The 56,093-nt window shown below is 72.5% G+C and carries 56 protein-coding genes (2 of these 56 running past the window's edge); 30 read left to right on the top strand and 26 right to left on the bottom strand.

Going from position 1 to position 56,093, the window contains the following annotated elements; genetic code table 11:
- Positions 1-212: the 5' portion of a gamma-glutamylcyclotransferase gene (locus O7598_RS25675; protein ID WP_269693817.1), read on the bottom strand. It extends 244 nt beyond the left edge of the window; only the first 212 of its 456 coding nucleotides appear in the window; its start codon is at positions 210-212; its stop codon lies beyond the left edge, outside the window.
- 106 nt (positions 213-318) lie between these two features.
- Here O7598_RS25675 and O7598_RS25670 point away from each other — a divergent pair, with 106 nt between their 5' ends.
- The gene (locus tag O7598_RS25670; RefSeq protein WP_269693816.1) at positions 319-1,722 is read left to right on the top strand and encodes an NAD(P)H-quinone dehydrogenase; all 1,404 of its coding nucleotides are present in this window, start codon (positions 319-321) and stop codon (positions 1,720-1,722) included.
- An 11-nt stretch (positions 1,723-1,733) separates the two neighbouring features.
- Here O7598_RS25670 and O7598_RS25665 read toward each other — a convergent pair whose 3' ends face one another.
- From O7598_RS25665 to O7598_RS25655, 3 genes are all read right to left on the bottom strand, one after another.
- Positions 1,734-2,639, bottom strand: a complete 906-nt coding sequence (locus O7598_RS25665; protein ID WP_269693815.1) for a PhzF family phenazine biosynthesis protein — start codon at positions 2,637-2,639, stop codon at positions 1,734-1,736.
- 25 nt (positions 2,640-2,664) lie between these two features.
- A complete protein-coding gene (locus tag O7598_RS25660) occupies positions 2,665-3,303 on the bottom strand; it encodes a DUF998 domain-containing protein (RefSeq protein ID WP_269693814.1) in 639 nt (212 codons plus the stop codon).
- 143 nt (positions 3,304-3,446) lie between these two features.
- Entirely contained in the window at positions 3,447-4,259 is an 813-nt protein-coding gene (locus O7598_RS25655) for a DedA family protein (protein ID WP_269693813.1), read from the bottom strand.
- 373 nt (positions 4,260-4,632) lie between these two features.
- On the opposite strand from O7598_RS25655, the gene thrS reads away from it, so the two are divergent.
- Entirely contained in the window at positions 4,633-5,850 is a 1,218-nt protein-coding gene (gene thrS / locus O7598_RS25650) for a threonine--tRNA ligase (RefSeq protein WP_269693812.1), read from the top strand.
- Positions 5,851-5,923: 73 nt separating this feature from the next.
- On the opposite strand, the gene O7598_RS25645 is transcribed toward thrS, so the two are convergent.
- The 4 genes from O7598_RS25645 to O7598_RS25630 all read right to left on the bottom strand — a co-directional run bounded on the left by O7598_RS25645 (position 5,924) and on the right by O7598_RS25630 (position 10,819).
- Positions 5,924-7,873, bottom strand: a complete 1,950-nt coding sequence (locus tag O7598_RS25645) for an ABC transporter ATP-binding protein (protein WP_269694978.1) — start codon at positions 7,871-7,873, stop codon at positions 5,924-5,926.
- Positions 7,874-7,980: 107 nt separating this feature from the next.
- Positions 7,981-9,714 carry an ABC transporter ATP-binding protein gene (locus O7598_RS25640; protein ID WP_269693811.1) on the bottom strand — a complete coding sequence of 578 codons (1,734 nt, stop codon included), beginning with the start codon at positions 9,712-9,714 and terminating at the stop codon, positions 7,981-7,983.
- Complete coding sequence (locus O7598_RS25635) at positions 9,708-10,229, bottom strand: MarR family winged helix-turn-helix transcriptional regulator (RefSeq protein ID WP_091060909.1); 522 nt, start codon at positions 10,227-10,229, stop codon at positions 9,708-9,710. The genes O7598_RS25640 and O7598_RS25635 overlap by 7 nt, the downstream gene beginning before the upstream one ends.
- Positions 10,230-10,291: 62 nt before the next feature.
- Positions 10,292-10,819: a MarR family winged helix-turn-helix transcriptional regulator gene (locus tag O7598_RS25630; protein WP_269693810.1), complete on the bottom strand. Its 528-nt coding sequence runs from the start codon at positions 10,817-10,819 to the stop codon at positions 10,292-10,294.
- 56 nt (positions 10,820-10,875) lie between these two features.
- On the opposite strand from O7598_RS25630, the gene O7598_RS25625 reads away from it, so the two are divergent.
- A complete protein-coding gene (locus tag O7598_RS25625; protein ID WP_269693809.1) occupies positions 10,876-12,498 on the top strand; it encodes an MFS transporter in 1,623 nt (540 codons plus the stop codon).
- A 57-nt stretch (positions 12,499-12,555) separates the two neighbouring features.
- On the opposite strand, the gene O7598_RS25620 is transcribed toward O7598_RS25625, so the two are convergent.
- Positions 12,556-12,999 carry a DoxX family protein gene (locus tag O7598_RS25620; RefSeq protein WP_269693808.1) on the bottom strand — a complete coding sequence of 148 codons (444 nt, stop codon included), beginning with the start codon at positions 12,997-12,999 and terminating at the stop codon, positions 12,556-12,558.
- Between the two features lie 85 nt (positions 13,000-13,084).
- On the opposite strand from O7598_RS25620, the gene O7598_RS25615 reads away from it, so the two are divergent.
- Positions 13,085-13,633, top strand: a complete 549-nt coding sequence (locus tag O7598_RS25615) for a TetR/AcrR family transcriptional regulator (RefSeq protein WP_269693807.1) — start codon at positions 13,085-13,087, stop codon at positions 13,631-13,633.
- 4 nt (positions 13,634-13,637) lie between these two features.
- Here O7598_RS25615 and O7598_RS25610 read toward each other — a convergent pair whose 3' ends face one another.
- On the bottom strand, positions 13,638-15,077 hold the full coding sequence (locus O7598_RS25610) for a GuaB1 family IMP dehydrogenase-related protein (protein WP_269693806.1): 1,440 nt from the start codon (positions 15,075-15,077) through the stop codon (positions 13,638-13,640).
- 119 nt (positions 15,078-15,196) lie between these two features.
- Complete coding sequence (locus tag O7598_RS25605; RefSeq protein ID WP_269693805.1) at positions 15,197-16,951, bottom strand: acetyl/propionyl/methylcrotonyl-CoA carboxylase subunit alpha; 1,755 nt, start codon at positions 16,949-16,951, stop codon at positions 15,197-15,199.
- Between the two features lie 132 nt (positions 16,952-17,083).
- Between O7598_RS25605 and O7598_RS25600 the strand changes: the two genes are divergently transcribed.
- The 4 genes from O7598_RS25600 (at position 17,084) to O7598_RS25585 (ending at position 21,184) form a co-directional block, all read left to right on the top strand.
- A complete protein-coding gene (locus O7598_RS25600) occupies positions 17,084-17,677 on the top strand; it encodes a PadR family transcriptional regulator (protein WP_269694977.1) in 594 nt (197 codons plus the stop codon).
- Positions 17,678-17,771: 94 nt separating this feature from the next.
- Positions 17,772-18,731, top strand: coding sequence for an ATP-binding cassette domain-containing protein (locus O7598_RS25595; RefSeq protein WP_269693804.1), 960 nt, complete (start codon positions 17,772-17,774; stop codon positions 18,729-18,731).
- 17 nt (positions 18,732-18,748) lie between these two features.
- Positions 18,749-19,504, top strand: coding sequence for an ABC transporter permease (locus O7598_RS25590; protein WP_091060882.1), 756 nt, complete (start codon positions 18,749-18,751; stop codon positions 19,502-19,504).
- A gap of 117 nt (positions 19,505-19,621) precedes the next feature.
- Positions 19,622-21,184: an MFS transporter gene (locus tag O7598_RS25585; protein WP_269693803.1), complete on the top strand. Its 1,563-nt coding sequence runs from the start codon at positions 19,622-19,624 to the stop codon at positions 21,182-21,184.
- 66 nt (positions 21,185-21,250) lie between these two features.
- Here the strand turns inward: O7598_RS25585 and O7598_RS25580 are convergent, their stop codons facing one another.
- The 5 genes from O7598_RS25580 to O7598_RS25555 all read right to left on the bottom strand — a co-directional run bounded on the left by O7598_RS25580 (position 21,251) and on the right by O7598_RS25555 (position 25,832).
- Positions 21,251-21,904, bottom strand: a complete 654-nt coding sequence (locus O7598_RS25580) for an O-methyltransferase (protein WP_269693802.1) — start codon at positions 21,902-21,904, stop codon at positions 21,251-21,253.
- 9 nt (positions 21,905-21,913) lie between these two features.
- Positions 21,914-22,570 (bottom strand): Maf family protein, encoded by a 657-nt coding sequence (locus O7598_RS25575; protein WP_269693801.1) that lies wholly within the window; start codon positions 22,568-22,570, stop codon positions 21,914-21,916.
- A gap of 10 nt (positions 22,571-22,580) precedes the next feature.
- On the bottom strand, positions 22,581-23,705 hold the full coding sequence (locus O7598_RS25570) for a S8 family serine peptidase (protein WP_442929893.1): 1,125 nt from the start codon (positions 23,703-23,705) through the stop codon (positions 22,581-22,583).
- A gap of 1,360 nt (positions 23,706-25,065) precedes the next feature.
- Positions 25,066-25,518: a hypothetical protein gene (locus tag O7598_RS25560; RefSeq protein ID WP_269693800.1), complete on the bottom strand. Its 453-nt coding sequence runs from the start codon at positions 25,516-25,518 to the stop codon at positions 25,066-25,068.
- Positions 25,519-25,619: 101 nt separating this feature from the next.
- Entirely contained in the window at positions 25,620-25,832 is a 213-nt protein-coding gene (locus tag O7598_RS25555; protein WP_269693799.1) for an acyl-CoA carboxylase subunit epsilon, read from the bottom strand.
- Between the two features lie 91 nt (positions 25,833-25,923).
- Here O7598_RS25555 and O7598_RS25550 point away from each other — a divergent pair, with 91 nt between their 5' ends.
- Both O7598_RS25550 and O7598_RS25545 read left to right on the top strand, forming a co-directional pair.
- Positions 25,924-27,942 (top strand): serine/threonine-protein kinase, encoded by a 2,019-nt coding sequence (locus tag O7598_RS25550; RefSeq protein WP_269693798.1) that lies wholly within the window; start codon positions 25,924-25,926, stop codon positions 27,940-27,942.
- A gap of 87 nt (positions 27,943-28,029) precedes the next feature.
- On the top strand, positions 28,030-28,245 hold the full coding sequence (locus O7598_RS25545) for a hypothetical protein (RefSeq protein WP_269693797.1): 216 nt from the start codon (positions 28,030-28,032) through the stop codon (positions 28,243-28,245).
- 72 nt (positions 28,246-28,317) lie between these two features.
- On the opposite strand, the gene O7598_RS25540 is transcribed toward O7598_RS25545, so the two are convergent.
- The gene (locus O7598_RS25540; protein ID WP_269693796.1) at positions 28,318-29,070 is read right to left on the bottom strand and encodes a GH25 family lysozyme; all 753 of its coding nucleotides are present in this window, start codon (positions 29,068-29,070) and stop codon (positions 28,318-28,320) included.
- Positions 29,071-29,163: 93 nt separating this feature from the next.
- Positions 29,164-29,724, bottom strand: coding sequence for a Uma2 family endonuclease (locus tag O7598_RS25535; RefSeq protein WP_269693795.1), 561 nt, complete (start codon positions 29,722-29,724; stop codon positions 29,164-29,166).
- A gap of 99 nt (positions 29,725-29,823) precedes the next feature.
- Here O7598_RS25535 and O7598_RS25530 point away from each other — a divergent pair, with 99 nt between their 5' ends.
- Together O7598_RS25530 and O7598_RS25525 are read left to right on the top strand one after the other, a co-directional pair.
- Entirely contained in the window at positions 29,824-30,567 is a 744-nt protein-coding gene (locus O7598_RS25530; RefSeq protein WP_269693794.1) for a M50 family metallopeptidase, read from the top strand.
- A gap of 221 nt (positions 30,568-30,788) precedes the next feature.
- Positions 30,789-31,151 (top strand): hypothetical protein, encoded by a 363-nt coding sequence (locus O7598_RS25525; protein ID WP_217628600.1) that lies wholly within the window; start codon positions 30,789-30,791, stop codon positions 31,149-31,151.
- Positions 31,152-31,380: 229 nt separating this feature from the next.
- Here O7598_RS25525 and O7598_RS25520 read toward each other — a convergent pair whose 3' ends face one another.
- Positions 31,381-33,024 (bottom strand): sensor histidine kinase, encoded by a 1,644-nt coding sequence (locus O7598_RS25520; protein ID WP_269693793.1) that lies wholly within the window; start codon positions 33,022-33,024, stop codon positions 31,381-31,383.
- The gene (locus tag O7598_RS25515) at positions 33,021-33,710 is read right to left on the bottom strand and encodes a response regulator transcription factor (protein ID WP_269693792.1); all 690 of its coding nucleotides are present in this window, start codon (positions 33,708-33,710) and stop codon (positions 33,021-33,023) included. The genes O7598_RS25520 and O7598_RS25515 overlap by 4 nt, the downstream gene beginning before the upstream one ends.
- Positions 33,711-33,882: 172 nt before the next feature.
- On the opposite strand from O7598_RS25515, the gene O7598_RS25510 reads away from it, so the two are divergent.
- The 7 genes from O7598_RS25510 to O7598_RS25480 are packed head-to-tail and all read left to right on the top strand — an operon-like array spanning position 33,883 to position 39,930.
- Complete coding sequence (locus tag O7598_RS25510) at positions 33,883-34,449, top strand: hypothetical protein (RefSeq protein ID WP_217628599.1); 567 nt, start codon at positions 33,883-33,885, stop codon at positions 34,447-34,449.
- A 38-nt stretch (positions 34,450-34,487) separates the two neighbouring features.
- Positions 34,488-35,609, top strand: a complete 1,122-nt coding sequence (locus tag O7598_RS25505) for a peptidoglycan-binding protein (protein WP_269693791.1) — start codon at positions 34,488-34,490, stop codon at positions 35,607-35,609.
- Positions 35,606-36,292 carry an ABC transporter ATP-binding protein gene (locus tag O7598_RS25500; RefSeq protein ID WP_091060832.1) on the top strand — a complete coding sequence of 229 codons (687 nt, stop codon included), beginning with the start codon at positions 35,606-35,608 and terminating at the stop codon, positions 36,290-36,292. Before O7598_RS25505 ends, O7598_RS25500 begins: the two co-directional genes overlap by 4 nt.
- On the top strand, positions 36,289-37,482 hold the full coding sequence (locus tag O7598_RS25495; protein WP_269693790.1) for an ABC transporter permease: 1,194 nt from the start codon (positions 36,289-36,291) through the stop codon (positions 37,480-37,482). Before O7598_RS25500 ends, O7598_RS25495 begins: the two co-directional genes overlap by 4 nt.
- 49 nt (positions 37,483-37,531) lie before the next feature.
- The gene (locus tag O7598_RS25490; protein ID WP_269693789.1) at positions 37,532-38,515 is read left to right on the top strand and encodes a ketopantoate reductase family protein; all 984 of its coding nucleotides are present in this window, start codon (positions 37,532-37,534) and stop codon (positions 38,513-38,515) included.
- A gap of 55 nt (positions 38,516-38,570) precedes the next feature.
- Positions 38,571-39,074 (top strand): RNA polymerase sigma factor, encoded by a 504-nt coding sequence (locus tag O7598_RS25485; RefSeq protein WP_091060821.1) that lies wholly within the window; start codon positions 38,571-38,573, stop codon positions 39,072-39,074.
- The gene (locus tag O7598_RS25480; protein ID WP_269693788.1) at positions 39,067-39,930 is read left to right on the top strand and encodes a hypothetical protein; all 864 of its coding nucleotides are present in this window, start codon (positions 39,067-39,069) and stop codon (positions 39,928-39,930) included. Before O7598_RS25485 ends, O7598_RS25480 begins: the two co-directional genes overlap by 8 nt.
- 66 nt (positions 39,931-39,996) lie before the next feature.
- On the opposite strand, the gene O7598_RS25475 is transcribed toward O7598_RS25480, so the two are convergent.
- On the bottom strand, positions 39,997-41,580 hold the full coding sequence (locus O7598_RS25475) for an acyl-CoA carboxylase subunit beta (RefSeq protein ID WP_269693787.1): 1,584 nt from the start codon (positions 41,578-41,580) through the stop codon (positions 39,997-39,999).
- A 72-nt stretch (positions 41,581-41,652) separates the two neighbouring features.
- On the opposite strand from O7598_RS25475, the gene O7598_RS25470 reads away from it, so the two are divergent.
- Entirely contained in the window at positions 41,653-42,528 is an 876-nt protein-coding gene (locus tag O7598_RS25470) for a biotin--[acetyl-CoA-carboxylase] ligase (protein WP_269693786.1), read from the top strand.
- 139 nt (positions 42,529-42,667) lie between these two features.
- Positions 42,668-43,237 (top strand): PH domain-containing protein, encoded by a 570-nt coding sequence (locus O7598_RS25465; protein ID WP_269693785.1) that lies wholly within the window; start codon positions 42,668-42,670, stop codon positions 43,235-43,237.
- 16 nt (positions 43,238-43,253) lie between these two features.
- Here the strand turns inward: O7598_RS25465 and O7598_RS25460 are convergent, their stop codons facing one another.
- Complete coding sequence (locus tag O7598_RS25460) at positions 43,254-43,952, bottom strand: GtrA family protein (protein WP_269693784.1); 699 nt, start codon at positions 43,950-43,952, stop codon at positions 43,254-43,256.
- A 63-nt stretch (positions 43,953-44,015) separates the two neighbouring features.
- Complete coding sequence (locus O7598_RS25455) at positions 44,016-44,552, bottom strand: GtrA family protein (protein ID WP_332367411.1); 537 nt, start codon at positions 44,550-44,552, stop codon at positions 44,016-44,018.
- Between the two features lie 375 nt (positions 44,553-44,927).
- Between O7598_RS25455 and O7598_RS25450 the strand changes: the two genes are divergently transcribed.
- From O7598_RS25450 to O7598_RS25435, 4 genes are all read left to right on the top strand, one after another.
- On the top strand, positions 44,928-46,769 hold the full coding sequence (locus tag O7598_RS25450; protein ID WP_269693782.1) for a phosphoenolpyruvate carboxykinase (GTP): 1,842 nt from the start codon (positions 44,928-44,930) through the stop codon (positions 46,767-46,769).
- A 40-nt stretch (positions 46,770-46,809) separates the two neighbouring features.
- Positions 46,810-47,649, top strand: coding sequence for a hypothetical protein (locus O7598_RS25445; protein ID WP_269693781.1), 840 nt, complete (start codon positions 46,810-46,812; stop codon positions 47,647-47,649).
- Positions 47,650-47,733: 84 nt separating this feature from the next.
- Entirely contained in the window at positions 47,734-48,978 is a 1,245-nt protein-coding gene (locus O7598_RS25440; RefSeq protein ID WP_442929892.1) for a geranylgeranyl reductase family protein, read from the top strand.
- Positions 48,979-49,009: 31 nt separating this feature from the next.
- Entirely contained in the window at positions 49,010-49,780 is a 771-nt protein-coding gene (locus tag O7598_RS25435; protein WP_091060797.1) for an isoprenyl transferase, read from the top strand.
- A 190-nt stretch (positions 49,781-49,970) separates the two neighbouring features.
- Here the strand turns inward: O7598_RS25435 and otsB are convergent, their stop codons facing one another.
- The 3 genes from otsB to O7598_RS25420 form a co-directional block, all read right to left on the bottom strand.
- On the bottom strand, positions 49,971-50,795 hold the full coding sequence (otsB, locus tag O7598_RS25430) for a trehalose-phosphatase (RefSeq protein ID WP_269693780.1): 825 nt from the start codon (positions 50,793-50,795) through the stop codon (positions 49,971-49,973).
- A 69-nt stretch (positions 50,796-50,864) separates the two neighbouring features.
- Positions 50,865-51,218, bottom strand: coding sequence for a hypothetical protein (locus tag O7598_RS25425; RefSeq protein WP_269693779.1), 354 nt, complete (start codon positions 51,216-51,218; stop codon positions 50,865-50,867).
- Positions 51,219-51,381: 163 nt separating this feature from the next.
- Entirely contained in the window at positions 51,382-51,822 is a 441-nt protein-coding gene (locus tag O7598_RS25420) for an XRE family transcriptional regulator (RefSeq protein ID WP_269693778.1), read from the bottom strand.
- A 264-nt stretch (positions 51,823-52,086) separates the two neighbouring features.
- Here O7598_RS25420 and O7598_RS25415 point away from each other — a divergent pair, with 264 nt between their 5' ends.
- The 5 genes from O7598_RS25415 to O7598_RS25395 form a co-directional block, all read left to right on the top strand.
- Positions 52,087-52,428, top strand: coding sequence for a hypothetical protein (locus tag O7598_RS25415; RefSeq protein ID WP_091060782.1), 342 nt, complete (start codon positions 52,087-52,089; stop codon positions 52,426-52,428).
- Positions 52,425-52,850 (top strand): hypothetical protein, encoded by a 426-nt coding sequence (locus O7598_RS25410; protein ID WP_269693777.1) that lies wholly within the window; start codon positions 52,425-52,427, stop codon positions 52,848-52,850. The genes O7598_RS25415 and O7598_RS25410 overlap by 4 nt, the downstream gene beginning before the upstream one ends.
- A 262-nt stretch (positions 52,851-53,112) precedes the next feature.
- Positions 53,113-54,522 (top strand): PhoH family protein, encoded by a 1,410-nt coding sequence (locus O7598_RS25405; protein WP_091060775.1) that lies wholly within the window; start codon positions 53,113-53,115, stop codon positions 54,520-54,522.
- Positions 54,523-54,820: 298 nt separating this feature from the next.
- On the top strand, positions 54,821-55,522 hold the full coding sequence (locus tag O7598_RS25400) for a lytic transglycosylase domain-containing protein (protein ID WP_175441274.1): 702 nt from the start codon (positions 54,821-54,823) through the stop codon (positions 55,520-55,522).
- 102 nt (positions 55,523-55,624) lie between these two features.
- Positions 55,625-56,093: the 5' portion of a rhomboid family intramembrane serine protease gene (locus O7598_RS25395; RefSeq protein WP_269693776.1), read on the top strand. It continues 191 nt past the right edge of the window; only the first 469 of its 660 coding nucleotides appear in the window; its start codon is at positions 55,625-55,627; the stop codon falls past the right edge of the window.

Raw genomic sequence — 56,093 nt, 5'->3', positions numbered from 1 at the left:
TAGGGGTGGATGTCGTAGAGCGCCACGAAGACCCGGTCGCCCGGTTCCTCGACCACGGTGCTGACCGAGCCCTCCCAGCCGATGACGTCCTCGCCGGCGAAGGTGAGTCGCCACCCCTCCAGCCAGCCGGTGCCCACCATCGGCGAATGCGGGCAGTAGGCGCGCATGCGAGCGGGGTCCAGGTTTGAGCCGTAAGCGGCGTAGAGACGCACGGCGACGACGATAGCCCGGTCGACGGGTGGGGGAGAATACGACAGTGCGTGTCGGACGCGACGGGGAGAAGAAAGTCACTGTGAGGAAAGACGAAGGGCTTAAGCTGTGAGCCAGATCGTGATCATCGGCGGCGGGCCGGCCGGATACGAGGCCGCGCTGGTCGCCGCCCAGCTGGACGCCGATGTCACAGTGGTCGAGGCGGACGGCGCCGGCGGCGCGTGCGTGCTCTCCGACTGCGTGCCCTCCAAGACCTTCATCGCCAGCTCGGAGGTGGTCACCGGCTACCGGGACACCGAGGAGTTCGGGATCCACTCGGACGGCCTGGAGGCGGTCACGGTCGACGCCCCGGCGGTGCACGAGCGGGTCAAACGGCTCGCGCTGGCCCAGTCCGCCGACATCCACACCAAGCTGGTCAAGGCCGGGGTGGAGTTCGTCGCCGGCACCGCACGGCTCGGCGAGGACACGCTCGGCCACACCCACCAGGTGATCGTCACACCGGCGGACGGCTCGCCCGCGTACCCGGTCGGGGCCTCCACCGTGCTGGTCGCCACCGGCGCGACCCCGCGCCAGCTGCCCACCGCCCTGCCCGACGGCGAGCGGATCCTGACCTGGCGTCAGGTCTACGACCTGCCCGAGCTGCCCGAGCACCTGATCGTGGTCGGCTCCGGCGTCACCGGCGCCGAGTTCGCCAGCGCCTACCTGGCCATGGGCGTACGGGTCACGCTGGTCTCCAGCCGCGACCGGGTGATGCCGCACGAGGACGCCGACGCCGCGATGGCGATCGAGCGGGTGTTCCGCAACCGGGGCATGAGCATCCTCAACAACTCCCGGGCCGAGGCGGTGCGCCGGGTCGGCGACGGCGTCGAGGTGGTGCTCTCCGACGGGCGGCAGGTCTCCGGCTCGCACGCGCTGATCGCGGTCGGCTCGATCCCGAACACCGCCGACCTGGGCCTGGCCGAATACGGCGTCGAGCTGGCCCGGGGCGGCTTCGTGACGGTCGACCGGGTGTCCCGGACCAACGTGCCGGGCGTCTACGCGGCCGGCGACTGCACGGGCGTGCTGCCGCTGGCAAGCGTCGCGGCCATGCAGGGCCGGATCGCCATGTGGCACGCGCTGGGCGAGGCGGTCCGGCCGCTGCGGCTGCGTACCGTCGCGGCGAACGTCTTCACCGACCCGGAGCTGGCCACGGTCGGCGTCTCGCAGGACGAGGTGGACGCCGGCAAGACGCCGGCCCGCCAGGTGATGCTGCCGCTGTCCGGCAACGCCCGGGCGAAGATGGACGATCTGGCCGACGGCTTCGTCAAGCTGTTCTGCCGGCCGGCCAGCGGCCAGGTGATCGGCGGTGTGGTGGTGGCGCCGAAGGCCAGCGAGCTGATCCTGCCGATCACCATGGCGGTGGAGAACAACCTCACCGTCAACGAGCTGGCCCACACCATCACGATCTATCCGAGCCTGTCCGGTTCGATCACCGAGGCCGCCCGTCAGCTCATGCTGCACGAGCTGGAGTAGGACGGCCGACGTCAGAGGTGCAGCTCGCCGGTCGCCGCCAGGGCGCAGCGACCGGTGAGCCGGGTCCCCGCGGGCGTGACGTCGACGGTCAGGACCGAGGGGCGGCCCATCGCATGCCCCTGGAGGAACCGCGCCCGGTCGCCGACGAGCCCGTGCCGGTGCAGGTGGGCGGCGAGCGGACCGGCCGCGGTGCCGGTGGCCGGGTCCTCGGCGATCCCCACGGTCGGGTTGAAGAACCGGCAGTACGCGTCGTGCCCGTCGTCGGCGCGGCTGTAGACGTAGCAGCCCTCGGCCCCGGCAGCGGCCAGGACCCGCGCCAGGGCCGGCCCGTAGGGGTCGGCGGCGTCGACGTCCCGCCGGGACGCCAGGGCGACGAGCAGGTGGGTGCTGCCGACGGAGCCGGTGACCGGCGGGAGCGCCGGGTCCAGCCGCAGCGGGTCGCCGCCGGTGAGCGCCTCGGCCACCACCTGCCCCGTCACCGGCGACTCGGCCAGCTCGGCCGGCCCCTGGTCGAGCCCGATGGTGACCACCTCGTCGGTGACGTCGACGTGCACCGGCAGGATCTGCCCACCGAGTTCCTGAACGGCGCCCGGCGCGCGGGCGGCGCCGACGGTGACCAGCCACCACCAGGCGCCCAGCGCGTTGTGGCCGGCCCCGCCCACCTCGTCGCCGCCGGCGGTGAAGCAGCGCAGCGCGTGGTCGGCCCCGGGCCGGGTGGGCCGGCGGACGAACGTGGTCTCGGAGAGGTTGAACTCGACGGCGACGGCCGCCATCTGCTCGTCGGTGAGGTCGTCGGCGTCGGTGACGACCGCGAGCGGGTTGCCGGTGAGCGGACGGTCGGCGAAGACGTCGACCACGGCGTACCGATGGGTGGTCCGGCTGCCCGACGTGCCGTCGCCTGCTCGCACCGAGTCCATCGCTTCGATCCTCCTGTGTCGACGCTCAGCGCCGCGCGGCGCCCCCGACGTTACCCACGGCCCGGGCGGGAGTGTCAACATCAGCGGCGATCACCAGGTGGAGGGCGACGGTGACCAGGAGCGCGGTCTCGGTGAGGATGAGCAGGCGCTCGGCCAGCCCGATCAGGGCGCGGTCGCCGGGGTAGGCGGACCAGATCATCGCGGCGGCCAGCAGCAGGCTGGCCACGGTCAGGCCGCGCAGCCGCCGCGCGGGCGGGCCGCCCGGTCGGCGGGCGAGCAGCCAGCCGGCGACCGGCAGGGCCAGGAACGACAGCACCGAGGCGTACCGGTGCACGTAGGCCGCGGCGTCCATCGGCAGGCCGGGCTCGTTCGTGGGCACCACCGCGGCGGCCAGCAGCCCGGCCGACCAGGCCGCCAGCAGCGCGATCGACGTGCGGTCCGCGCCGGCCCGGCGCAGCGACGGCAGGAGTACGGCGGTGGCCGCCGCGAGGACCGCCATCGCGGTGTCGATGACGCCGCCCCGGTCGGAGACGGCGAAGTCGCTGACGGTCAGCGACAGTGGGCTCAGGTCGTCGTTCACCTCGAGGTGACCGATCACGGCGAGCACCGCCGCCAGGGCGATCCCGCCGAGGGCCAGCAGGCCGCTGCTCCGGGTTCCAGGCATGTGCCCAGCCTGTCGCCGGAACCGCCCGAGACGGATCCGGGACCACCACCCACTTCGATCCCCGGGTCGTCCCCCACTGCGGTGTCGGTGGAACGCTCAGGCCGCGTCGAGCGGCACTCCGATGTGCTCGGAGATCCCGCGTCTCAGTCGACCGGAGTCTCGGCCCGGTTCGACTCCTCGCCGGCCGAGCCGGGCCGGGCACCGTCCACGGCGGCCAGCATCTGCGCCCGGAGTTGCCGGCGTCGGGCCACCCGCTCGGGATCGTTCCAGGTGGGGTCGAGCCGCTGGGCCTTCGCCCGGACGTCGCGCCAGTTCGCTCCACTGTTCATGATCGGTTCCCCTTCGCTGTGGTCTCGTGCTCGTGGCGTCGCGGTCTGCCGGGTGCCCAACCAGGTCATCGCCCAGCCGGCCGCCGCGAACCCGGCCGCGGCCACGCCGGCGATCAGCAGCAACCGCCACCCCGACTGGGTGAGCGCCGCGCCGCCCAGGTGACCGACGAGGGCGCCGTAGCCGGCCCAGCCGATCGCCGCCACCGCCTCGTAGAGCAGGAACAGGCGGTACGGGTAGCGGCTGCGGCCGGCCGAGAAGCAGGCCGCCATCCGGCCGCCTGGCACGAACCGGCACAGCAGGATCACCAGCGGTCCGGGCTCGCGCAGCCGGCGGGTGGCCCGGGCGACCGCGCGGCGGGCCCGTCCCGGGGTCGCGTGCCGGGCCGCCCGGCGCGTCGGCGTGGTGCGGCCGAGCAGATAGCAGGCCAGGTCTCCGACGAAGACGCCGGCCGCGCCGACCGCGATGGTGAGTGGCAGGCTGAGCCCGCCGTAGACGGTCAGCGCACCACTGGTGATCATGATGACCTGGGTCGGCACCACCGGGACGAAGGCGTCCGCGATCAGCAGGGCCAGCAGCAGCGCGTACGCCCACGCGGGCGACGCGACGTGGGCGATGAGCTCAGCCACGGCGGTCGTCCCGCCCGGAGTTCCCGGATGAGGGCATCGACCGGGGCGGCGGATCCGTGCGTACCGGCGTACCGTTGACGGGACGCGGCACCGGAGCCGTCGGGTCCCCCGTTCCCGATGCCCGGGCCGCCGCGGGTCGTCGGCAGGTCCCGTGCCGGCGACCCGCACCCACTCTCCGAAATTCAGGTGCGTCCTCAGCGTGCTCGCGCCTACCGTCGGCGCATGCGCAGTGCGGAGAGGACCGCGACGCCGGGTGTTCCCGGCGCGCCGCACTGACGTTTCCGTCGACAAGGCCCCGGGGCGATCCGCTCCGGGGCCTCGCGGCGTTCCGGGACCGCTCGCCTCCGGGTCGTACCCGATCAAGGAGAGCGACATGATCGACCACCGTAGGCTCGGCCGGGACCTGGAGCTGTTCGTCTCCGATCCGCTCGCCGGGGCCGGCCTGCCGATCTGGCTGCCGGCCGGTGCCGCCGCCCGGCACGCCGTCGAGGAGTACGTCCGGGAGCTGGAGCGTCGGGCCGGCTACCGGCACGTCTACTCGCCGCCGCTGGGCAAACGGGAGCTGTTCGAGCGCTCCGGGCATCTCGGCTGGTTCGCCGACGACATGTTCCCGCCGATGCGGCTGAGCGCCGACGACGAGTTCGTGCTCCGGCCGGCGCTCTGCCCGCACCACGCATTGGTGTTCGCCGCACGCGGCCGGTCCTACCGGGAGCTGCCGCTGCGGATCGCCGAGCTGGGCGGGATGTACCGGGCGGAGCGTTCCGGGGTGCTCGGCGGGCTCTCCCGGGTGCGCGCCATCTCGCTGAACGACGCGCACAACTTCTGCGCCCCGGAACAGGTCGGCGCCGAGGTCCGGGAGATCCTGCGGCTGATCGGCGAGGCGCACGCCGCGCTCGGCGTCCGCCCGGCCGGGTTCCGCCTGTCGGTGCGCGGGCCGGGGCAGCGGTACGTCGGCGACGACGCCGGCTGGGCGCGGGCCGAGGATCTGCTCCGCACCGCGCTCGACGGGGTGGACGTCGTCGAGGCCCCCGGCGAGGCCGCGTTCTACGGCCCGAAGATCGATGTGCAGATCGTGGACGCGGCCGGCCGGGAGTCGACCATCTCCACCGTGCAGCTCGACTTCGACAAACCGGAGCGGTTCGACCTGTCGTACACCGACTCGGACGGGAGCCGGAAGCGGCCGGTGATGGTGCACCGCAGCCTGGTGGGCAGCATGGAGCGGCTGTTCGCCTACCTGATCGAGGTGCACGAGGGCGCGTTCCCGGCCTGGTACGCCCCGGTGCAGGTGTTGCTGCTCCCGATCGACGACGCGCAGGCCGACGCGGCCCGGCGGCTGTGCCGGGAGGCGGAGGCCGCCGGCCTGCGGGCCGCTGTCGACGCCGGCGGCTCGCTGGGCGCCCGGATCCGCGACGCGGCCCGCCGGCGCATCCCGTACGTCGGGGTGCTGGGCGCCAGGGAGGCGGCCGACGGCTCGGTCTCGCTGCGCCTGCGCGACGGGCGCGGTCTCGACCCGATGCCCCGGGCGGACGCGTTGCGCCTCATCGGTGCCGTGGTCGCGAGCCGGTCGGCCGACCTGCTCCCGCCGGCCTGATCCGGCCCCGCCGCCCGGGTGACCCACTGTCACCCGGGCGGTGCCCGGCCGCGGAGCTGTCGCGGGATCCACGTCAGTTCCCGACCGGCGTGCCGGTGGGGCGGATCCCGGCCGGCGGGCCCGCCGGCGCCGGCACCTCGTCGGAGATCACCGCGCCGGTGAACTGCGCCCGGTAGAGCCGCGCGTACGCGCCGTCGGCGGCGACCAACTGGTCGTGGGTGCCCTGCTCGACGATCCGGCCCCGCTCCATCATCAGGATCAGGTCGGCGTCGCGGATGGTGGAGAGCCGGTGCGCGATGACGAAGCTGGTCCGGTCGGAGCGCAGCGCCGCCATGGCGCGTTGGAGCAGCACCTCGGTCCGGGTGTCCACCGAGCTGGTCGCCTCGTCCAGGATGAGCAGCGACGGCTCGGCCAGGAACGCCCGCGCGATGGTGATGAGCTGCTTCTCGCCGGCGCTGACGTTGCTGCCCTCCTCGTCGATCACGGTGTCGTAGCCGTCCGGCAGGCTGCGCACGAACCGGTCCACGAAGGTGGCCCGGGCGGCGGCCAGGATCTCCTCCTCGGTGGCGTCCGGCCGCCCGTAGGCGATGTTGTCCCGGATGGTGCCGCCGAAGAGCCAGGTGTCCTGCAGCACCATGCCGATCCGGCCGCGCAGGTCGTCACGGCGCATGGTGCTGATGTCCACCCCGTCCAGGGTGATCCGCCCGGCGTCCAGCTCGTAGAAGCGCATGACCAGGTTGACCAGGGTGGTCTTGCCGGCGCCGGTGGGACCGACGATGGCCACCGTGTGCCCGGGCTCGGCGACCAGGGAGAGGTCGTCGATCAGCGGCTGGTCCGGGTCGTACCGGAAGGAGACCCGCTCGAACTCGACCCGGCCGTGCGGGTCGGTGACCCGGGCCGGCTCGGCCGGGTCGGCGCTCTGCTCGTCGGCGTCGAGCACCGCGAAGACCCGCTCGGCCGAGGCCACCCCGGACTGGAGCAGGTTGGCCATCGACGCGACCTGGGTCAGCGGCTGGGTGAACTGTCGCGAGTACTGGATGAACGCCTGCACGTCACCGAGGCTGATCGCGCCGGAGGCCACCCGCAGGCCGCCGACCACCGCGATGGCGACATAGCTGAGGTTCCCGATGAAGAACATCGCCGGCATGATGATCCCGGAGACGAACTGGGCGCCGAAGCTGGCCGTGAACAGCTCCTCGTTCTTGGCGCGGAAGGCCGCCTCGACCTCCTTCTGCCGGCCGAACACCTTGACCAGCTCGTGCCCGGTGTAGGCCTCCTCGATCTGGGCGTTCAGCTCGCCGGTGTGCGTCCACTGGGCGATGAACTTGCGCTGCGACCGCTTGGCGATCTGGCCGGTGACGATCACCGACAGCGGGATCGCGACCAGGGCCACCAGCGCGAGCAGCGGCGAGATCCAGAACATCATCCCGAGTACGCCGACGACCGTCAGCAGCGACGTGAGCAGCTGGCTCAGCGTCTGCTGGAGCGTCTGCGAGATGTTGTCGATGTCGTTGGTGACCCGGCTGAGCAGCTCGCCGCGGGGCTGCTTGTCGAAGTAGGGCAGCGGCAGCCGGTTGAGCTTGTCCTCCACGTCGGCGCGCAGCCGCAGCACGGTGCGCTGCACCACGCCGTTGAGCACCCAACCCTGCGCCCACATCAGGACGCCGGCGACGACGTAGAGCGCTACCGCGAACGCCAGCACCCGCCCCAGCCGGTCGAAGTCGATGCCCACGCCGGGCACCACGTCCATCCGGGCCAGCATGTCGGCGAAGTTGCCGTTGCCCGAGGCCCGGGCCGCGGCCACCGCCGCCTCGGTGCTGGTGCCGGCCGGCAGCTGCCGGCCGATCACCCCGTTGAAGATCAGGTCGGTGGCGTGCCCGAGCACCTTCGGCCCGACCACGCTCAGGCCGACGCTGGCCAGCGCCAGCGCCAGCACGCCGGTGAGCTGGACCCGGTGCGGCCGCAGCCGCCCCAGCAGCCGGCGGGCGGACGGCCCGAACCGCATCGCCTTCTCGGCCGGCATGCCCATGTTCATGTGCGGCGGGCCGCCCGGTCGCCGCCCGGCCGGCGGCAGCCGCTTCGGCTCCGCCGTCTGCTGCTGGGGTACGGCGGCCGTGCTCTTCTCCGCGCTCACGCGGTCACCCCCGCCGTCTGCTGGGACGCCACGATCTCGGCGTACGTCGGGCAGTTCTCCAACAGTTCGTCGTGCCGTCCCATCCCGACGACACCCCCGTCCTCGAGCACGATGATCTGGTCGGCGTCGACGATCGTGGAGACCCGCTGGGCCACGATCACCACCGCCGCGTCCGCGGTGACCGGCTTGAGGGCGGCCCGCAGCCGGGCGTCCGTGCCGAGGTCGAGCGCGGAGAAGGAGTCGTCGAAGAGGTAGATCTCCGGCTTGCGTACCAGCGCGCGGGCGATGGCCAGGCGTTGCCGCTGGCCGCCGGAGACGTTCGTACCACCCTGCGCGATCGGCGCGTCCAACCCGCCGGGCATCTCGGTCACGAAGTCGCGTGCCTGGGCGATCTCCAGGGCCGCCCACAGGTCGGCGTCGGTGGCGTCCGGGTTGCCGTAGCGCAGGTTGCTCGCCACCGTGCCGCTGAACAGGTACGGCCGCTGCGGCACCAGCCCGATCCGCCGCCACAGCTCGTCCGGGGCCAGCTCCCGCACGTCCACGCCGTCGACCACTACCGCGCCGGCGGTCGGGTCGACCAGCCGCGGGATCAGCGTCAGCAGTGTGGTCTTGCCGGCGCCGGTGGAACCGATGATCGCCGTGGTCCGGCCGGGTCGGGCCCGGAACGAGATGTCGTGCAGCACCGGCGCGTTGGCCCCGGGGTACTGGAAGCCGGCGCCGCGCAGCTCCAGCTCGCCGTGGCCGGAGACCTCGGTCACCGGTGCGGGCGCCGGCACCACCGACGACTCGGTGTCCAGCACCTCCTCGATGCGTTCGGCGCAGACCGCGGCGCGGGGCACCATCATCAGCATGAAGGTGGCCATCATGACCGCCATCAGGATCTGCATCAGGTACGCCAGGAACGCGGTCAGCGCGCCGATCTGGATCTGACCGGAGTCGACCCGGCTCGCGCCGAACCAGAGCACCGCGACGCTTGACACGTTGAGCACCAGCATCACGATCGGGAAGATCAACGCCTGGAGCCGGCCGATGCGCAGCGCGGTCGCGGTCAGCTCGGTGTTGGCGACCCGGAAGCGGTCGGTCTCGTACGGCTCGCGGACGAAGGCGCGGACCACGCGGATGCCGGTGATCTGTTCGCGCAGCACCCGGTTGACGGTGTCGATGCGGGTCTGCATGAGCCGGAAGCCCGGCACCATCCGGCGGATGATCAGGCCCAGCGCGACGGCCAGGACCGGCACGCAGACCAGCATCAGCCAGGAGAGCCCGACGTCCTCGCGCAGCGCCATCACCACGCCGCCGACGCTCATGATCGGCGCGGCCACCAGCATGGTGCAGCTCAGCAGCACCAGCATCTGCACCTGCTGGACGTCGTTGGTGTTGCGGGTGATCAGCGACGGGGCGCCGAAGCGGGCGACCTCGCGGGCGGAGAAGCGGTTGACGTGCCCGAAGATGGCGGCCCGGACGTCCCGGCCGAAGCCCATCGCGGTCTTCGCGCCGAGGTAGACGGCGGCGATCGAGCAGGCGATCTGGAGCAGGCTGACCACCAGCATCCACCCGCCCGTACGCAGGATCTGGTCGGTGTCGCCGCGGGCGACGCCGCGGTCGATGATGTCGGCGTTCAGGCTGGGCAGGTAGAGCGAGGCCATCGTCCCGACGAACTGGAGCGCCACCACGGCGGCCAGTAGTCGTCGGTATGGGCGAAGGTGTGTGCGGAGCAGGCGGATCAGCACGGATGTCTCCCCGTTGGCGACTCGGTGTCGGACTCGCTGTCCCGGTTCAACCGACGGAGGTCCCCGTCGGACATGCCGGTGATGATTTCGGTCAGGAATTCGCGGATCACCGCACGCTTGGCCGGGTCGGCGTCGACCGAGGTCAGCGGCCGGTCGCTGTGGATCATGTCGATGATCGCGCGGGCGTGTTCCTGGCCCTTGTCGGTGAGTGTGAGCTGGACGGTGCGGCGGTCCTCGGGGCTCCGTCGCCGGACGACGAAGCCGTCACGTTCCAGGGTGTCGACGATGCCGGTGAGGGTGGCCGGCCGCACGAAGCACAACTCCGCCATCTCGCGGTGGGTGACGTCGCCGGAGCGCAGCAGGATCATCAGCACGCGCATGCCGGCGGAGGTGAGGCCGTGGTGCTCGGCCAGGTAGCGCCCCCAGTGCTGCTCGACGACGTGGCCGGCGATGGAGACGAGCCGGCCGAGCGGCGCGTGCTGCAGCGCGTCGGGGAAGCGGACGAGCGGTCCCATGTTCACGGGCGCTAGATTAGCGCCCGAACCATCAGGCCCCAAACTAATTTCTGAGAATCGCCTCAGCCGCCGTCGGCGCCGGTGCGGCGGGGCGGTGCCGGCTCGTCCGGGGCGGTCGCCACGTAGTCGCGCATCACGTCCGCGACCTCGCGCAGGAACGCCGCGGCGGCCTCGGCCTGCTCGGGGGTGAGCCGGGCGACGGCCCGGTCGACGCCGACGAGCATCGGGCGCAACGCCTCCAGCACCTCGCCGACCGCGTGCTCGGTGACCTGGAGGCTGAGCCGCCGGCGGTCGTGCGGGTGCGGGGCGCGGGCGACGTGGCCGGCGCGCACCAGCCGGTCGACCAGGGTGGTGGCGGACGCGGACCGGATGCCGAGCCGGTTGCCCAACTCGACCGGGCCCAGCGGCTCGGGGCTGGAGATCAGGTGGTCGATGGCGGCGGCGTCGGTCGCGCCGATGCCGAGGCGGCGGGCCAGCGCGGCGCGGGTGTCCCCGGCGACCCGCAGCACCTCGCGCAGTGCCCGGGCGGCCTCGCTGCTCGGCGGCGGGCCGGTGGGCCCGGCCGCTCCGGTTGACGGCGACCCCTCCACGGGTTAAAGCTAGCATCTCAGGTAGCTAGAAAATCTAGCTAAAGGGGGAGGGTGCCATGCGCAGCGACGGGCGCGGACGCTGGTTCGGGCTGCTCGCCATCAGCCTCGGCGTCGCCATGATCATCGTGGACGCCACCATCGTGAACGTCGCGGTGCCGCAGATCATCCGGGACCTGGACATCACCTCCACCGACGCGCAGTGGGTGCAGGAGGCGTACACCCTGGTCTTCGCGGCGTTGCTGCTGGTCGCCGGCCGCTTCGCCGACCGGTCCGGGCGGCGGCGGATGTTCGTCACCGGGGTGAGCGTCTTCGTGGTGGCGAGCGTGCTGGCGGCGCTCGCCGGCTCCGGCGAGGCGCTGATCGGCGCCCGGGTGTTGCAGGGCATCGGCGGGGCGATGATGCTGCCCACCTCGCTCTCCCTGCTCAACGCCAACTTCACCGGCCGGGAGCGCGGCATCGCGTTCGCCGTCTGGGGCTCCACCATCGGCGGCGCGGCGGCGCTCGGGCCGCTGCTCGGCGGCTGGCTCACCACCACGTACTCGTGGCGGTGGGCGTTCGGCATCAACGTCCCGGTCAGCCTCGCCGTGATCGTGGGCACCCTGCTGCTGGTCGCCGAGTCCCGCGACGACCGCGCCGAACGCGGCGTCGACCTGCTCGGCGCGCTGCTCTCCGTGGTCGGCATGACCGGCGTGGTGTTCGCGCTGATCGAGGGCCGCACCTATGGCTGGTGGCAGCGGGAACGGCCGTTCAGCCTGTTCGGCCTGGACTGGACCGCCTCGATCTCACCGGTGCCGGTGGCCGCGCTCGCCGGGCTGGCCGCGCTCGGGATCTTCCTGGCCCAGCAGGTGCGCCGCAACCGGGCCGGCCGGCCCGCGCTGCTCGACCTGTCGCTGTTCGGCATCCGCTCGTTCCGCACCGGCATCCTCGCCGCCGCGATCGTCAGCCTGGGCGAGTTCGGCCTGCTCTTCGCGCTGCCGCTGTGGTTCCAGAACGTGCTCGGCTACAGCGCCTTCCGCACCGGCCTGGCGCTGCTGCCGCTCGCCGTCGGCAGCTTCCTCGCCAGCGGCATCGGCGCGCCGCTCACCCAGCGCTGGGGCGCGGCCCGGGTGGTGCAACTCGGCGTCGCCGCCGAGCTGGTCGGCGTCGCCGGGCTGGGCCTCGTGGTCGCGCCGGACACCCGCTGGTGGGCGCCGGTGGCGTTCCTCTTCGTCTACGGCGTCGGCGTCGGCCTGGCCACCGCGCAGCTCACCGGCGTCTCCCTGGCCGACGTGCCGGTGCGGCGCAGCGGGCAGGGCTCCGGCCTGCAGAGCACCGCCCGGCAGGTGGGTTCCGCGCTCGGAATCGCGGTGCTCGGCACCGTGCTCTTCGCCGGCCTCGGCGGGCTCCTCGGCGACCGGCTCGCCGACCAGCCCGGACTCGACCCGGCCGGGCGGGACCAGGTGGTCACCGCCGTGAAGGAGAGCGCCGGCGCGGCGATCACCGGGCTGGCGGCCGATCCGCGTACCGCGCCGATCGCCGAGGCGGCGAAGGAGGCGTTCTCCGACGCCACCCGCTACGCCGCGTTCACCGCAGCCGGGTTCCTACTGATCGGCCTGCTCGCCTGCCTCCGCCTGCCGCGCGTACGCGCCGAGGCGATCGGCGACGCCCCGCCCGCCGGAGCGGAACCGGCCCGGGTCTGAGTCCGGGCGCAGGCCCGGAGTCGGGGTCCGGACGCCGACTCCGGGTCGCGGGCGCGGTCAGCCGCCCAGGGCGATCGCGAGCGCGGCGGCCACGAAGACGGTCTGGAGCGCCGTCCGGGTGGCGAGCGGTGTCACCGGCCGGCCGGCGAGCGTCAGTCGTCGGCGGGCGGCCGAGACGTTGGCCGGGAACATGGCCAGCATCAGCAGCGCGAGTCCGGCCGCCGCCCAGCGCGCGGTGACCGGTGCGAGCAGGGCGAGCGCGCCGGCGATCTCCAGTACGCCGGTGAGCGTGACCAGCATGTCGGGCCGGGGCAGCGTCGGCGGGACCATCGCGACCAGGTCCGTCCGCCGGGACGTGAAGTGGGCGATGCCGGTGAGCAGGAACATCAGCGCCAGGCCGACGCGCAGGGCGGGATGCCAGCCGTCCAGGGCGTCCACGCCGAGAAGGCCGGCGATGCGCGCCACGGCGGTGCCGGTGAGCAGTGCGATCAGGGGTGCCATGGGTCTTCCCTCCGACGGAGCATCTTGTCGTTGACAAGATTCCCTCGTGGAGTGCCATCTTGTCAACGACAAGATAGGGTGGGGTATGACCTCCTCTCGCTCCTACCACCACGGGGACCTGCGCCGCGCACTGCTCGCCGCCGCGGTGGAGGCGATCGCCGAATCCGGGCCCGCCGCGCTGAGCCTGCGTGACCTCGCCCGCCGGGCCGGCGTCTCGCACGCGGCACCCGCGCATCACTTCGGTGACAAGGCGGGGCTGCTCACCGCGCTCGCCACCCAGGGCTTCGACCTGCTGGGCGAGGCGCTGCGGGGTGCCGGCGACGACTTCCGGGAGAGCGGCGTGGCATACGTCGTCTTCGCGGTCCGACATCGCGCGCACTTCGAGGTGATGTTCCGTCCGGACCTCTACCGGCCCGACGACCCGGACCTGGTGGCGGCCCGGGAGCGGACCGGGGAGGCGCTGCGCGGCGGGGTGTCCCGGCACACCGGCCGGGAACCGGACGAGGACGCGCTGGCCGCCTGGTCGATCGCACACGGCTTCGCCGAGCTGTGGCTGGCCGGCGCCCTCCCGTCCCGGGTGGGCGCCGACCCCGAGCCGGCCGCCCGTGCGGTGGTCGGCCGACTCTTCTCCTGAGCGGTCACCAACTGGTCGGCAGCGGCATGCCCTCCGTGTAGCCGGCGGTGCTCTGCACGCCGACCAGCGCCCGCTCGTGGAACTCGTCCAGGCTGCGCGCGCCCGCGTACGTGAACGCGCTGCGCACCCCGGACACGATCTCGTCGATCAGGTCCTCGACGCCCGGCCGGTTCGGGTCCAGGTACATCCGGGCCGAGGAGATGCCCTCCTCGAAGATCGCCTTCCGGGCCCGGTCGAACATGCTGTCCTCGGCGGTCCGCGCGCTCACCGCCCGGGACGAGGCCATCCCGAAGCTCTCCTTGTAGCGCCGGCCGTCGGCGTCGGTGTAGAGGTCACCGGGGGACTCGTAGGTGCCGGCGAACCACGAGCCGACCATCACGTTCGAGGCGCCCGCGGCCAGCGCCAGCGCCACGTCCCGCGGGTGGCGTACGCCGCCGTCGGCCCACACGTGCCGGCCCAGCGAGCGGGCCGCCGCCGCGCAGTCGAGCACCGCGGAGAACTGCGGTCGGCCCACCCCGGTCATCATCCGGGTGGTGCACATCGCGCCCGGGCCGACGCCCACCTTCACGATGTCGGCGCCGGCCTCGACCAGGTCGCGTACCCCGTCGGCGGTGACCACGTTTCCGGCCGCGACCGGAACGCCCGGGTCGAGCTTGCGGACCGCCCGCAGCGCCTGCATCATCCGCTCCTGGTGCCCGTGCGCGGTGTCCACGACAAGCGTGTCCACCCCGGCCTCCAGCAGTGCGGCGGCCTTGCCGGTGACGTCACCGTTGATCCCCACCGCCGCCGCGATGCGCAGCCGGCCCCGATCGTCCACCGCCGGCGTGTAGAGCGTCGCGCGCAGCGCGCCCGCGCGGGTCAGCACACCGACCAGGCGGCCGTCCGCGTCCACCACCGGCGCGAGCCGCCGCCGGCCCGCCGAGAGTCGCTCGAATCCGGTACGCGGGTCCGCGTCCGCCGGCACCGTGTGCAGCTCGGTGGACATCACGTGCCGGAGTTGGGCGAACCGGTCCACTCCCACGGTGTCCGCCTCGGTCACCACGCCCACCGGGCGGCCACCCTCGTCGACCACGATCACCGCGCCGTGCGCGCGCTTGGGCAGCAGGTGGATGGCGTCGCCGACGGTGTCGGTCGGGCCGAGCGTGATCGCCGTGTCGTGGACCAGGTGCCGCTGCTTGACCCAGCCGACCACGTTCGCGACGACCTCGATCGGGATGTCCTGCGGGATCACCGCGATCGCGCCGCGCCGGGCGACGGTCTCGGCCATCCGCCGACCGGCGACCGCGGTCATGTTCGCCACCACCAGCGGCACGGTGGTGCCGGTGCCGTCGCCGGAGGACAGGTCGACGTCGAGCCGGGAGCCCACCTCCGAACGGTTGGGCGCCATGAAGACGTCGTTGTACGTCAGGTCGTGCGCGGGGACCGCGCCATGAAGGAACCGCACCCGGCCATCATTCCCGCTCCCGGCGCTCCCCGCCGCCGCTGGTGGCCCAGACCACCCATCGCCCGAGGTGTTAAGAAGGGGCCCCGCCTCTACCGGAGGCGTTAACAGGGGGCCCCGCCTTACCCCTCGATGGTGCAGATGGGGGCGCCGGCGGTGAGGACGGCGCCGACCTCGGCGGCCAGCCCGCTCACCGTGCCGGCCTTGTGCGCGTGCAGCGGCTGTTCCATCTTCATCGCCTCCAGCACCACCACCAGGTCACCCTCGGCGACCGTGTCGCCGTCGGCCACGGCGATCTTGACGATGGTGCCCTGCATGGGGGAGGCGAGCGTGTCCCCGCCGACCGCGCCGCCGGCCTTGCCCGTGCCGCCCCGGCGGGCCGGCTTCCGGGCGGCGGGCGCGGCGGCCGCCGTACCCGCGCCGAGACCGGCGGGGAGGACCACCTCGATCCGCTTGCCGGCCACCTCGACCACGACGGTCTCCCGCTCGGCCGGGCCCTCGGCGGGGCCGGCGGTGGCGGTGAAGGCCGGGACGGTGTTGTCCCACCCGGTCTCGATCCACCGGGTGTGCACGGTGAACGGCTCGCTGGTGAACGCCGCGTCCCGGACCACCAGGCGGTGGAAGGGCAGCGCGGTGGCCATGCCGTCGACCACCATCTCGTCGAGCGCCCGGCGGGCCCGCTCCAGCGCCTCGGTACGCGTCTCGCCGACGATGATCACCTTGGCGAGCAGCGAGTCGAAGTTGCCGCCGATCACGTCGCCGGCCGAGATGCCGGTGTCCACCCGCACGCCGGGGCCGCTGGGCAGCCGCAGCGCGGTGACGGTGCCCGGGGCGGGCAGGAAGTTGCGGCCCGGGTCCTCGCCGTTGATGCGGAACTCGATGGCGTGCCCGCGTGGCGTCGGGTCCTCGGTGATGCGCAGCTTCTCGCCGTCGGCGATGCGGAACTGCTCGCGGACCAGGTCGATGCCGGCGGTCTCCTCGGTGACCGGGTGCTCCACCTGGAGCCGGGTGTTGACCTCCAGGAAGGAGACGGTGCCGTCCGCGCCGACCAGGTATTCCACAGTGCCGGCGCCGTGGTAGCCGGCCTCCCGGCAGATCGCCTTGGCGCTGTCGTGGATCTGGGCCCGCTGGGCGTCGGTGAGGAACGGCGCGGGGGCCTCCTCGACCAGCTTCTGGTGCCGGCGCTGGAGCGAGCAGTCCCGGGTGCCGACCACGATCACGTTGCCGTGCTGGTCGGCCAGTACCTGCGCCTCGACGTGGCGGGGCTGGTCCAGGTAGCGCTCGACGAAGCACTCGCCCCGGCCGAACGCGGCGACCGCCTCGCGGGTGGCCGACTCGAACAGGTGCGGGATCTCCTCCATGGTGCGGGCGACCTTGAGCCCGCGCCCGCCGCCGCCGAACGCCGCCTTGATGGCGACCGGCAGGCCGTGCTCGGTGGCGAACGCGGTCACCTCGTCGGCGCCGGCCACCGGGTCGGGCGTGCCGGGCACCAGCGGGGCACCGGCGCGCTGCGCGATGTGCCGGGCGGTCACCTTGTCGCCGAGGTCGCGGATCGCCTGCGGGGTGGGGCCGATCCAGGTCAGGCCGGCGTCGATCACGGCCTGGGCGAAGTCGGCGTTCTCGGAGAGGAAGCCGTAGCCGGGGTGCACGGCGTCCGCGCCGGCCCGGGCCGCCACGTCGATCAGCTTGTCGATGCGCAGGTAGCTGTCCGCCGCGGTGTCGCCGCCCAGGGCGTACGCCTCGTCGGCGAGCGTGGCGTGCAGGGCGTCCCGGTCGGAGTCCGCGTAGACGGCGACGCTTGCCAGCCCGGCGTCGCGGCAGGCGCGGATGACGCGGACGGCGATCTCGCCGCGGTTGGCGATGAGGACCTTGCGCACCTTGGGGCTCCTCCCGGGAGGTCGATGCCGGGAGTGTATCGGCCGGCATGCGGGCCCTAACGATCGCTCAGTGTGGGATGCCGCACTGTAGTCAAACTTGGTTATTACGCTTGTCCGGTGTCGGCGACGCGGATGATGATTCTGGGCCTGGTCAGGTGGATGCAGCCGGTGCACGGCTACGACGTGCGCCGCGAGTTGCTGAGCTGGAGTGCGGACAAGTGGGCCAACGTGCAGCCCGGTTCGATCTACCACGCGCTGCGCAAGCTCACCGACGAGGGGCTGCTGCGGACGGTCTCGGTGGAGCAGGTGGGCGCCCGTCCGGCCCGCACCACGTACGAGGTGACCGCGAAGGGGGAGGACGAGTTCGAGACGTTGCTGCGGGCGCAGTGGTGGCAGCTCCACGAGTCGCCGGACTCGTTCGCGGTGGCGTTCTCGTTCCTGCCGGCGATGCCCCGGGACGAGGCCGCGGCGGCGCTGCGCAACCGGGCCAACCTGCTGCGCGCCGGCGTCGAGTCGATGCGCGCGTCGTTGGACTCGGACTGGGTACGCACCCGCAAGCCGGTGCACGTGGGCTGGATGTTCGAGCTGTGGCTGGCTCGGGCGGAGGCCGAGACGGCGTGGTGCGAGCGGATCGCGCAGCGGATCGAGTCCGGGGTGTCGTACCTGCCCGCGGGGATGGAGCGCGCGGAGGGCTGGTCCGGCTGGACCGACGGTGACACGAAATAATCAACGTTGACCAAAAGAGCTATATCGCGTTAGCCTCGACGCGAACCGCTGACCGGTGGCCGGGCACCTCCGGCCCGGACGACCAGGAGCAAAAATGATCGAGACCAGGGGGCTGCGGAAGTCGTTCCGCTCCCGCGCGGGTCGCGAGACGAAGACCGTGGACGCGGTGCGCGGCGTCAACCTCGACGTCGCCGCGGGGGAGATCTTCGGCTTCCTCGGGCCCAACGGCGCCGGCAAGACCACCACCCTGCGGATGCTCGCCACCCTCATCGAGCCGGACGGCGGCGAGGCCACCATCGCCGGCGCCGACCTGCTCAAGGACCCGGCCGGGGTGCGCCGCCGGATCGGCTACGTGCCGCAGGGCGGCAGCACCTGGGACGAGTCCAGCGCCCGCGAGGAGTTGGTGCTCCAGGCCCGCCTCTACGGCATCTCCAAGGCCGACGCGAACCGGCGCGCCACCCGCGCGCTCGACGCCTTCCAACTCAGCGAGTACGCCGACCGCAAGTGCAAGACCTACTCCGGCGGCCAGCGCCGGCGGGTCGAGATCGCGCTCGGCATCATCCACGAGCCGAAGATCGTCTTCCTGGACGAGCCGACCACCGGCCTCGACCCGCAGAGCCGCGCGCACATGTGGGACGAGATCCGCCGGCTGCGCACCGAGGGCATGACCGTCTTCATCACCACGCACTACCTCGACGAGGCCGACGCGCTCTGCGACCGGATCGCGATCATGGACCATGGCGAGGTGGTCGCGGAGGGCACCCCGGCCGAGCTGAAGCGCGAGATCTCCGGCGAGGTGGTGATCGTCGGTCTGGACGTCGCGACCACCCCGCAGGCCGCCGAGCTGCTCGACACCGAGGCGTACGTGAGCAAGCTGGAGACCGTCGACGAGGGCGGGCTGCGCCTCTACGTCGACGAGGGCGCCGTCGCCATCCCGCAGGTGCTGCGCCGCCTCGACCACGCCGGGCTGGAGCTGCGCTCGATCGAGCTGCACCGCCCCAGCCTGGACGACGTCTTCCTCACCAAGACCGGCCGCTCGCTGCGCGAGTCCTGACCCCCGGAGAAGCTGTCATGAAACTCGCCCGCGACACCTGGTTGATCTTCCAGCGCCAGGCGCAGCTGCTGCTGCGCAACCCGGTCTGGGTCTTCGTCGGCGTCTTCCAGCCGGTGATGTACCTGCTGCTCTTCGCCCCGCTGCTCAAGCCGGCGCTGAACGCGCCCACGCAGGCCGCCGCCTACAAGATCTTCGTGCCCGGCCTGCTCGTCCTGCTGGCCATCTTCGGCGGCCTGTTCCAGGGCTTCGGCCTGATCGCCGAGCTGCGCGCCGGCGTGATCGAACGCTCCCGGGTCACCCCGGTCAGCCGCCTCGCGCTCCTGCTCGGCCGCTCCCTGCGCGACGTGGTCTCGTTGATCGCCCAGGCCGTCATCATCACCGTGCTGGCGCTCCTGTTCGACCTGCGCGTCTTCATCGGCTACCTGCTCCTGGCCTACCTGATGCTCGCCCTCATCGCGCTGATGACCTCCGCCGTCTCCTACGGCGTCGCGCTCAAGGTCAAGAGCGAGGACGCGCTCGCCCCGCTGATGAACACCGTCGCGCAACCGGTGCTGCTGCTCTCCGGCATCCTGCTGCCGCTCACCTTCGCCCCCGGCTGGTTGCAGGGCGTGGCCAAGTGGAACCCGTTCTCCTGGGCGGTCGACGGCACCCGCGCGCTCTTCGACGGCGACCTCGGCAACGACAACGTCTGGCAGGGGCTCGGCATCATCGCCGTGCTCGCCGTCGCCGGCGTCGTCTGGGCCGCCCGCCAGTTCGCCCGCAGCGTGCGGTGAAAGGCGGGGCCCCCTCTTAACGCATTCGGTAGAGGAAGGGGCCCCGCTCAACACCCCGGGGAGAGCTGCCTCTCACTCAAGGCGGGGCGTCGGTCGTGCGCGCGTAGCGTCGGGCCGGTGCCCCGCCTCACCCGTGACCGGACCACCTGGTTGACCTACGCCCAGCTGGGCCTCTGGGGCTTCTTCCTCTACGGGTTCGGCCCCGTCGTACCCCTGCTCCGCGACGAACAGGGCACCAGCGCCGCGGTGGCCGGCCTGCACAGCACCGGCATCGCGGTCGGCGCCCTGGCCGGCGGCGCGCTCTTCGCCCCGGTCGCCCGCCGCTTCGGCCGCGGCCCCGCCGTCTGGCTCGGCCTGGCCGGCGTGGCCGCCGGCGTCACCGCGCTCGGCCTGCTCCGCCCGCTGCCCGCCACCATCGCCGCCGTCGCGGTCGTCGCCACCTTCGGCATGATGGTGATCAGCGGCGTCAACGTGGTGCTCACCGCCCGACACGGCCCCGCCGCCCCCGCCGCGCTCACCGAGGCCAACGCGGCCTGCGCCGGCATGGGCATCCTGGCGCCGTTGACCATCGGCGCCACCGTCGACGCCGGCCTCGGTTGGCGGCCGGTGATGGCCGTCGAGGTCGGGCTGATCACGCTTCTCGCGCTCACTGCCATGACCTTTCGGGTACGCCGACCGAAGGGCGCCCCCGCTGCCGCGGCTGCCGCCCAACCCACCGTGGCCCCAGCGGCCGTCCCCGCGCCTGCCGGTCCGGGTGTCGTCTCCGCGCCCAGCGGTCCGGTGGTCGTTCCCGTGCCTGCTGGTCCGGTGGTCGTTCCCGTGCCTGCTGGTCCGGGTGTCGTTCCCGTGCCTGCTGGTCCGGGTGTCGTTCCCGTGCCTGCTGGTCCGGGTGTCGTTCCCGTGCCTGCTGGTCCGGGTGTCGTTCCCGTGCCTGCTGGTCCGGGTGGCGCCTCCGTGCCTGCCGGTCCGGGTGTGGAAGCCGGATCAGCCGGTGCGGGTGCCGCCGGGGCGTCGGCTGGCTCCGATGCCGCGCGACCAGGTGCCGGGCAGCGCGAGATCGGGGACGGTTCGCGTTCGGGTCGCAGAACGGGAAGCGGCCACGATCCCGGCTCCCCGGCGGGTTCGGGGCGGCTGCCGCGGGCGTACTGGATCGCCTGGGTGTTGATGTCGGTCACCGGGTCGATCGAGGTCTGCCTGTCGCTGTGGACCGCCGACGTGCTCCGGACCCACGCCGGGCTGAGCGCCGGCGGCGCGTCGGCCGCCGTCGCGGCGATCGTGTGCGGCATGTTCGCCGGCCGGCTCGCCGGCGGCCGGGCCGCGTTGCGCTGGCCTCCGGTGCCGCTGCTGCTCGGCGCGCTCACCGTCTCACTGGCCGGGTTCACGCTGTTCTGGGCGAGCCCGGTCGGCTGGCTCGCGGTCACCGGTCTGGTCGTGCTCGGCCTGGGCAACGCCCTGCACTACCCGCTGGCGATCTCCATCGCGCTCGCGGTGGCCGGTGGGGCCGCCGATCGGGCGGCGGGCTGGTCGTCGTACTCGATGGCTGTCGGTTTCGGGATCGCGCCGGTCGCGCTCGGCCGGGTGGCCGACGGCGTCGGACCGCACGCGGCCTTCCTGCTGTTGCCCGCGTTCATCGCGGTGGCCGTGCTGCTGACCGTGCGGCTGGGCCGCGCGCTGGCCTGATCGACTCCACCTCGGCGAGGTGGCGGGGTCCGCGCCCACCGGATGCCGCCACCTCGCCGAACCGGCTCAGCGCACCCGGGCGAGCGTGACCCCGTCGGCGATCGGCAGCATGACCGCCTCGACGCGGACGTCCGCGAGAACCTCGTCGTTGAAGGCGGCGATGGCCCGGTCGTCGGCGTTGCGCGGGGCGAGCACCCGGCCGGCGCGCAGCGTGTTGTCGACCGCGACGACCCCGCCGGGACGCATCCGCGGCACCAACTCGTCCCAGTAGACCGGGTAGCCGACCTTGTCCGCGTCGATGAACGCGAAGTCGAGGTGACGCTCCCGGGGCAGCTCCCGCAGCGTCTCCGCGGCCGGCCCGATGCGCAACTCGATCCGGTCCTGGACGCCCGCCCGAGCCCAGTAGCGGCGGGCGACGCCGGTGTACTCCTCGGAGATGTCGAAGCAGGTCAACCGGCCGCCCTCGGCCAGCCCGCGGGCGATGGCCAGCGAGGACAGGCCGGTGAACGTGCCCACCTCCACCGCCTGCCGGACGCCCAGCAGCCGGGTCAGGAAGGTGAGGAACGCCGCCTGCTCCGGCGCGACCTGCATGTCTGCCTCGGCCGGCAGGGCCGCCCGGGTCTCCTCGGCCAACTCCCGGACGACCTCGTCCGGGGTGGATCCGTGGGCCACCAGGTAGGCGTGCAGTTCCGGGGTCAGCGGCAACGGCTTCGTGGTCATGCCCGGACGTTAGCCGAGATGCTCGATCTCCTGGCCCCCCGGCGCGACCTTCGTCCACAGGTCGACGACGCGCAGCTCCAACTCGCCGAGGAGCCGGCGCAGCAGCGGCAGGGACAGCCCCACCACCGTGCCCGGGTCACCCTCGATGCCGGTCAGGAACGCGCCGCCCAGCCCGTCGATGGTGAACGCGCCAGCCACCGCCAGCGGCTCGCCCGTCGCCACGTAGGCGGCGATCTCCTCGTCGGTGACATCGGCGAAGTGCACGGTGGTCGACGCGACCGCCTCCGCGCGGGCCTCGTGCGTCACGTCGATCAGGCAGTGCCCGGTGTGCAGGACGCCGCTGCGCCCCCGCATCCGCTGCCAACGCCGGGTGGCGTCGGCCGCGTCGGTCGGCTTGCCCAGGATCTCCCCGTCGAACGCGAGCACCGAGTCGCACCCGAGCACCAGCGTGCGCTCGTCCCCGGCCGGACGCAGCCGGCCGAGCACGGCCTGCGCCTTCAGCCGCGCCAGCTCCAGACACAGATCCTCGGCCCGGTCACTGACCACCTGCGACTCGTCGACGCCGCTGACCAGCACGTCGGGCTCGATGCCCGCGGCCTGGAGCAGCTTGCGGCGGGCAGGACTCTGCGAGGCCAGGACGAGGCGCAACGGCACGGAGGTCGACACCCTGCCGACGCTACCGGCTGATCCTCGGCGGCGGGTCGCCGGCACGTCGACGACGACGCCACACCAGATAACCGCCGCCGGCCGCCAGCAGTACACCGAGGGTCGCGAGGCCCCGAGCCGTGCCACCACCGTCGTCGCCGCTGGGCCCGGTCGCCGTCGACGCCGGCGCGGTGACGCCGGTCGACTCGAAACCGATCGGGGGTACGTCGGCGGTGAGCGCGGCGACCAAGTCGATGACCCCGTAGCCGTACTCGTCGTCCCGGCCCGGTGGGCCCTTGTCGATGGCGGTCGCGGTGAGCCGGTGCGCGACCTCGGCGGCGGGGAGGTGGGGATACTTGGAGCGGATCAAGGCAGCGGCCCCGGCCACGATCGCGGTGGCGTCCGAGGTGCCGGTGCCGACTCGATAGCCCCCGTTGAGGCCCGTGCTGTAGATGTCGACTGCGGGCGCGACGACGTCTATCTCCGGACCTCTAGCTGAGATGGCAGCGTGGTTTCCGCGTTGGTCAGAGCCGCCAACAGCGATGACGCCAGGTTCGCTCGCTGGATAGCCAACGAATGGAGACTTGCTTATGTTTCCTGCGGCAGCCACAACAACTACATTCGCGTTGATGGCGGACCTGATGGCACGTTGCAGTTGAGTGTCAGCGCCACCGGTCGCTGAGATGCTGATTACCTGGGCGTGGCGGGAGACTGCATAATCGACGCCTTCTGCGAGCGCCTGAGAGGTGCCTTCCTGGTGCGCGGGTGACACATAAATTGGCAAAACCTTTGCCTTTGGTGCGATGCCGAGCGCGCCGTATGTCGAATCTCTGCTGTAGGCGGCAATCAGTCCAGCCATCCCAGTGCCGTGTCCGTCCTGGTCGTTCATACCGTTGCCGGATCCGCCAGGAATGACATCGGTGCCAGGCACCAGATTTTCGGACAGGTCGGGGTGCTGCTCGACGCCGCTATCAGGGACGGCGACGAGAACTCCCTCACCTTGACTTATGGCATGAGCATCGATTGCCCGCAGATAGTTCAGGTGCCACTGACGTCCGCTGGATATGACATCTGTGTTCGAGGCACCATATCCAGCGCCGCTTCCCGAAGTGAATAAGATTGCCGTCGCTGCAATGTGGACCCACAACGACGTCACCGGGAAAAACCGATGGCTGGCCCTGGGTCGATTGGCCCGTCATCGTCAGGGGCCTGGACTACGGGATCAACCCCCTCATCGGTTCTCCAAGGATTGTCGGGATCCCAGGTTGGCGCGGACTCCTGGTTGCGGCGCTGCGCAGCGCGGCTCGATGGGCCGAGGCCGGCAGGCCCCGCGGACGCAGGACTGCCGCCGAGCGGGTGAAGGCCTGAAAGGCTTCCCTGCTGAAACTGGCGGCCAGCACCTGGTCGAGAACCTGCTCCTCCAGTAGGAGCAGTTCCGGCTGCCCCACCGCCGATGACGCCGCCGACCGGGTTCACCCGGCGAGGCGAGGAGCCGCCAACAGGCTGCGGCATGCCTGATTGAGGGCCGCCTCCGATAAGACCTCCGAATGGCGCTGAGCGGGGAGGATTTCCAGGAGTAACCGAACCTCCGCTGACGCCCCCACGAATCGACTCGCCGGGTTGGATGGGTCTCGTCGTTGGAGCCGGCCCGAGCGGTCGCGTCGATGGAGGGAGGAGTGGGCTAGCTCCTACCGTTGATGGCCCACCGGAGACGGCCGCTGGAGTCGCCGGCATGGCTGGCGGCGGTGGTGGGTTGAGAGCAGTGCCCGCGCCCCCGAGGACTGGACCAGGGCCAGGCGTTGGACCTGCTGGATGTATCCGTGTCGCTTTCCGCGCGTCAGTTGGCTTGCCGGCAGGCATGGTTGAGATCGGGACTGGGACCACCGGAGGGATCATCGGTGCAGGACTATCAGCTCCGGTGCGCACCTCATCCATTCTTGGAACTGATCTCGGAGGCGGTTGGCGGAGCATGACCTGGGCGAGCTGGAGTTCGCCGCTCAGCCCTGTCATCAACCCGCGCGCCCGAACGTTCAACTGTTCCAGGTCGGCGTCCGTGACCGGTGGCCGTTCCGGCAGCCGGCTACCCGCCACCGCCTTCGGGTCGGCGATCGTCGCTTCGTATGCCCGCTTCTGCCCCAGCTTGGCCGCGTACTCGTCGTAGAGCGGCTGCAGCTCGGCACGGGCGCTGCCGATGGCGCGGGCGGCGGCGGCGAGCGCGTCGTAGTTGGCGGCGGCCGCGTCGTGGGTGCGTTGCACCCGGTCGATGAGCTGGTCGAGTTCGCCGACGTACGCCCGCGCGGCGGCGTTGGTCTCGGGCGGCCACGCCTCGGCGAGCCCGCGACGGTATTCCCGCAGCCGGCCGAGGTGCGCCAGGGCGAGGTCGCACACCTTGCGCCAGCCGGCGACCTGCTTCCACTGGCCGGCGGTGTCCTGGTCGTGCAGGCAGGCCCACATGCTGAGCACGTCCATCAGCCGCCAGTCGGTGAGCCCGGAGGTGCGTCCGCCGCCACGTTCGATCACGGCAGGACCACCCGCCCCTGGTCGGGGCCGGTGGGGTCGGCCAGCGGCGGGGTGGGCCGCGCGACGGTGGTGGTGGGGGCGGCGAGCGCGCGTTCGACGTCGGCGACGCGGGCGGAGGAGAAGGCGTCCGAGTCGTCGTAGTGGGCGGCGATGCGACCGGCGGCGTCGGCGAGCCGGCCGGTGGCGGGCGCGAGGTCCCACACGGCGCTGACCGCGGCCTTCTGCGTCTCGTGGTGGGCCTGGAGGAACTGGACCAGCTCGATGAAGGCGTCGGCCGGGTTGGGCACCGGGGCCTTCATGTCGTCGGCGATGTAGGACAGGTGGGGCGCGTAGTTGCGGGTGACCTCGTCCTGGAGTCGGTCGGCGAACTCCCTCATCTGTCGGATGTCGGCCTCGATGCCGCCGTAGTCACGCAGCCAGCCGGCTGGCCGGTTGTCCTCCGGGATCATCGGACCTCCCTGCCCGTCACCGCACGGTTTCCCTGAGTGAGGTTAATGGCTCCGCGCGGATCCCGGCAGCCCCAGCCCGGCTCGCGTACGCGGGGAAGGTTTCAGCGGGGAAGGCCGGAGGCGCGCCACGCGCCGGGACCGGCGGTGGACATCGCGCCGGCCGGGCGGGCGCCGCGCGCCCAGCGCGACACGGCGGGCGGTGCGGCGGCGGCGACGGGCCGGGTGCGGACCACGATCGCGCCGACCAGAGCGGCCAGCTCCTCGGCGGTGGGCACGCCACGGACGACCCGGAACATCGGCTCTTCGGCAGACATGGGCCAAGGGTACGCGTCGCGAACTCGACCTTCGGCATACAGTGGCGTGCCGGCGGTGTGCGCGTCGGAGCGGCCGGGTACCGTTTCTGCGATGTCGAACGCACTTCCCCAACTCGTCGCTGACCGATACCGGCTCCTCACGCCGCTCGGTCAGGGCGGCATGGGCCGCGTCTGGAAGGCGCGGGACGAGGTGCTGCACCGCGACGTCGCCATCAAGGAGCTGGTCCCGCCGCCCGGCCTCACCCCCGACGAGCGCCGTGAGATGCGGGAACGCTCGCTGCGTGAAGCGCGGGCCATCGCCCGGCTCAACAACGTCAACGTGGTCCGCATCTTCGACGTGCTGCGCACCGACGGCGACCCGTGGATCGTCATGGAATACGTCGCGTCGAAGTCGTTGCAGGACACGATCGCCGAGGACGGCCCGGTCTCGGTGGCCAAGGCGGTCGAGATCGGTCTCGGCGTGCTGGGCGCGCTGAAGGCGGCGCACAAGGCCGGCATCATGCACCGCGACGTCAAGCCGGGCAACGTGCTGCTCGGCGAGGACGGCCGGGTGGTGCTCACCGACTTCGGCCTGGCGACCATCCCCGGCGACCCGAACGTGACCCGCACCGGCATGGTGCTGGGCTCGCCCGCCTACATCTCGCCGGAGCGGGCGCGGGACGGCACGGCCGGGCCGGAGGCCGACCTCTGGTCGTTGGGCGCCACGCTCTACGCCGCCGTCGAGGGCAAGTCGCCGTACGCGCGCCCGTCGGCCATCGCCACGCTGGCCGCGCTCGCCACCGAGCCGATGCCGCCGCCGCGCAACGCCGGGCCGCTCAAGCCGGTGCTCCAGGGTCTGCTGCGCAAGGACCCGGACGAGCGGATCACCGCCGAGGTGGCGGAACGCATGCTGCGCAAGGTCGGCGGCCGGCGGGGGGTCAAGGGCATCTCGTTGCTGGACGGCGTACGCCGGCCGGGGCCGAACGGCCCGCGCGCGCCGCGTCCGCCGCTGGTGCCGGCGCCGCGTCCGGCCGACGACCAGGTTGAACGCGCGGCCACCGGGGCTTCCGGGGTCGCGGTCACCGGGGGTACGGCGGCGGCCGCCGACCCGACCGCGAAGGTGCCGGCGCCCACGTCCGACGCGGGCCCGACCGCGAAGGTGGCGCCTCCGGTCGCCGAGCCGACGACCAAGCTCGACGCCGACCCGCCGGTCGACGAGACCCGGGTGGACGACGACGCCCCGGCGCTCGACGAGACCCGGCTCGACGGTGAGCCGGTCCCGGCCGCTCCGGCGCAGCGCTCCGCTCCGGTGCCGGTCGGTCCGGCCCCGTCCGACTCCGCGCCGGTCAGTCCCGCCCCGGTCAGCGCGGTGCCGGTCAGCCCCGCCTCCTCGACCGGCCGGGCGACGGTGCTGCCGGGTGCCAAGGCGGCGCCGAACCGGCGCAACCTGCTGATCGGCGCGCTGGTGCTGGTGCTGCTGGTCGGTCTGGTGGTGGCGGTGCCGCTGCTGAACGGCGGCGACGACGACGACGGCGGCGGCCAGCCGACGGGCGGTTCCTCGGTGGCGTCGGCGGGCCCGCCCGCGCCGACCGCCAGCGCCTCGCCGAGCGCGGCGGCCTCGTCGGCCAGCCCGTCGGCCAGTCCGACGCCCTCGGCGAGCCCGTCACCGACCGGGTTCGTGCTGCCGGCCGGCTGGAAGTACTACACCGGCTCGAACGGCTTCAAGGTGCCGATCCCGAACAACTTCCAGGCGAAGGCCAAGGGCAACCAGGTCACGCTCTATGAGGTCGGCGGCACCAACCGGGTCCTGTTCATGCAGTGGACGTCCAGCCCGCAGAAGGACGCCGAGGCGGACTGGAAGGACCAGGAGCCGAACCGGCGCAACTACGTCCGGAACTACAAGTACCTCAGCATCACCAGGTGCGACGGCTACTACCGCACCTGCGCCGACTGGGACTGGCTGGAGACGCGTAGCGGCAATGTCCGGTTCCACGTGCGTAACCGGGGCGTGGCGACGGCCACCGACCGGGGCTACGCGCTGCGCTGGGAGGTCCCGGCGAAGGACTGGCAGGCCAACCTTCCCAACTTCGAGATCATCACCAAGGGCTTCGTGCCCGACCGGCGGAACTGATCCTGGGAGTCCCGCCGTCGCGAAAGTGGTTCGCATGACTTTCCGTAGTCGGGGGTATGAACACCCCGACGACGAAGGAGGTGCGACATGGGTTACCGACACAGGGACACCGGCCCCCGGCTGGCACTGTGGATGCTGGTCGCGCTCGGCGACGCCGTCCTGCTGATGGTCGCCGCCGGCCTGTCCGCGCCGGTCGCGGTCCTCGGTGTGCTCACCCTGACCGTCGCCGGGGTCGCGGCGTGGCGTTGGACCCGCCGACCCGCGACCGTGCCCATGGCGACCGCCGCGCGACGCCGGGCCTGACGCAAACAGACGGTACGAACGGCAGCGGGACCGCCCCACGACGTGGAGCGGTCCCGCTGCCGTTCGCGTCCGTCAGGTGTTGTTGGCCAGCGCGATCAGCCGGGTCCGGTCGCCGTTCCAGTAGTTGCGGTCGACGTTGCCGCTGATCCCGGAGACGCTGCCGGTGCTGGTGTACTGCCAGAAGCTCCACACCGAGGCGCCGGCCGGCAGGGCGCCCGGCGTGCTCGACCAGCGGGCGAGCCAGAGCGGGTGGTTGGCCCACGGGCCGGTCCAGCTTCCGGTGCACTGGTTCCACCAGCTCGTGGTGGTGTAGATGACCGCGTAGCGGCCGGTGCGGGAGCGGTAGGTGTTGAGGAAGTCCTGGATCCAGTTGCGCATGCCGGTGGTGCTCAGGCCGTAGCAGTAGCCGCCGCTGTACGGGTTGGCCTCGATGTCCAGCGCGGCGGGCAGCGTACGGCTGTCGGCCGACCAGGCGCCGCCGTTGCTGGCCAGGTAGCCGGCCTGGGTGGAGCCGGCGGAGATGTTCGGCCGGGCGAAGTGGTAGGCGCCCCGGATCACGCCGGCGTTGTAGGCGTTCACGTAGTTGGTGTTGAAGTTCGGGTCCTTGTAGCTGGTGCCCTCGGTGGCCTTGATGAAGGCGAACTGGATGCCGGCGTTGCGCGCGCTGGTCCAGTTGATGCTGCCCTGGTAGCGGGAGACGTCGACGCCGGGGGTGGTGGCGGCGGCGGCCGGTCCGGCGGTCGCCACGAGGGCCGCGGCCGCGGTGGCGGCCACGGTCAGGCCGGCGGCGAGCAGCCGGCGTACGGAGAGTCTGGTACGGGCCATGGTGTGCCTCCAGAGGACGTCAACTGATTGACGCCCATCTTTGGAGGTTAGTGCCCTAGATCGCAATAGGACGCAAGGAAATTTTCACTGCGTTCAGCGGAGCGTGGCCGGATCCATCGCCCAGCGGAACGGCTCGGTCACGCTCAGCGTCTCACCGGCCTTCGCCACCGCGTCCTCGACGTAGTGACCCCCGTCGAGCCGGTGCAGCCGCAGCGAGTGACTGTCCCCGTCCTGCTCGACCAGCAGGTAGAACGGGATGCGAGCGATCGCGTAGAGCTGCATCTTGACCAGCCGGTCGGCGGCGGCGTTGCCGGGCGAGACGATTTCGCAGATCAATCGCACCTCACCCGCTTCGATCACCGCGCCTTCGTCGTCGGTGTCGGCGACGACGACGTCGGGGATGACCATGCGGTCGACACCGAGCCGGACGTTGACCGCTTCGAACACCAGCAGCCCGAGCGGTCGGGCAGCTCGGCGCAGGCTGTCCACGAGATTCCAGGACACCAGTTGATGCCTCTTGCTCGGAGCAGGACTCACGATCAGGCTCCCGTCGAGCAGTTCGATGCGGTCGTGGCTGTGGCCCAGTGCGAGATAGTCGGCCTCCGTCCACGGTTCCAGCCGTGACCTCGGCGGCTCCCAGGGAGCTGCGCTCACCGACCTCACCTCCGTTCGGGCGCCTCGTCCGATCAGTCTCACACTCTATGAGACACGGCCGGTCGAACGACACGACTCGGGCCGGTAGGCTCCCCGCCCATGCCCCTGATCGACGGCCTCACCACGCTCTGGGACACGCTGCTGAGCGCCCAGCCGGACCCGCCGCCGCTGCTGGTGGTGCTCACCGCCGTGGTCGCGCTCGCCGTGGTCGCCACCCGGGTGCCCTGGCGGATCACCCGCAACGCGGTGACCATCGCGCACGAGGGCGGTCACGCCCTGGTGGCGCTGCTCACCGGGCGTCGGCTGCACGGCATCCGGCTGCACTCGGACACCTCCGGGCTGACGCTCTCGGCCGGCCGTCCCAGCGGTCCCGGCATGATCCTCACGCTGCTCGCCGGCTACGTCGCGCCGTCGCTGCTCGGGCTCGGCGGCGCATGGCTGCTGGCCGGCAACCGGATCACGCTGCTGCTCTGGCTGGCGGTGGCACTGCTGCTGGCCATGCTGGTGCTGATCCGCAACCTGTTCGGCGCGCTGTCCCTGCTGGTAACCGGCGGTGTCGTGCTCGCCGTCTCCTGGTACACCTCGCCGCAGGTCCAGGCCGCGTTCGCCTGGACCTCGGTCTGGTTCCTGCTGTTCGGCGGCGTGCGGCCGGTCTTCGAGTTGCGACGCCAGCGCAGCCGGGGCCGGATGCCGGAGTCGGACGCCGACCAGCTCGGCCGGCTCACGCCGGTCCCGCCCCTGGGTTGGGTGGGGCTCTTCCTGCTGGTCGCCCTCGGCGCCCTGGTCGCCGGCGGGTTGTTGCTCGCCGGCCCGATCCTGGCCGGGGCCGGTATCACCTTCTGAGTCGACGCGCAGCCCCTTATACCTGGGGCCCGGACGATTTCCGGGTCGGCAGAACGATCTGTACCGGCAGGTGGCTTCGCGATTTTTGGAATTACTGAGTCGTGACTCAGGGTGGTTTGTCAACTACCTGACGTTGCCGGCCGAAGAAAAGTGTCGATAGGTTCGCGTCACGGGGAGCGAACCAACTCGCTCCGTCACCAACATCCTGAAGGAGGATGGACATGCGAGCATCGACACGGGGGGCGCTCGGGGCGGTCGCGCTGACAGCGACCGTACTGGTCGCGCCGATCGTCACGGCGACCTCGGCCTCGGCGCACGCCGCCTGCGGCAAGACGGTCGGCGACAAGGACAGCAGCAGCTGGCCGAAGTCGGCGGACGCGGCCCGCGAGCGGAGCGGTTCCAGCACCGGGTGTGGCATCAACGGCATCGCCTACAACACGCAGCAGCTGGACTACCACTGCTACACCGTGGGCAACGACGGCTACACCTGGACCTACCTGCGGAACAACTCCACGGGCGTGCAGGGCTGGGTCCGTGACGACCTGCTGAGCGACGGCGGAAGCTTCGTCTACTGCGGCTTCTGACGCCGTCGACGGCGGAAGGATCCTGATCCGGACCGCTGAGCCCGGCTGACGTCCGCGGCGCGACGGGCTCGACGGACGGTGCGCACCCGCACCGATGCCGCACAGGGATCGGCTCGTTCGTCAATGGCCATGGCCGACCCGCAGGAGCGTGGTGCTCACCACGGTGATCTGACAGCGTGAAGACGGCCCGCCGGCTCGCCGGCGGGCCGTCCTGTCGTCGGGGTCGGGCTCACTCCCTGTCCCGCCGGTCGGTCGGGAGCGTGATCGTCATGGTGGTGCCGACGTCGGGCCGGCTCGCCGCCACGATGGTGCCGCCGTGGTTGGTGACGATCTGCCGAGCGATCGCGAGCCCGAGGCCGCTGCCCCCGGACTCCCGCCCCCGGGCGTGATCGGCCCGCCAGAACCTGTCGAAGAGGTGCGGCAGGTCCGCCGGGCTGATGCCGGTGCCGGTGTCGGCGACACTGATCGAGGCGTCGCCGCCGGCGGGGCGGACGACCAGGGTGATCGTGCCGCCCGGCCGGCTGGCCGCGGTCGCGTTGCGGATGAGGTTGCCGAGCACCTGCCGCAGCCGGTCGGGGTCGCCCCGCACGTGCAGGGGCCGTGGGGCGTCCACCCGCAGCGTGACACCGGCCGCCTCGGTGAGCGCGGCGTGACTGACCCGACAGGTCTCCGCCAGCTCCGCCAGATCGAGTCGGACCACGTGCAGGGTCATCGCCCCGGCCTCCGCCATCGCCAGGTCCTGCAGGTCGTCGACGATCCGCTGCTGGAGCAGCGCCTCCTCGTGCAACGAGGCGAGCACCTCGGGCGTGGCCGGCAACACCCCGTCCTTCAGCGCCTCCAGGTAACCGCGCAGGTTGGCCAGCGGGGTACGCAGCTCGTGGGCCACGTCGGCGACCATCCGCCGCTGGCGCTCCTCACTCTGCTGGAGCGAATCCGCCATCTGGTTGAAGGTGCGGCCCAGCTCGGCGAGCTCGTCGGCGCCGCGTACCCGGACCCGGTCGCCGAGGTCACCGGCGGCCAGCCGGCGGGACGCCCGGGTCAACGCCGCGATCGGCCGCAGCACCCGGCGACTGAGCAGCAACGCGACCACCACCGCCGCGGCCGCCACCACCACCGCCGTCACCGTGATCGAGTCCCCGGCCAGCTTCGGGGGCTCCTCGTCGCGCGCGCCGACGTAGACCTGCACCGGTTGCGGGGCGAAGGCCGCGGTCTGCGCGATGAAGACCCGTTGCAGGCACTCGGCCGAGCGTGCGCCGCCGCTGACGCACGGCCGCAGCAGGCCCTCCATCTGCCCGCTCGTCATGGTGGGACGGAGCTTGGTGGCCCGCTTACGGCAGTTCACCGAGACCGGACGGTCCGGATCGGCGGCCACCAGCACGGGCACGCCGAACAGCGGGCGCTCCGCGCGGACCGCCCCACCGCCGGCGGTCAGGCACGCCGCGTCGCGCAGCGCGCGCTGGTACTGCACGATCGCGGTCATCATGTCCTCGGCCAGGCGCGGCACCGAGTCGCCCTCCGGCAACCGCACCACCGGCCGAGGGTCCACCAGGGTCGGCGGGCCCGCGGTGTCCCGGGCCGCCCGGCCGGCCAGCAGGTCCGAGTCGGCCAGCACCGCGCCGGTCTCGGTGACCACCCGGATCCGCTCGCCGGTGCGGCCGGCCAGCTCGCGTACGCGGTCCGCCACCCCGTCCCAGGTGCCGAGCCCGCCGTGCCCGGCCAGCGTGGAGGTGATCAGGGCGATGTCGTCCTGGCCGGCGGTGACCGAGGCGGTGAACTCGCGCGACGCCTGCCGCAGCGTGAGCCACGCGGTGGCGGACGTGGCGGTGACCGCGATGAGCATCGTCATCAGCAGCACCCGGAGCCGGAAACTCACAGTGGTTGCTCCGGGATGCGGTAGCCCCGCCCGTAGACGGTCTGCACGTACGCCGGCTCCGCCGGGTCGCGCTCGATCTTGCGGCGCAGGTTCATCACGTGCGCGTCCACCGTCCGCTCCACGATGTAGCGGTCGAAGCCGAAGGCCCGGTCGATGATCTGCGCCCGGGTGAACACGCGGCCCGGCTCGGCGGCCAGCGTCCGCAGGATGCCGAACTCCTTGGCGGTGAGCGGCACGACCCGACCGCCGACCCGCACCTCGAACCGGTCCACGTCGACGACCAGGTCACCGACCCGTAGCACCTCCGCGTCGCTGCCGGCCCGGCCCGCGCGGCGCAGCAGGACCCGGACCCGGGCGGCCAGCTCGCGAGGGCTGTAGGGCTTGGTGACGTAGTCGTCGGCGCCCAGGTCCAGGCCGAGCAGCATGTCGTCCTCGGTGCTGCGCGCGGTGAGCAGCATGATCGGGACGTCGGACTCGGCGCGCAGGATCCGGCAGACGTCCAGGCCGTCGACCACCGGCATCATCACGTCCAGGATGACCAGGTCGGGCGGGTTGCCCCGGCACCGCTCCAGGGCGGCCTTGCCGTCCGCCACCACCTGCACGTGGTGGCCCTCGTGCTCCAGGTAGACCCGGAGCAGCTCCGACTGTTTCCGGTCGTCCTCGGCGACCAGTATCCGCGCGACCAACGGTTCCCCCCGTCCGGCAGCAGAACTCCGCCATCATGACCCGTCCGCGTGGCCTGCGGGAACCCCGCCGGGCCGACCCGCACGGTGATCCCACAGCTTCTTGACGAGTTCTTCACAGGCCCCGTCCTAGCCTGTCGACAGCTCACCCGACCGACCAGAAGGAGATGGCATCGTGCGGGTTCCCACAGCAGTCAGCGCGGCGCTCGGCGCGGCGGCGCTGGTGCTCGTCACCGCGGGGTGCGGCGGCGACGCGAAGGAGCCGTCCATCGCCACCGCGGGAGGCACCCCGTCGGCCGTGGCCAGCGGAGACGCGGTCACCGCCTACGTCGAGGGTGTCCGCAGGTATGTGGCCTGCCTGCGGGAGGAGGGCGTCAAGGTCTCCGACCCGGACGCCAAGGGCCGGATCGAGTTCGGCGGTGACGCCCGGGCGGTGAAGGCCGACCCGAAGTTCCGTACCGCGCAGGTCAAGTGCAACGACCTCAACCCGCCCGTCCCGCAGGGGCTGGAGGACAAGCCGGCCCTCACGCCCGAGGAGGTCGAGAAGGCCCGCGAGTACGCGCGGTGCATGCAGACCAAGGGCGCGCCCGACTTCCCCGACCCGGGTCCCGACGGCTACCAGCCCGAGTCCGAGGACGGCAAGCCGCTCTGGAACTCCGGCAGCGCCGGCGCCAAGCGGGCCGCGGCGGCCTGTGGATCGATCGTCGGGGTGCCCGCCACCCCGGGGCCGGGCGTCGGCTGAGCGGGCGCGGCCCGGCGGGTGTGGACGGAGGGGGCACGGTGAGCGGGGTGGACGAGGTGACCGTCGGCGGCCGGCGGCGACGCCGACGGATGCGTACCTGGCTGGTGGCGGGGGCCGGCACGGCGGTCCTCGCCGTGGCGGCCGCCGCGACCCTGGGACTGGGCACCCGGGGGGACGACCCGCCCCCGCCGGATCCCCGGGCCGGCCGGAGCGTCCCGGTCACCCGGGGCGACCTGGTGGAGTACACGGTTCTCGACGGCACTGTCGGCTACGGCACGGCCACCCCGGTGCGCTCCGAGGCCACCGGGACGGTCACCTGGCTGGCGGCGGGCGGGACGGTGGTCAAGCGCGGGCAGAGCCTGCTGCGGGTCGACGAGAAGCCGGTCGTGCTGATGTACGGCCCGCTGCCGATGTACCGCACGCTGGCGGCCCCGCTGGAGGGCCGCGACGTCGAGCAGTTCGAGCGCAACCTGCGCGCGCTCGGCTACTCCGGCTTCACTGTGGACGAGACCTTCTCGTCGGCGACCACGAACGCGGTGAAGCGTTGGCAGCGGGACCTGGGCCGGGAGGAGACCGGACGGGTCGAACCGGGGCAGCTCCTCTACGCGCCGGGCGCGGTGCGGATCGCGCGGAACTCGGTCCGCGTCGGCGCGACCGTACCCGCCGAGGTGTTCACCTGGACCGGCACGAACCGGTTGGTCACCGCGGCCGTGGCGCAGGACGACGCCGCCTGGGCCGTACCCGGGGCGAAGGTGAGCGTCACGTTGCCGGACGGGCGGTCGGTGCCCGGCACCGTGCGCACCGTGGGGGACGACGCCGCTCCGGCGGCGCCCGCGGCGGAACCGGCCGCGCCCGCGGCCGGCGACGGCGACACCGGTGCCCGGGTGCCGGTGACGGTCCAGGTCGCCGACCAGAAGGCGTTGCAGGCCGGCGACCCGGGCGCGGTCGAGGTACGCCGCGTCGCCAAGGAACGGCGGGGGGTGCTCACGGTGCCGGTCAGCGCGCTGCTCGCCCTCGCCGAGGGCGGGTACGGGCTGGAGGTCGTCGACGGGACGTCCAGCCGGGTGGTGGCCGTCGAGGCCGGCATGTTCGCCGACGGCCGGGTCGAGGTGACCGGCGCCGGCCTGGACGCCGGCGTGAACGTGCGGATCCCGCAGTGAGCGCGCTCGTGGAGTTGCACGGGGTGTCCCGCACGTATCCGGGCGGGGTGACCGCGCTCGCCGGGGTGGACCTGCGGATCGACGCCGGGGAGCTGGTCGGGGTCGTCGGCCCGTCCGGGTCCGGCAAGTCGACCATGCTGCACCTGCTCGGCACGCTCGACCGCCCGTCCACCGGGGTGATCCGGATCGACGGGCACGACGTGGCGCGGCTCTCCGACCGGGCGTTGTCCGCGTTGCGGGCCACCACCATCGGCTTCGTCTTCCAACAGTTCCACCTCGCGCCCGGCACCCCGGTGCTGGACAACGTCGCCGACGGCCTGCTCTACGCCGGTGTGCCGATCCGGCAGCGCCGGCGGCGGGCCGGGGACGCGCTGGCGCGGGTGGGCCTGTCGCACCGCCTGGACCATCTGCCGCACGAGCTGTCCGGCGGGGAACGCCAGCGGGTGGCCATCGCCCGGGCGGTCGTCGGGGAACCCGCGCTGCTGCTCGCCGACGAGCCCACCGGCAACCTCGACTCGGTCTCCGGCGGCAGCGTGCTGAAGCTGCTCACCGAGCTGCACGAGGCGGGCACCACGGTCGTGGTGATCACCCACGACCAGGCCGTCGCCGGCCGGCTGCCCCGCCGGGTGGAACTGCTCGACGGCCGCGTCGTGCGCGACGACGTGCCGGTGGCGCAGCGATGAGCCGCGCGCCCCGGCCGGGACGGCTGGCGCTCGGCGACATCGCCCGGCTCGGCGCGGTCGGCCTGCGGTCCCGCCCGCTGCGGGTGTTCCTCTCCGCGCTCGGCATCGCCATCGGGATCGGCGCGATGGTCGCCGTGGTGGGCATCTCCACCTCCAGCCGGGCCGAACTCGACCGGACCCTGGACCGGCTCGGCACCAACCTGCTGACCGTCATGCCCGGCCGGACCGTCTCCGGCGAGGACGCCAAGCTGCCGGCGGAGGCCACCGCGATGGTCGGCCGGATCGGCCCGGTCGAGTCCGTCGCGGCCACGGGCCAGGTCAAGGGGTACGTCTACCGCAACGACCACGTCCCGATCGGGCAGACCGGCAGCATCTCCGTGCTCGCCGCGCACCAGGACCTGCCGGAGACCGTCGGGGCCACCATGTACACCGGCTCGTGGTTGACGCCGGCCACCCGCGCCTACCCCGCCGTGGTGCTGGGCTCCCGGGCCGCGACCCGGCTGGACCTCGTCACGCCCGGTGTCCGGGTCTGGCTCGCCGGGCGGTGGTTCTCCGTCGTCGGTGTGCTCGACCCGGTGCCGCTCGCGCCCGAACTGGACAGCGCGGCGCTGATCGGGTGGGAGTCCGCCCAGACGTACGCCGGCTTCGACGGGCACCCCACCACGGTCTACGCGCGGGCCGCGGAGAGCCAGGTGGCCGCCGTACGGGCGGTGCTCGGCGCGACGGCCAACCCGCGGGCGCCGAACGAGGTGGCCGTCTCCCGGCCCTCCGACGCGCTCGCCGCGAAACAGGCCACCGACGACGCGTTGACCGCGCTGCTGCTCGGTCTGGGCGCGGTCGCCCTGCTGGTGGGCGGCGTCGGCGTGGCGAACACCATGGTGATCTCGGTGCTGGAGCGGCGTACCGAGATCGGGTTGCGCCGTTCCCTCGGCGCGACCCGGGGGCACATCCGGGCCCAGTTCCTGACCGAGTCGCTGATCCTCGCCGGGATCGGCGGCGGCGGGGGGATCGTGCTCGGCGTGCTCGCCACCGGCGGGTACGCGCTCACCCAGGGCTGGCCCACTGTCGTACCGGCCTGGGCGACCGCCGGTGGTCTCGGCGCGACCGTGCTCATCGGCGCGCTCGCCGGGCTCTACCCGGCGCTGCGGGCGAGTCGGATGGCGCCGGCGCACGCGCTGGCCGGTTCCTGACGCACGCGCCCCCGCGCGGCGCGCGGCCCGGCGAGGCAGAATCGGACGGATGCGATACGTGATCATCGGGGCGGGCGCGGTCGGCGGCACCATCGGCGTACTCCTCGGCGAGGCCGGCCGGGACGTGACGCTCGTGGCCCGCGGCGCGCACCTGGACGCGCTGCGCGAGCGGGGGTTGACGCTGCGGCGGCCGGACGGCACGGTGACCGGCCGGCTGCCGGCGGTGGCCGGGCCGGACGGTCCGCCGTTGCCCGCCGACACCGTGCTGGTGCTCACCGTGAAGTCGCAGGACGCCGCCGCCGCGCTGGCCGGCTGGGTGGACGCGCCGGTCGAGGGCGGCGGCACGGCCGGCGAGCGGCTGCCGGTCGTGCTCGCCCAGAACGGCGTGGCGAACGAGCCGGCCGCGTTGCGGCTCTTCGCCCGGGTGCACCCGGTGTGCGTGTGGCTGCCCGCCACCCACCTGGAGCCGGGCGTGGTGGTCGCGAACGGGCACCCGCATCCGGGCATGCTGCACCTCGGGCGTTACCCGTCCGGCGCCGACGACACCAGCCGGGCCGTCGCGGCCGACCTGACCGCCGCCGGTTTCGTCGCCCCGGTCCGCGACGACGTGATGCGCTGGAAGTACGGCAAGTTGCTGGCCAACCTCGGCAACGGCCTCCAGGCGCTGCTCGGCCGGGACGTGCCCGAGCACCTGTCACAGCGGGTACGCGCCGAGGGCGAGGCGGCGCTGGCCGCCGCGGGCATCCCGCACACCACCCGCGAGGAGGAGGCCGCCGAACGCGGCGACCTGGTGTCGCACCGGCCGGTGGACGGCGAGACACGGTCCGGCGGGTCCACCTGGCAGAGCCTCGCCCGGGGTGCCGGCTCGGCCGAGGCCGATCACCTCAACGGCGAGATCGTGCTGCTCGGCCGGCAGCACGGCGTACCCACCCCGGTCAACGCGGCGGTGCAGGCCGCCGTGCGGCGGGCCGCCCGCGACCGGATCCCGGCCGGCGCCTTCGGTGTGGGCGAGCTGGAGAAAATGGTCGGCTGACCGGCAACCCGGACCGTGCCGCCAGGCGTGTCCCTGGCGAACACGGGAGGTGAAAGTGCCCGACAGTGACGACTTCGACGACTTCTACCGGGGCAGCCGGCAACGGCTGCTCGGGTTCGTCTACGTCCTCACCGGCGACCGGGCCGAGGCGCAGGACGCCGTGCAGGAGGCGTACATCCGGGCCTGGCAGCGGTGGTCGACGGTGCGTGGCTACGACGACCCGGAGGCCTGGGTGCGGGTGGTGGCCAGCCGGATCGCGGTGAGCCGGTGGCGCAGCCTGCGCAGCCGGGCCCGCGCCTACCTGCGGCACGGTGCGGTGGCCGACGTGCCGGCGCCGAGCACCGAGACGATGGACGTGGTCGCCGCGCTGCGCCGGCTGCCCGAGGCCCAACGCACCGCCATCGCGATGCACTACCTGCTCGGCATGCCGGTCGCCGAGGTGGCCCGGGAGACCGAGGCGCCGGTCGGCACCGTCAAGGCCCGGCTGTCCCGGGGGCGGACCGCGCTCGCCGGGCTGCTCGCCGTGGTGGATCTTCAGGAGGAGGCGGCAGATGCCTGACGACGTCACGCTCGTGGAGGTGCTGCACCGGGACCTGCGGGACGTCCGGTGGGCGGAGCCGGCGGAGCTGCGGGCCACGGCCCGGCGACGCAGCCGGCGTACCGCCGCGTTGGCCGCCGCCTCGGTGATGCTGGTCGCCGCGCTCGGCGCCACGTTCGTGGATCGGACCGGCGCCTCGCCGCCGCCCGTCGCGGACGTGCCGGGCGGGAACACGGAGATCCCGGTGGAGGCCATGCTGGAGCCGACGGACGTCCCGGTCCGGACCGGCGACACGCTCAGCGACACGGACCTCGACGAGCCGGTCCGGGTCGACGACTTCCTCCAGGTCTGCGCCCGCGCGCAGGGGTTGCCGGCGCAGGAGCCGCGCTCCCGCTACTCGCGCTCGCAGACCATGCTGAATCCACCCCCCGAGGCCCAGCCGTCCACGCCGACAGTGGCCCTCACGCAGGACGTCTACCGGATGCCGTCCGTGGCGGCCAGCCGGTTCGTCGGTGACCTGGAGCGGGCCGTCGCCGCCTGCGGCGGTTGGCGGACCACCGGGCAGGTCCCCGCCGAGCGGGGGATGGTCACCGGCGAGGTCGTGCACAGCTGGACGGTCGCCGCGAGCGGCTTCGCCGGCGACCAGGCGGTGGTGCTGCGGCACACCACGACCGTGCCGCAGCAACCGGCGGACGGCGGTGCGAACCGGTTCGAGGACCGGCTGGTCGTCCGGGTCGGTGACCTGGTGACGGTCCTGGTGCCGGCGGGGCGGCTACGCCCCGGCATCCCCGACGCCGAGGCGAGTGTGCGGCAGTTGCAGGAGATGGGCCGGGCTGCCGCCGAGCGGATGTGCGTCGCCGCCAACCCGGGCTGCTGAACCCGGCCATGTTAAGAAGGGGCCCCTGCTCTACGCGAGGCGTTAACAGGGGGCCCCTCCTTACACCTAGAGCGGGATGTTGCCGTGCTTCTTCGGCGGCAACGTCTCGCGCTTCGTGCGCAGCACCCGCAGCGCCCGCACGATCTGGGTCCGCGTCTCGTGCGGCGGGATCACCCCGTCGACGTAGCCGCGCTCGGCGGCGATGTACGGGTTGGCGAGCGTGTCCTCGTACTCGGCGATCTTCTCGGCCCGCACCGCCGCCGGGTCCTCCGCGGCGGCCAGCTCGGCACGGTAGAGGATGTTCACCGCGCCCTGCGCGCCCATCACCGCGATCTGCGCGGTCGGCCAGGCGAAGTTGAGGTCCGCGCCGAGGTGCTTGGAGCCCATCACGTCGTACGCGCCGCCGTACGCCTTACGGGTGATGACGGTGACCTTCGGGACGGTGGCCTCGGCGTACGCGTAGATGAGCTTGGCGCCGCGGCGGATGATGCCGTCCCATTCCTGGCCGGTGCCGGGCAGGAAGCCGGGCACGTCCACGAAGGTCAGCACCGGCACGTTGAACGCGTCGCAGGTGCGCACGAACCGGGCCGCCTTCTCCGACGCGGCGATGTCGAGCGTGCCGGCGAACTGCATCGGCTGGTTGGCGACCACGCCCACCGGGCGCCCCTCGACCCGGCCGAAGCCGATCACCATGTTCTGCGCGTAGAGCGGCTGCACCTCCAGGAACTCGCCGTCGTCGAGCACGTGCTCGATCACCCGGTGCATGTCGTACGGCTGGTTGGCCGAGTCCGGGATCAGCGTGTCCAGCTCCCGGTCGTCGTCGGTGACCGCCAGATCGGCCGGCGCGTCGAACACGACCGGCTCGTCCAGGTTGTTCGACGGCAGGTACGACAGCAGCGCCTTCACGTAGGAGATCGCGTCCTCCTCGTCGGTGCCGAGGTAGTGCGCGTTGCCGCTGCGGGCGTTGTGGGTGCGGGCGCCGCCCAGCTCCTCCATGCCGACGTCCTCGCCGGTGACCGTCTTGATCACGTCGGGGCCGGTGATGAACATGTGCGAGGTCTGGTCGACCATCACGGTGAAGTCGGTGACCGCCGGGGAGTAGACCGCGCCACCCGCGCACGGGCCCATGATCAGCGAGATCTGCGGGATGACGCCGCTGGCCCGGACGTTGCGGAAGAAGATCTCGCCGTAGAGGCCGAGCGAGGCGACGCCCTCCTGGATCCGCGCGCCGCCGGAGTCGTTGATGCCGACGAGCGGGCAGCCGATCTTCATGGCCAGGTCCATCAGCTTGACGATCTTCTCGCCGAAGACCTCGCCGAGGGAGCCGCCGAAGACGGTGAAGTCCTGCGCGAAGACGCAGACCTGCCGGCCGTCCACGGTGCCGTAGCCGGTCACCACGCCGTCGCCGTACGGGCGGGTGCGCTCCAGCCCGAAGTTGGTGGAGCGGTGCCGGGCGAATTCGTCCAGCTCGACGAAGGAACCCTCGTCGAGGAGCATGTCGATCCGCTCCCGGGCGGTCTTCTTGCCCCGCGCGTGCTGCTTCTCGATCGCACGCGTCGACCCGGCGTGCACCGCCTCGTCGAGCCGTCGCTCCAGGTCCGCCAGCTTGCCGGCGGTCGTGTGGATGTTGATCCCGGTCTCGGTAGTCACCCAGGGAATATAACGATGGTTCAGGCGGGTGACGTTGTGCAGTACGCCTCACCCGAGCCGTAGGCTGGACCGATGCCCGGCTCGCCGTACACCGATCTGGATCGCCCGCCGCTGTCGGCGGCCCGGCTGCGCCGCGCGCTGGTCGCGCCCAACGGGCCCTGGCACCGGTTGGAGCTGGTGGCGGAGACCGGCTCGACGAACGCCGACGTGGTCGCCGCGGCCCGGGCCGGCGAGCCGGAGGGCCTGGTGGTGGTCGCCGAGCGGCAGAGCGCCGGCCGGGGGCGGCGGGGGCGGGTCTGGCAGTCGCCGCCGCGCGCCGGCATCGCGGCCAGCGTGCTGCTCCGGCCCGGCGAGGCGGTCGCCGAGCGCGGCTGGTCGCCGGTGCCGGTCACCGGGTACGGCTGGCTGCCGCTGCTCGCCGGCGTCGCGCTGGTCGAGGCGGTACGCCTGCTGGCCGAGCTGGACGCCCGGCTTAAGTGGCCCAACGACCTGCTGGTGGACGGCGCGAAGTGCGCCGGGGTGCTGGCCGAGGTGGTGCCGGGCGACGGTGAGGGGCAGCCGCCCGCGATCGTGGTCGGCGTCGGGCTGAACGTGACCCTGCGCGCCGACGAGCTGCCGGAGAACCCGACCGGCCTGCCGGCGACCTCACTCCAACTGGCCGGCGCGACCGCCACCGACCGGGATCCGTTGCTGCGGTCGCTGCTGCGCTCGCTCGCCGACTGGTACGCGCGTTGGCGCGACGCCGGGGGCGACGCGGTGGCCAGCGGGCTGCGCGACGCCTACCTGGCCGGCTGCGCGACGATCGGCCGCCGGGTGCGGGTGCTGCTGCCGGACGGTCGCGAGGTGCACGGCACCGCGACCGGCGTCGACCCGGACGGGCAGCTGCTGGTCGAGGCCTCCGGCGAAACCCTCCGCCTGGCCGCCGGCGACGTCCTCCACCTGAGGTGAAAGGAAGGGCCCCCTCTTAACGCCTCCGGTATAGACGGCGCCCCTTCTCACACCTGGGCTCCCGCCCGCGCGGCCGATGCCGCCGGGACGCGCTGACCGGTTACGGTCAGCGCGTCCGGTTCCCGCGAGGAGGTTCGAAGTGGCGTTCCCCGAAGACGTGCTCACCGAGGACGAGCACGTCGTGCTGCACCTGCACCCGCACTGGAAGGCCCTGATCCGGCCGATCCTGGTGCTGGCGCTCACCGTCGCGGCGGTGGTCGCCGGCTGGCTCCTGCTGCCCGACGGTGACGGCGGCACGATCGCGCTCTACGCCATCGCCGGGCTCGGCCTGGTGCTGGCGTTGTGGTTGGGCCTGTGGCCGTTCCTGGTCTGGCGCACCACGCACTACCTCTTCACCAACGAGCGGGTGCTCCTCCAGGAGGGGGTGTTCTCCCGCAACCGGCGGGACCTGCCACTGACCCGGATCAACGACCACGCCATGCACCAGCGGTTCGTGGAGCGGATCCTCGGCTGCGGCACGCTGACCATCGAGTCGGCCGGCGAGCGGGGCCAGTCGGTGCTCGCCGACGTGCCGCACGTAGACCGGGTGCAGACGAAGCTCTACGAGCTGGTCGAGGCGCACCACGACAAGCACAGCCTGGGTGACGGCGAGATGCGCGAGATCCTGGCCGACATGGCCGAGGGCAAGTCCCTGCGCGACCCGTCCTGACCGGGGATCGGGAGACTCAGCGGCGGGCGCGGCGGGGCCGCAGTTCGGCGGCGAGTTCGGCGTCCAGGTCGGCCGCGAGCGCACCGCCCAGGGCCGCGTCGGCCGGTGCCGCGCGACCCTGCGGCGGGGTGTAGTCGCTCCCGTGGCGGTTCGCGCCCAGGGGCGGCTCCTCCTCCTCCAGTTCGCTGACGGACTCGGCCAGCTCGGCGACCGGGTCCATCTCGGCGACGTTGTCCCACTCGTCGCGGGGGACGGCGTGCCAGGTCTCCTCCGCGTGCTTCGGCACCGGCTGGAAGACGAACGTCCGGTAGGACCAGAAGCGGAACAGGGTGGCGAGCAGGACGCCGACGGTCTTCGCCACGTTCAACGCCAGCAGGCCGTGCACGCCCATGCCGTACTTCGCCAGGGCCAGGACGCCGAGTTCGATGATCAGACCGGCGCCGTTGAACAGGAAGAAAAGGATGTATTCGCGCCGTAGTGCGGATTTCGGTCGATCCCGGTACGTCCAGTGCCGATTCATCAGATACGACGTGATCGTCGCGACGATGGTGGCGATCACGGTCGCCTTGAGCTGACCGTCCCGGAAAACCGTGAGTGCCAGCGCATTGAACACCGCGTAATTGATGACGGTGTTGATGCCACCGACGATGCCGAATTTGAGCGCCTCGTGGATGAACTTCTGCCAGCGCTCGGGCAGCAGACGGACTCCAGGCATGCGAAACACCTTAGGGCAGTGGGCGGGGCCGGCTGGGCCCAGCGGGTCGGGATGGGCGGTGCGTCACGCCCCGGACTCTCGGTCGTGGCTCGGTGCCGGAACGGGGAGTGTTCCCGCCTCGACGAAGACGAACCGTCGGTACGACCAGAACCGGAACAGGGTGCCCAGGCCGGTGCCGACGACGAAGCTGGCGATGTTGTCGGCCAGCGGCGTCTGGAACACCCGCGGCCAGAGCGCGCCGAGCCCGTAGTGGCTGAGCGCCAGGACGGCGATCGCGATGCCGAGACCCACCGCGTTGAAGAAGAAGAACAGCGCGTACTCGCGGGCGGGGTGGGAGCGCTGCCGGTGCCGCCAGGTCCAGAACCGGTTGCCGAGGAAGGCCACCGTCGCGGCGATCACGGTGGAGATGGTCTTCGCCACCAGCGGTGGCATGCCGCGACCGCTCGACAGGTAGTTGAAGAGCGCGAAGTCGACGAGGAAGGCGACGCCACCCACGGTGGCGAACTTGCTCAGCTCGTGGATGAGGTGACCGAAGCGGTGGAGGAGGGCTCCGATCGGACCCCGACGGGTCTCCGGAGCCCCCGGTTGGTCCCCGGTCATCGTCGCGGCCACCCGCAGAGAGTACCGGTTGCGCCCAACCCGGACCGACTGCAACGGCGAGTCGGCCACGCAACTTCGGCACCTGGCGGCCCGTTCGGCCGCAGAGTGGGAAATCCCGCAATCACGCTTGCGCGGGCCGGAGCGACGGAGGTTCACCGCAGGATTTGCGTGAAACTGCGCGCGAAAGCGGGTATCAGATCGCGATGCCGCAGCGTGGCCGTACCTTGTGCAGTTCTTCACAACCAGTCCCACTGACTGGCGAGGCAGCCCGGTTTACGCTGAGCCCAATCCCAGGTTTCCACGACGGCGGCGCCTCGCCCGCCAGAACTCGTGCATCCCATAGATCGGTCAGCGTCGACCACAAGGAGATGTGACATGGTTGCTCCGGCTGCTGTTCGGGGTATCGATCAGGCCCCGACGTCCCACCCCAAACTGCTCGCCTGGGTTCGTGAGGTCGCGGAACTGACCACCCCCGAGCGGGTGGTCTGGGTGGACGGGTCCGACGAGGAGTGGCGTCGCCTCACCGACGAGCTCGTCGAGAACGGCACCCTGATCCGGCTGAACCCCGAGAAGAAGCCCAACTCGTTCTACGCGCGGACCGACCCGACGGACGTCGCCCGGGTCGAGGAGCGCACCTTCATCTGCTCCGTCGACGAGGCGGACGCCGGCCCCACCAACAACTGGATGGCGCCGGCCGAGATGAAGCGGACGATGACGGAGCTCTACCGCGGCAGCATGCGCGGTCGCACCATGTACGTCATCCCGTTCTGCATGGGTCCCGTCGAGGCGGAGAACCCGATGTTCGGCGTCGAGATCACCGACAGCCCGTACGTGGTCGCCTCGATGCGGATCATGACCCGGATGGGGTCGGCGATCCTGGAGGCGATGGGCGACGACGCCGACTTCGTGCACGCGCTGCACTCCATCGGCGCGCCGCTGGCCCCGGGCCAGCAGGACGTGGCCTGGCCGTGCAACGAGACCAAGTACATCTCGCACTTCCCGGAGAGCCGGGAGATCTGGTCCTACGGCTCCGGCTACGGCGGCAACTCGCTGCTCGGCAAGAAGTGCTACTCGCTGCGGATCGCCAGCGTGATGGGCCGCGACGAGGGCTGGCTCGCCGAGCACATGCTGATCCTCAAGATCACCTCGCCCGAGGGCAAGGTCTACCACATTGCCGGCGCCTTCCCCTCGGCCTGCGGCAAGACCAACCTGGCGATGCTGGAGCCGACCATCCCGGGCTGGAAGGTCGAGACCATCGGTGACGACATCGCCTGGATGCGGTTCGGCCCGGACGGCCGCCTCTACGCGATCAACCCGGAGTACGGCCTCTTCGGCGTGGCGCCCGGCACCGACTGGAAGACCAACGCCAACGCCATGCGGACGCTCGACCGCGGCAACTCGGTCTTCACCAACGTGGCCCTCACCGACGACGGTGACATCTGGTGGGAGGGCATGGGTGAGCCGCCGGCGCACCTGATCGACTGGAAGGGCAACGACTGGACGCCGGAGAGCGAGGGCCTCTCCTCGCACGCGAACAGCCGGTTCTGCACCCCGATCACGCAGTGCCCGATCCTGGCCGACGACTACTTCGACCCGAACGGCGTGCCGATCGACGCGATCCTGTTCGGCGGCCGGCGCCGGGACACCGTCCCGCTGGTCACCGAGGCGCGGGACTGGGTGCACGGTGTCTACATGGGCGCCACGCTCTCCTCGGAGACCACTGCTGCCGCGTCCGGCGCGGTCGGCGTGGTGCGCCGCGACCCGATGGCCATGCTGCCGTTCATCGGCTACCACGGCGGTGACTACTTCCGGCACTGGATCGAGATGGGCAAGGGCACCGATGGCGACGAGGCCAAGCTGCCCAAGATCTACTACGTGAACTGGTTCCGCAAGGACGCCGAGGGCAGCTTCCTCTGGCCGGGCTTCGGTGAGAACTCCCGCGTGCTCAAGTGGGTCATCGAGCGGCTGGAGGGCCGGGCCGAGGCCGTGGAGACCCCGATCGGCATGGTCCCGGCGCAGGACGCGCTGGACGTCGAGGGCCTCGACATGACCCCGGAGGACGTCCGGATCGCCCTCAAGGTCGACCCGGAGGAGTGGCGCAAGGAACTGCCGCTGGTCACCGAGTGGTTCGAGAAGTTCGGGGACAAGCTCCCCGGCGTGCTCTGGGCCGAGTTGGACGCGCTGCGCGCCCGCCTGGACGCGGAGCCGCAGAAGTAGCAGGTGTGCCGATTGCCCGCACCGGGCAAGACCGGATGCCATGAGGACGGCCGCCGAACCTGTCGAGGTCCGGCGGCCGTCCGCCGTCCGGGCGCTGACCACGCTGCTCGCCGTGACCGCGGGGGCCACCGTCGTGGTCGAGCTGCTCAATTACTGGTACGCCCCGGAGCAGGAGTTCGGCCTCGCCGTACGCACCGGTTGGGCGATGCTCCGGTCGCTCGGCTTCCTGATCCTGATCGGGCACGTCAACCGGGGTCGGGTGGCGGCCCGGCCGTTCGGGCTGATCCTGGCGGTGACCACGATCTTCGCGGTGGGCCGGCTCGTCGTGCCGCGGGCCGGGGTGCCCGCGCTGCCCGGCCTGCTCGGCTTCGCCGCGCTCACCGCGCTCTGTGTCGCCGTGGTGGTGCTGCTCTACCGCTCCGAGGCGGTCCGCGCCCACCTGGTCCGCCACCGCAAGGGCCTGGTGGTCGAGGGCGGGACGATCTCCTGGCGTGAGGTCACGCCGAAGCGCCCGCAGGCCAACGGCTGGCTGCTCACCGCCCGGGTCGCCGCGTTCACCTACAGCCCGCTGATGCTGGTGCCCGCGCTGGTGGCGATCGGGTCGGTGCGGGACCGGGGCGCCGTCGCCGTACCCGCACTGCTCGTCTGGTTCGGCGCCGGCATCGCGGCCAGCTACGCGGTGCTGTTCTGCACCGCCTTCCTGCTGCGCGGCAAGGACTGGGCCCGCCGGGCGCTGGTGTTGGTGACCTTGGGCGTGCTCGCGCTCGACCTCCCGCTCTGCTGGTGGCTGCTCGGCGCCGACGGCCTGATCCGCGACGGCGCCCCCCTGGTCACCGCCGCCGCCCTCTGCCTCTACTCCATAAACCGCTCCACCCCCTAACCCCGCCCAGCCCGCCCGCCCCAGCCCGACCCGGTGATCATGAAGTTGGCGGCACCAACGGAGATCAAAGCTGCCGCCAACTTCATGATCGACGGATCTGGGCGGGCGCGGTGGGCGGGAGGGACGGGGTCAGGGGAGGAGGATGTGGGGGTGGGTGGTTCCGTGTGGGACGTCGTGGTGGTGGGGGCGGGGCCGGCGGGGGCGGCTGCCGCACTGGCCGCGCGGCGGGCCGGGGCGGCGCGGGTCCTGCTGCTCGACAGGTACGACTTCCCGCGCGACAAGGCGTGCGGCGACGGCATCGCCGCGCACGCGCTGGACGTCCTCGCCGAGCTCGGGGTGACCGACGCCGTCGACGGCTACCCGCCCCTGCCGGCGCTGCGCCTGGTCGGGCCGGGTGGTGGCACGGTGGCCCGGGCCCTGCCCCGGCCCGCCTACACGGTGCCCCGACGGGTGTTCGACGCGCGGCTGGTCCGGGCCGCGGTGGAGAGCGGGGCGGAGTTGCGGCGGCACACCGTACGCCGGGTGGAGGTGACCGCCGACCGGGTGGTCCTCGACGGGGAACTGGCCGCCCGGGCGGTGGTCGGGGCGGACGGCGCGGGATCGGTGCTGCGGCGGGCGCTCGGGTCTCCGGTGAACCCGGACCGGCACCTCGCGCTCGCCATCCGGGGCTACGCGCCCGCGCCGCCCGGCCCACCCGAGCAGCTCATCGTCACGTCGGGCGCGCGCTGGCCCGCGTACGCCTGGGCCTTTCCGATCGGCGACGGGCGCGCGAACGTCGGGTACGGGGAGGTGCTGCGCGGCGAGCCGCTGACCCGTGCGCACCTGCTGGACCGGATGGCCGCCCTGCTGCCCGGCACCGACCCGACCACGGTGACCGACCTGCGGGCGCACCACCTGCCGCTCTCCACGCACCGGCCGGCGCCCGGCCGGGGTCGGGTGGTGCTGGCCGGAGACGCGCTGTCGTTGATCAACCCGTTCACCGGCGAGGGCATCTTCTACGCCCTGCGCTCCGGCGCGCTGGCCGGCGCGGCGGCGGCCGGCGCACCCGCCGACGCGGCCCGCCGCTACGCGGCGACCCTGCGGGACCGGCTCGGCACCCACCTGCGGCACAGCTCGGCGGCGGCCTGGCTGGCACGGCGGCAGTGGGTGGTGGACGCGGTGGTCGGCGCGGCCGGCCGGGACGAGCGGGTCTACCGGACGGTGGTGGAGCTGGGGCTCGGCGACGGCCGCCTGGACGCCCGCACGCTGGCCGCGATCGCCGCCGGGGTGCCGCGTCCCCGCCGGGCCGGAAACGACAGGCCGTCCCGCGATGCGCCACCGCGGCACTGATCTTTCCCGGGGGTCGCTACCCTGCAAGGTGATGACTCTGCGGAAACTTCTCTACTCCGTGTACGAGCGCCGGCTGACGGCGAAGCTCGCGGGTAAACCCGTGCCCGCGCACGTCGGCGTGATGTGCGACGGCAACCGCAGGTGGGCCCGGGAGATGGGCTTCGTCGATCCGAACGACGGCCACCGGATGGGCGCCGAGCGGATCAAGGAGCTGCTCCGCTGGTGCGACGCGGCCGGCGTCGGGCACGTCACGCTCTGGTTGCTCTCCACCGACAACCTCTCCCGGCCGGCCGCCGAGCTGGACCCGCTGCTCCAGATCATCGAGGACCTGACCAGCGAGCTGGCCGAGGAGGGCAACCCCTGGCGGCTGCGCATGGTGGGTGCGCTCGACGTGCTGCCGGCGCAGCACTCGGCCGCGCTGAAGAGCGCCGCCGAGCGCACCCGGGACCGCGACGGCGGGGCCCAGGTCAACATCGCCGTCGGGTACGGTGGCCGGCGCGAGATCGCCGACGCGGTCCGTTCGCTGCTGCTGGAGCACGCGGCGCAGGGTGGCACCCTCGAGGAGTTGGCCACCACGATCGACGTCGACGACATCTCGGAGCATCTCTACACCAAGGGTCTGCCCGATCCCGACCTGATCATCCGGACCAGTGGTGAGCAGCGACTCTCCGGCTTCATGCTCTGGCAGAGCGCGCACTCGGAGTTCTACTTCTGCGAGCTGAACTGGCCCGACTTCCGCAAGGTCGACTTCCTCCGCGCCCTGCGCTCCTACGCCACCCGCCAACGCCGCTACGGCGTCTGACCCCGCCCTCCCCACGGCGCGGCGGGGCGGGCCGCCGCCCCGCCGCCGTCGATCTTGCACATTCGGCCCCAATTATGGGCTCTATGCCCGCTTTGCCGGGGCAGCAAGTGCAAGATCGCGGGCCGGGCCGGGCCGGGCCGGGCCAGGGCGGGGCAGGGCAGGGCAGAGCAGGGCAGGGCGGGGCGGGTTGTCAGGTCAGGTGGGGGAGGGCGGCGGTGAGGAAGTCGCCCAGGGCGGCGGGGGAGTCCAGGGTGAGGTCGGCGGCGTCGGCCACCTCGTGACCGGTCTCCGGGTTGGCGACGGCCACGCAGACGCCGAGGAAATCGGGGTCGGTGGCGGCGCGGGCGCGCAGCGCGGCGAACGCCTTGATGTCGGAGACGTCGTCGCCGAAGTACCAGGCGCCGCCGGCGTCCCGGACCGTCTCGCCGATGACCATGCCCTTGTCCCGGTCGACCGGGGGCTTCAGCTCCAGCACCATGCGGCCGGCCTGGCAGCGCAGGCCCAGCCGGTCGGCCCGGGCCCGGCCCCACTCCTGCACCACGTCGCCGAGCTGCGGGGCGGTGCGCCAGTGCAGCGCCACGGAGAGCCGCTTGAACTCGACCAGGGCGCCGGGCGGCAGCTCGGCCTCGGCCTGTGCGGCCAGCTCGGCCATGGTCGGCACCCAGGGCAGGGCGGCCGGCTCGGTGACCGTCTCGCCGCCGGAGTGGCTGTGTTCCAGGCCGTAGAGCCCGTAGAGGTCGACGCCGGCGAGGCCGCCGAGCTGGTCGCGGAGGAACTCCACCGGGCGCGCGGAGACGATGGCGATCCGGCGTACGCGTGGGGCGAGCGCCTCCAGCGCGGCGAGCACCTTCGGCGCGGGCCGGACCGCGGTGGGGTCGTCGTCGACCGGCGCGAGGGTGCCGTCGAAGTCGAAGAAGAGCACGACGTCACCCGCGCGGGCGGCGGTGGCACGCCAGGCGTGCTCGGCGTCCAACGGAGTCTTCGGCGGCTGGTTGCCCAGATTCAACGGCGGCACGCGCGACAGCGTACCCCGCGCCGGGCGGCGTATTCGTGGCCGAGATGTGACGTCGGGGCGACGTAGGGGTCAGCGTTCGGCGGCTCCTCTTCCCCGGCGCCCGAACGGCACCACGGCCGCCTCCTGCCCGTGGCTGAGCAGGTAGCCCTCCACGAAGCCGGTGTTCCGGTCGCCGGTGTGCGCCTCGATCTCGTTGAGCCGCGCCACCAGGAACTCGGTGAGCGCGCTGACCCGGTCGTTGAGTCGGTCGTGCAACTCGGCGACGACGGCGAGGATCACCGCTGTGCCGGCCGTGGTGAGCGCGAGGAGATTGACGACCAGGGGAAGCTGCCCGCCGTTCAGCACGCCGACCACCACGTTGCCGGTCACGCAGGATGTCACCGACACCACCGCGACCACGACTGCCATCCATTTCAGGGTCATGGACAGACCCCTCCTTCTGTCCCGCAGGGCTGGGTTCGGCTGTGTCCCGTCCCCCCGCCGACGACGAGCCCTTAGCAGTACAAACGTGGACGCTAGCGGGTCCGATCCGTCCCCGAGGCGAAACGATCGGTACTGACCTTCCGTTCTTTCGCCATCTGAGGAACTAGCCGGCTTGTTTACCTCTATTTCGGACATTCGCCGGAAGAGTCGGGCGATATGCGAGGTAACGAATGGTTTCTCGAATGTGGAACTTCTCCGCGTCGGAGACGTTCGGGTCGACCAGTCGGCGCAGCAGCGCCTCGACGTCCGGGTCCATCGGTGGCGGGGTGGGCGCCGCGCGGGGGCCGGTCGCCCGGTCCCAGCCGAGCGCCGCGAACGCGGTGGTCGGGTCGAGCCCGAGCCCTTCGCAGAACGCGACCACCCGCTCGGCCTCGGGGTCGCTGGCCCAGTCGCCGCGTACCCAGCGGTTGATGGTCTGGCGGGAGACGCCCGTGCGCCGGGAGACCTCGGTGCCGCTCCAGGCCCGCATCGCGCGGGCGTCCTCCAGCGCGCGGCGCACGAACGTGGCGAAGGCGATCTTCCGTGCACTGGCCGTCTCACTCACCCCGTGACGGTACGACCAGTCGGTCCTCCCGAGGTGACTCGGCACGCTGTTGTCACGCCGACGTGACGCCGATCCGGGTTTGCCGGTAAACGATCCAGAGCTGATCCTGAGGGGGTTCACCCGGGCAGAATAGATAGACACGAGTGCGGCGGCAACGGCACGAAAAGCTGATACTGTCACGCCCATGAGACAACTTACGGTGTGTCACGTGCTTGAGACGACGAGTGCTCACATGCGTCACTCCGCGGTTGCGGAGGGGGTTTCGTGACCGAGCTCGCGACCCGCGCCCAGGCGTTCGGTCTGATCGCGGACGGCGTCTCCGCCGGGTTGAGCGCCCCGTGGCGCCTCTACCTCGCCCGGGGCTGCCGCTACCTCTCGCTCAGTGTCGGCGACCGCGGGGAGTGGGACGCCTGGCGTACCCACCTCGGCTGTCCGGAACTGAGCGTGCGGGTCTACGACTCCGGCGGCGAGATCCGTCGGGCGTCCGTCGCCGAGGTGATCCTCGACGGGTGCCGGATCAGCGTCGAGCTGGTCGAGGAGGTCGGCACCGACGACCTGGAGCGTCTGCTGGTGGTCGACCCGCTGCCCGGGGCGGACGAGCGGTGAGCCCCTTTCTCGCCGTCGTCCTCGTCCTGGTGCTCGGCTCCACCTGCTATGCGGCCGGCCGGCTGCACGGCCAGCTCAGCTATCGGATCGGCTACCGGTTCGGCTACCGGCAGGGCTACTTCGACGGAGACCGGGGCGCCTGGAACCGCCGGCGCCGGGACGCCCAGGCCGCCATCGCCTCGGCGCTGTCCGCTCCCGCCCCGACCGTGGTGACGTCGGTCGGTCGGGCGACCACGCCGTTCGACGGCACCGCCGTGCCGGCCGCGGTCACCGCCCGGCCCGGCGCCCCGGCGGTCCGGGTCACCGCGACCGCCCGGCGCGGCGGACCGGCCGCCCGGGCGGGCACCACGTACACCGGGTCCTCGTTCACCGCGGCGGCCGCCGGGCCGAGGGCCGGGACGCTGGTCCGCCGTTCCGGCTGACGGCCCTCCTGACCGGCCGGGATGCGCGCAGGGGGCATGCATCCCGGCCGCTTTCTTCCGTGTTCATCGGTGATCCACCCGGACCCCTAGCCGCGCGGGCCCACGGGGATTAGCGTCTAGGCATGGCGCGGGGTTTTCCCGGGCCAGCCGGACAGCCCGGACCTGCGACCTCGCGCACGGGGCCCGCATCCGACCCCGTGTCCGCCGGGCACCGGAAGAGGCGGAACTCGGGTGGCCGGGTGCCCATCCGCGGAGCAGGCCTGTGACCACTCGCCGTACCCCCGCCGGTGCCGACCAGACCCCGGCCTCGACCGCCACCACCCGTCGGACCACCCGCAGCCGGCGCACCGCCGCCGCTGCCGCCACCGAGGAGCCTCGACCAGCGGGCCCGGCCTTCGTGCTGGACACCTCCGTCCTGCTCTCCGACCCGGCGGCGTTCCACCGCTTCGCCGAGCACGAGGTCGTGCTGCCGCTGGTGGTCATCTCCGAGTTGGAGGGCAAGCGGCACCACCCCGAGCTGGGGTGGTTCGCCCGCCAGTCGCTGCGCATGCTGGACGAGCTGCGGGTGCGCCACGGCCGGCTGGACCGGCCGGTGCCCGCCAACGAGCAGGGCGGCACGCTGCGGGTGGAGCTCAACCACACCGACGACGGCGTGCTGCCGCCCGGCTTCCGCAACGAGTCGAACGACGCCCGGATCCTCTCGGTGGCGCTCAACCTCGCCGCCGAGGGGCGTGAGGTGACCCTGGTCAGCAAGGACATGCCGCTGCGGGTGAAGGCGGCGTCGGTCGGCCTGCGCGCGGACGAGTACCGGCACGGCCAGGCCAGCGACCCGACCTGGACCGGGATGGCCGAGCTGGAGCTGACCGAGGAGGAGATCGGCCGGCTGTACGCGGGCGACGCGTTGGACTGCGACGCCGCCGCGGGGCTGCCGTGCCACACCGGGCTGGTGCTGCACTCGGCGCGGGGTTCCGCGCTCGGTCGGGTGCTGCCCGACAAGACGGTGCGGCTGGTCCGTGGCGACCGGGAGGCGTTCGGCCTGCACGGGCGCTCGGCGGAGCAGCGGATCGCGCTCGACCTGCTGCTGGACGAGTCGATCGGCATCGTCTCGATGGGTGGCCGGGCCGGCACCGGCAAGTCCGCGCTGGCCCTCTGCGCCGGCCTGGAGGCGGTGATGGAGCGCCGCCGGCACAAGAAGGTGATCGTCTTCCGCCCGCTCTACGCGGTCGGCGGCCAGGAACTCGGCTACCTGCCCGGCTCGGAGTCGGAGAAGATGTCGCCCTGGGCGCAGGCCGTCTTCGACACGCTGGGCGCGGTGGTGCACGAGAACGTGCTGGAGGAGGTCACCTCGCGCGGGCTGCTGGAGGTGCTGCCGCTTACCCACATCCGGGGTCGGAGCCTGCACGACGCGTTCGTCATCGTCGACGAGGCGCAGTCGTTGGAGCGGGGGGTCCTGCTCACCGTGCTGTCCCGGATCGGCCAGGGCTCGCGGGTGGTGCTCACCCACGACGTGGCGCAACGCGACAACCTCCGGGTGGGCCGGCACGACGGCGTGACCGCGGTGATCGAGGCGCTGAAGGGGCATCCGCTCTTCGCGCACGTCACCCTCAGCCGATCGGAGCGATCCCCGATCGCCGCGATGGTCACCGACCTGCTGGAGGACATCCCGGGCTGACGCACCCTTTGTCCTACTTCATCAGCATTTTATATGTGGCGCAGATCACTTTTGGCCCCTGCCGTTTCCCACCAGCCTCACCGTGCGCGATGGTGTCCATCGAGCGTCACCGACAACTCCAGTGTCTGGAGTCCCATTCGCACCGGGAACTCGTCGAGCATTCTCCGCCACGGACGGCGGGAGCCACGGGTGCCGGTGCGCCGGTCGAGACCGGGGGCGGGGCGCTCACGGCACCCGGGCGCGGCCGACCCCGGCCACGCATGGTGTCGTGTCCCTGCCTCCGACGAAGGGAAACTTCGTGAGTCGGCTGTGGAGCCGGTTCGGCGCCCGTACGGCCGCTGTCGCACTGCTCTCCGTGGGTGTTGCCGGCGGTTTCTACCTGGGCGAAGATCGTCAGACCCAAGAGCAGGGTCTGACCGCGCAGGTCGGCCGCCAGGTCGACCAGGCTGAATACACCTACCAGCGCGAACGGCAGGCCGACCATCGCCTGCAGTCGTCGAAGCAGCGGGCCGCGGAATACCAGGCCAAGCTGCGTGCCGCGGCGGCGGCGAAGGAAGCCGCCGAGCGGGCCAAGGCGGCCGAGGCGGCCGCCGCGAACCGCAAGAAGGAGCGGGACGCGGCGGAGGCCGAGGCCAAGGCGACGGCGGAGGCCAAGGCCAAGCCGTACGACGGGCCGATCCCGGCCTCGTGCGCGGAATACAGCGGCAACCGCAAGGTCGGCTGCGCCATCATGCTCGACAAGGGCTTCGGCATCGACCAGTTCCCGTGTCTGGACCGCCTCTGGACGAAGGAGAGCGGCTGGAACGTGAAGGCCTCGAACAGCAGCTCCGGCGCGTACGGAATTCCGCAGGCCGTGCCGGGCAGCAAGATGGGCTCGGTGGCCGACGACTGGCGGACCAGCGCCGCCACCCAGATCAAGTGGGGCCTCGGTTACATCAAGGGCCGCTACGACACCCCGTGCGGCGCCTGGCAGCAGTCGCAGAGCGAGGGCTGGTACTGAGCGGTCCGACCGACGGCGGGGCGCGCGGGGAACCGCGTGTCCCGCCGTCGTCGTCCCGCCCTCGACTGGCGGTCGGCCGCATTTACTGATAGCTCTTGGTGGGTGACCTGGCAGGACAGCCCTCGCGGCGGAGACCCCAACCGGTTCGGCACCGACGCGTTCTACGCGTCGCTCGGCCGGGCCTTCGTCGCGATGTGCGCGGTCGTGCCGGTGCTGTTCCTCATCGAGGCGCTCGACGTCGGGTTGGGCCTCAACCTCGACGTCACCGCGGGCATCATCCCGCACCGGATCCAGGGCCTGGACGGGGTCTTCTTCTCGCCGTTCCTGCACGCCGGCTGGAACCACCTCTACAGCAACAGCATCCCGCTGATCCTGCTCGGCACGTTCGTGCTGGCGGCCGGCACCCGCCGCTTCCTCTGGTCCACCGCGGTGATCATCCTGGTCAGCGGCCTGGGCGTATGGTTCACCGGCTCACCGACCTCGGTGGTGGTCGGCGCGAGCGGGGTGATCTTCGGCTACCTGGGCATCCTGATCACCCGGGGCGTGGTGGAACGGAGCTGGTGGAACTTCG

It is taken from the genome of Micromonospora sp. WMMC241 (assembly GCF_027460165.1).
GTDB classification, from domain to species: Bacteria; Actinomycetota; Actinomycetes; order Mycobacteriales; family Micromonosporaceae; genus Micromonospora; species Micromonospora humi.
Note: the sequence above shows the minus strand (reverse complement) of the source record. Positions and strands in the feature narration are given on the sequence as shown.

Bases quoted from the DNA above. Each gene is read 5' to 3' on its own strand.
- O7598_RS25665 (WP_269693815.1), bottom strand. From the start codon at position 2,639: ATGGACTCGGTGCGAGCAGGCGACGGCACGTCGGGCAGCCGGACCACC.
- O7598_RS25660 (WP_269693814.1), bottom strand. From the start codon at position 3,303: ATGCCTGGAACCCGGAGCAGCGGCCTGCTGGCCCTCGGCGGGATCGCC.
- thrS (WP_269693812.1), top strand. From the start codon at position 4,633: ATGATCGACCACCGTAGGCTCGGCCGGGACCTGGAGCTGTTCGTCTCC.
- O7598_RS25645 (WP_269694978.1), bottom strand. From the start codon at position 7,873: ATGCCGGCCGAGAAGGCGATGCGGTTCGGGCCGTCCGCCCGCCGGCTG.
- O7598_RS25635 (WP_091060909.1), bottom strand. From the start codon at position 10,229: ATGGGACCGCTCGTCCGCTTCCCCGACGCGCTGCAGCACGCGCCGCTC.
- O7598_RS25625 (WP_269693809.1), top strand. From the start codon at position 10,876: ATGCGCAGCGACGGGCGCGGACGCTGGTTCGGGCTGCTCGCCATCAGC.
- O7598_RS25620 (WP_269693808.1), bottom strand. From the start codon at position 12,999: ATGGCACCCCTGATCGCACTGCTCACCGGCACCGCCGTGGCGCGCATC.
- O7598_RS25615 (WP_269693807.1), top strand. From the start codon at position 13,085: ATGACCTCCTCTCGCTCCTACCACCACGGGGACCTGCGCCGCGCACTG.
- O7598_RS25600 (WP_269694977.1), top strand. From the start codon at position 17,084: ATGATGATTCTGGGCCTGGTCAGGTGGATGCAGCCGGTGCACGGCTAC.
- O7598_RS25595 (WP_269693804.1), top strand. From the start codon at position 17,772: ATGATCGAGACCAGGGGGCTGCGGAAGTCGTTCCGCTCCCGCGCGGGT.
- O7598_RS25590 (WP_091060882.1), top strand. From the start codon at position 18,749: ATGAAACTCGCCCGCGACACCTGGTTGATCTTCCAGCGCCAGGCGCAG.
- O7598_RS25580 (WP_269693802.1), bottom strand. From the start codon at position 21,904: ATGACCACGAAGCCGTTGCCGCTGACCCCGGAACTGCACGCCTACCTG.
- O7598_RS25560 (WP_269693800.1), bottom strand. From the start codon at position 25,518: ATGATCCCGGAGGACAACCGGCCAGCCGGCTGGCTGCGTGACTACGGC.
- O7598_RS25555 (WP_269693799.1), bottom strand. From the start codon at position 25,832: ATGTCTGCCGAAGAGCCGATGTTCCGGGTCGTCCGTGGCGTGCCCACC.
- O7598_RS25550 (WP_269693798.1), top strand. From the start codon at position 25,924: ATGTCGAACGCACTTCCCCAACTCGTCGCTGACCGATACCGGCTCCTC.
- O7598_RS25545 (WP_269693797.1), top strand. From the start codon at position 28,030: ATGGGTTACCGACACAGGGACACCGGCCCCCGGCTGGCACTGTGGATG.
- O7598_RS25540 (WP_269693796.1), bottom strand. From the start codon at position 29,070: ATGGCCCGTACCAGACTCTCCGTACGCCGGCTGCTCGCCGCCGGCCTG.
- O7598_RS25530 (WP_269693794.1), top strand. From the start codon at position 29,824: ATGCCCCTGATCGACGGCCTCACCACGCTCTGGGACACGCTGCTGAGC.
- O7598_RS25525 (WP_217628600.1), top strand. From the start codon at position 30,789: ATGCGAGCATCGACACGGGGGGCGCTCGGGGCGGTCGCGCTGACAGCG.
- O7598_RS25495 (WP_269693790.1), top strand. From the start codon at position 36,289: ATGAGCCGCGCGCCCCGGCCGGGACGGCTGGCGCTCGGCGACATCGCC.
- O7598_RS25490 (WP_269693789.1), top strand. From the start codon at position 37,532: ATGCGATACGTGATCATCGGGGCGGGCGCGGTCGGCGGCACCATCGGC.
- O7598_RS25480 (WP_269693788.1), top strand. From the start codon at position 39,067: ATGCCTGACGACGTCACGCTCGTGGAGGTGCTGCACCGGGACCTGCGG.
- O7598_RS25470 (WP_269693786.1), top strand. From the start codon at position 41,653: ATGCCCGGCTCGCCGTACACCGATCTGGATCGCCCGCCGCTGTCGGCG.
- O7598_RS25460 (WP_269693784.1), bottom strand. From the start codon at position 43,952: ATGCCTGGAGTCCGTCTGCTGCCCGAGCGCTGGCAGAAGTTCATCCAC.
- O7598_RS25455 (WP_332367411.1), bottom strand. From the start codon at position 44,552: ATGACCGGGGACCAACCGGGGGCTCCGGAGACCCGTCGGGGTCCGATC.
- O7598_RS25450 (WP_269693782.1), top strand. From the start codon at position 44,928: ATGGTTGCTCCGGCTGCTGTTCGGGGTATCGATCAGGCCCCGACGTCC.
- O7598_RS25445 (WP_269693781.1), top strand. From the start codon at position 46,810: ATGAGGACGGCCGCCGAACCTGTCGAGGTCCGGCGGCCGTCCGCCGTC.
- O7598_RS25440 (WP_442929892.1), top strand. From the start codon at position 47,734: ATGATCGACGGATCTGGGCGGGCGCGGTGGGCGGGAGGGACGGGGTCA.
- O7598_RS25435 (WP_091060797.1), top strand. From the start codon at position 49,010: ATGACTCTGCGGAAACTTCTCTACTCCGTGTACGAGCGCCGGCTGACG.
- O7598_RS25425 (WP_269693779.1), bottom strand. From the start codon at position 51,218: ATGACCCTGAAATGGATGGCAGTCGTGGTCGCGGTGGTGTCGGTGACA.